The 55,498-nt window shown below is 54.8% G+C and carries 55 protein-coding genes; 26 read left to right on the top strand and 29 right to left on the bottom strand.

What is annotated here, in order from left to right; genetic code table 11:
- From VFO10_RS06175 to VFO10_RS06165, 3 genes are all read right to left on the bottom strand, one after another.
- A partial coding sequence (locus tag VFO10_RS06175) for a hypothetical protein (RefSeq protein WP_325138136.1) occupies positions 1-365 on the bottom strand: 365 nt, incomplete at its 3' end.
- 8 nt (positions 366-373) lie between these two features.
- Positions 374-1,573 (bottom strand): class I SAM-dependent rRNA methyltransferase, encoded by a 1,200-nt coding sequence (locus tag VFO10_RS06170; protein ID WP_325138134.1) that lies wholly within the window; start codon positions 1,571-1,573, stop codon positions 374-376.
- Positions 1,574-1,691: 118 nt separating this feature from the next.
- Positions 1,692-2,621: an RICIN domain-containing protein gene (locus VFO10_RS06165; RefSeq protein WP_325138132.1), complete on the bottom strand. Its 930-nt coding sequence runs from the start codon at positions 2,619-2,621 to the stop codon at positions 1,692-1,694.
- 421 nt (positions 2,622-3,042) lie between these two features.
- Here VFO10_RS06165 and VFO10_RS06160 point away from each other — a divergent pair, with 421 nt between their 5' ends.
- The 3 genes from VFO10_RS06160 to VFO10_RS06150 all read left to right on the top strand — a co-directional run bounded on the left by VFO10_RS06160 (position 3,043) and on the right by VFO10_RS06150 (position 5,734).
- Positions 3,043-4,104 (top strand): hypothetical protein, encoded by a 1,062-nt coding sequence (locus VFO10_RS06160; protein WP_325138130.1) that lies wholly within the window; start codon positions 3,043-3,045, stop codon positions 4,102-4,104.
- A 154-nt stretch (positions 4,105-4,258) separates the two neighbouring features.
- Entirely contained in the window at positions 4,259-4,573 is a 315-nt protein-coding gene (locus VFO10_RS06155; protein ID WP_141733134.1) for an RNA recognition motif domain-containing protein, read from the top strand.
- 105 nt (positions 4,574-4,678) lie between these two features.
- A complete protein-coding gene (locus VFO10_RS06150; protein ID WP_325138127.1) occupies positions 4,679-5,734 on the top strand; it encodes an AI-2E family transporter in 1,056 nt (351 codons plus the stop codon).
- A gap of 35 nt (positions 5,735-5,769) precedes the next feature.
- On the opposite strand, the gene VFO10_RS06145 is transcribed toward VFO10_RS06150, so the two are convergent.
- Positions 5,770-7,479, bottom strand: coding sequence for an acyl-CoA dehydrogenase (locus VFO10_RS06145; RefSeq protein ID WP_325138125.1), 1,710 nt, complete (start codon positions 7,477-7,479; stop codon positions 5,770-5,772).
- Positions 7,480-7,843: 364 nt separating this feature from the next.
- On the opposite strand from VFO10_RS06145, the gene VFO10_RS06140 reads away from it, so the two are divergent.
- A complete protein-coding gene (locus tag VFO10_RS06140; RefSeq protein ID WP_325138123.1) occupies positions 7,844-8,635 on the top strand; it encodes a hypothetical protein in 792 nt (263 codons plus the stop codon).
- A gap of 44 nt (positions 8,636-8,679) precedes the next feature.
- On the opposite strand, the gene VFO10_RS06135 is transcribed toward VFO10_RS06140, so the two are convergent.
- From VFO10_RS06135 to VFO10_RS06115, 5 genes are all read right to left on the bottom strand, one after another.
- Positions 8,680-8,874 carry a hypothetical protein gene (locus tag VFO10_RS06135; RefSeq protein ID WP_325138121.1) on the bottom strand — a complete coding sequence of 65 codons (195 nt, stop codon included), beginning with the start codon at positions 8,872-8,874 and terminating at the stop codon, positions 8,680-8,682.
- A 158-nt stretch (positions 8,875-9,032) separates the two neighbouring features.
- Positions 9,033-10,367, bottom strand: coding sequence for a DUF1552 domain-containing protein (locus VFO10_RS06130; RefSeq protein WP_325138119.1), 1,335 nt, complete (start codon positions 10,365-10,367; stop codon positions 9,033-9,035).
- On the bottom strand, positions 10,368-12,086 hold the full coding sequence (locus tag VFO10_RS06125) for a DUF1592 domain-containing protein (protein WP_325138117.1): 1,719 nt from the start codon (positions 12,084-12,086) through the stop codon (positions 10,368-10,370).
- 136 nt (positions 12,087-12,222) lie between these two features.
- Positions 12,223-13,656: a DUF1552 domain-containing protein gene (locus VFO10_RS06120; protein WP_325138115.1), complete on the bottom strand. Its 1,434-nt coding sequence runs from the start codon at positions 13,654-13,656 to the stop codon at positions 12,223-12,225.
- 14 nt (positions 13,657-13,670) lie between these two features.
- Complete coding sequence (locus VFO10_RS06115) at positions 13,671-15,431, bottom strand: DUF1588 domain-containing protein (RefSeq protein ID WP_325138113.1); 1,761 nt, start codon at positions 15,429-15,431, stop codon at positions 13,671-13,673.
- A gap of 266 nt (positions 15,432-15,697) precedes the next feature.
- Between VFO10_RS06115 and VFO10_RS06110 the strand changes: the two genes are divergently transcribed.
- The 6 genes from VFO10_RS06110 to VFO10_RS06085 all read left to right on the top strand — a co-directional run bounded on the left by VFO10_RS06110 (position 15,698) and on the right by VFO10_RS06085 (position 22,039).
- Positions 15,698-16,852: a hypothetical protein gene (locus VFO10_RS06110; protein ID WP_325138112.1), complete on the top strand. Its 1,155-nt coding sequence runs from the start codon at positions 15,698-15,700 to the stop codon at positions 16,850-16,852.
- A 121-nt stretch (positions 16,853-16,973) separates the two neighbouring features.
- Positions 16,974-17,882 carry a pentapeptide repeat-containing protein gene (locus VFO10_RS06105; protein WP_325138110.1) on the top strand — a complete coding sequence of 303 codons (909 nt, stop codon included), beginning with the start codon at positions 16,974-16,976 and terminating at the stop codon, positions 17,880-17,882.
- 474 nt (positions 17,883-18,356) lie between these two features.
- Entirely contained in the window at positions 18,357-19,166 is an 810-nt protein-coding gene (locus VFO10_RS06100; protein WP_325138108.1) for a transporter substrate-binding domain-containing protein, read from the top strand.
- Positions 19,167-19,172: 6 nt separating this feature from the next.
- The gene (locus VFO10_RS06095; RefSeq protein WP_325138106.1) at positions 19,173-19,952 is read left to right on the top strand and encodes an amino acid ABC transporter permease; all 780 of its coding nucleotides are present in this window, start codon (positions 19,173-19,175) and stop codon (positions 19,950-19,952) included.
- Between the two features lie 14 nt (positions 19,953-19,966).
- A complete protein-coding gene (locus tag VFO10_RS06090; RefSeq protein WP_325138104.1) occupies positions 19,967-20,713 on the top strand; it encodes an amino acid ABC transporter ATP-binding protein in 747 nt (248 codons plus the stop codon).
- A 15-nt stretch (positions 20,714-20,728) separates the two neighbouring features.
- Entirely contained in the window at positions 20,729-22,039 is a 1,311-nt protein-coding gene (locus VFO10_RS06085) for an aminopeptidase P family protein (protein WP_325138102.1), read from the top strand.
- Positions 22,040-22,050: 11 nt separating this feature from the next.
- On the opposite strand, the gene hisIE is transcribed toward VFO10_RS06085, so the two are convergent.
- From hisIE to VFO10_RS06045, 8 genes are read right to left on the bottom strand one after another with little or no spacing between them, the layout of a single operon-like run.
- Positions 22,051-22,656 (bottom strand): bifunctional phosphoribosyl-AMP cyclohydrolase/phosphoribosyl-ATP diphosphatase HisIE, encoded by a 606-nt coding sequence (gene hisIE / locus VFO10_RS06080; protein WP_325138100.1) that lies wholly within the window; start codon positions 22,654-22,656, stop codon positions 22,051-22,053.
- Positions 22,653-23,420, bottom strand: coding sequence for an imidazole glycerol phosphate synthase subunit HisF (gene hisF / locus VFO10_RS06075; RefSeq protein ID WP_325138098.1), 768 nt, complete (start codon positions 23,418-23,420; stop codon positions 22,653-22,655). The genes hisIE and hisF overlap by 4 nt, the downstream gene beginning before the upstream one ends.
- On the bottom strand, positions 23,414-24,142 hold the full coding sequence (gene hisA / locus VFO10_RS06070) for a 1-(5-phosphoribosyl)-5-[(5-phosphoribosylamino)methylideneamino]imidazole-4-carboxamide isomerase (protein ID WP_325138096.1): 729 nt from the start codon (positions 24,140-24,142) through the stop codon (positions 23,414-23,416). Before hisA ends, hisF begins: the two co-directional genes overlap by 7 nt.
- Positions 24,139-24,723 carry an imidazole glycerol phosphate synthase subunit HisH gene (gene hisH / locus VFO10_RS06065; protein WP_325138094.1) on the bottom strand — a complete coding sequence of 195 codons (585 nt, stop codon included), beginning with the start codon at positions 24,721-24,723 and terminating at the stop codon, positions 24,139-24,141. The genes hisA and hisH overlap by 4 nt, the downstream gene beginning before the upstream one ends.
- Positions 24,720-25,790, bottom strand: coding sequence for a bifunctional histidinol-phosphatase/imidazoleglycerol-phosphate dehydratase HisB (gene hisB, locus VFO10_RS06060; RefSeq protein ID WP_325138092.1), 1,071 nt, complete (start codon positions 25,788-25,790; stop codon positions 24,720-24,722). The genes hisH and hisB overlap by 4 nt, the downstream gene beginning before the upstream one ends.
- The gene (gene hisD, locus VFO10_RS06055) at positions 25,791-27,092 is read right to left on the bottom strand and encodes a histidinol dehydrogenase (RefSeq protein WP_325138090.1); all 1,302 of its coding nucleotides are present in this window, start codon (positions 27,090-27,092) and stop codon (positions 25,791-25,793) included.
- 8 nt (positions 27,093-27,100) lie between these two features.
- Positions 27,101-27,991 carry an ATP phosphoribosyltransferase gene (hisG, locus tag VFO10_RS06050; protein WP_325138088.1) on the bottom strand — a complete coding sequence of 297 codons (891 nt, stop codon included), beginning with the start codon at positions 27,989-27,991 and terminating at the stop codon, positions 27,101-27,103.
- Positions 27,981-28,322: a YerC/YecD family TrpR-related protein gene (locus tag VFO10_RS06045; protein WP_325138086.1), complete on the bottom strand. Its 342-nt coding sequence runs from the start codon at positions 28,320-28,322 to the stop codon at positions 27,981-27,983. Before VFO10_RS06045 ends, hisG begins: the two co-directional genes overlap by 11 nt.
- A gap of 295 nt (positions 28,323-28,617) precedes the next feature.
- On the opposite strand from VFO10_RS06045, the gene VFO10_RS06040 reads away from it, so the two are divergent.
- The 4 genes from VFO10_RS06040 (at position 28,618) to rpsD (ending at position 31,695) form a co-directional block, all read left to right on the top strand.
- The gene (locus tag VFO10_RS06040) at positions 28,618-28,860 is read left to right on the top strand and encodes a hypothetical protein (protein WP_325138084.1); all 243 of its coding nucleotides are present in this window, start codon (positions 28,618-28,620) and stop codon (positions 28,858-28,860) included.
- A gap of 290 nt (positions 28,861-29,150) precedes the next feature.
- The gene (locus VFO10_RS06035) at positions 29,151-29,411 is read left to right on the top strand and encodes a hypothetical protein (RefSeq protein WP_325138082.1); all 261 of its coding nucleotides are present in this window, start codon (positions 29,151-29,153) and stop codon (positions 29,409-29,411) included.
- Positions 29,412-29,783: 372 nt separating this feature from the next.
- Positions 29,784-30,929: an ROK family transcriptional regulator gene (locus tag VFO10_RS06030; protein ID WP_325138080.1), complete on the top strand. Its 1,146-nt coding sequence runs from the start codon at positions 29,784-29,786 to the stop codon at positions 30,927-30,929.
- A gap of 154 nt (positions 30,930-31,083) precedes the next feature.
- The gene (rpsD, locus tag VFO10_RS06025; RefSeq protein ID WP_325138078.1) at positions 31,084-31,695 is read left to right on the top strand and encodes a 30S ribosomal protein S4; all 612 of its coding nucleotides are present in this window, start codon (positions 31,084-31,086) and stop codon (positions 31,693-31,695) included.
- Positions 31,696-31,799: 104 nt separating this feature from the next.
- Here rpsD and VFO10_RS06020 read toward each other — a convergent pair whose 3' ends face one another.
- Positions 31,800-32,360 (bottom strand): YdeI/OmpD-associated family protein, encoded by a 561-nt coding sequence (locus VFO10_RS06020; protein WP_325138076.1) that lies wholly within the window; start codon positions 32,358-32,360, stop codon positions 31,800-31,802.
- 121 nt (positions 32,361-32,481) lie between these two features.
- On the opposite strand from VFO10_RS06020, the gene VFO10_RS06015 reads away from it, so the two are divergent.
- Together VFO10_RS06015 and VFO10_RS06010 are read left to right on the top strand one after the other, a co-directional pair.
- A complete protein-coding gene (locus tag VFO10_RS06015; RefSeq protein WP_325138074.1) occupies positions 32,482-33,156 on the top strand; it encodes a hypothetical protein in 675 nt (224 codons plus the stop codon).
- Positions 33,157-33,281: 125 nt separating this feature from the next.
- Positions 33,282-33,638, top strand: coding sequence for a hypothetical protein (locus tag VFO10_RS06010; protein ID WP_325138072.1), 357 nt, complete (start codon positions 33,282-33,284; stop codon positions 33,636-33,638).
- A 21-nt stretch (positions 33,639-33,659) separates the two neighbouring features.
- Here VFO10_RS06010 and VFO10_RS06005 read toward each other — a convergent pair whose 3' ends face one another.
- Positions 33,660-34,589: a hypothetical protein gene (locus VFO10_RS06005; RefSeq protein WP_325138070.1), complete on the bottom strand. Its 930-nt coding sequence runs from the start codon at positions 34,587-34,589 to the stop codon at positions 33,660-33,662.
- A 588-nt stretch (positions 34,590-35,177) separates the two neighbouring features.
- Between VFO10_RS06005 and VFO10_RS06000 the strand changes: the two genes are divergently transcribed.
- Complete coding sequence (locus VFO10_RS06000; protein WP_325138068.1) at positions 35,178-35,588, top strand: GatB/YqeY domain-containing protein; 411 nt, start codon at positions 35,178-35,180, stop codon at positions 35,586-35,588.
- 104 nt (positions 35,589-35,692) lie between these two features.
- The gene (locus tag VFO10_RS05995; RefSeq protein WP_325138066.1) at positions 35,693-35,860 is read left to right on the top strand and encodes a DUF1328 domain-containing protein; all 168 of its coding nucleotides are present in this window, start codon (positions 35,693-35,695) and stop codon (positions 35,858-35,860) included.
- Between the two features lie 71 nt (positions 35,861-35,931).
- Here the strand turns inward: VFO10_RS05995 and VFO10_RS05990 are convergent, their stop codons facing one another.
- The 4 genes from VFO10_RS05990 to VFO10_RS05975 form a co-directional block, all read right to left on the bottom strand.
- On the bottom strand, positions 35,932-37,806 hold the full coding sequence (locus VFO10_RS05990) for a DUF1566 domain-containing protein (RefSeq protein ID WP_325138064.1): 1,875 nt from the start codon (positions 37,804-37,806) through the stop codon (positions 35,932-35,934).
- A gap of 89 nt (positions 37,807-37,895) precedes the next feature.
- A complete protein-coding gene (locus VFO10_RS05985; protein WP_325138063.1) occupies positions 37,896-39,815 on the bottom strand; it encodes a DUF1566 domain-containing protein in 1,920 nt (639 codons plus the stop codon).
- 277 nt (positions 39,816-40,092) lie between these two features.
- Positions 40,093-41,034 carry an SRPBCC family protein gene (locus tag VFO10_RS05980; protein WP_325138060.1) on the bottom strand — a complete coding sequence of 314 codons (942 nt, stop codon included), beginning with the start codon at positions 41,032-41,034 and terminating at the stop codon, positions 40,093-40,095.
- On the bottom strand, positions 41,018-41,383 hold the full coding sequence (locus tag VFO10_RS05975; protein WP_325138058.1) for a metalloregulator ArsR/SmtB family transcription factor: 366 nt from the start codon (positions 41,381-41,383) through the stop codon (positions 41,018-41,020). The genes VFO10_RS05980 and VFO10_RS05975 overlap by 17 nt, the downstream gene beginning before the upstream one ends.
- Positions 41,384-41,706: 323 nt before the next feature.
- On the opposite strand from VFO10_RS05975, the gene VFO10_RS05970 reads away from it, so the two are divergent.
- The 4 genes from VFO10_RS05970 (at position 41,707) to VFO10_RS05955 (ending at position 45,247) form a co-directional block, all read left to right on the top strand.
- Positions 41,707-42,324, top strand: a complete 618-nt coding sequence (locus tag VFO10_RS05970) for a matrixin family metalloprotease (protein WP_325138057.1) — start codon at positions 41,707-41,709, stop codon at positions 42,322-42,324.
- Between the two features lie 86 nt (positions 42,325-42,410).
- Positions 42,411-43,994 (top strand): protein adenylyltransferase SelO, encoded by a 1,584-nt coding sequence (locus VFO10_RS05965; protein ID WP_325138055.1) that lies wholly within the window; start codon positions 42,411-42,413, stop codon positions 43,992-43,994.
- Positions 43,995-44,044: 50 nt separating this feature from the next.
- Complete coding sequence (locus VFO10_RS05960; RefSeq protein ID WP_325138053.1) at positions 44,045-44,641, top strand: DUF2238 domain-containing protein; 597 nt, start codon at positions 44,045-44,047, stop codon at positions 44,639-44,641.
- 171 nt (positions 44,642-44,812) lie between these two features.
- Positions 44,813-45,247, top strand: a complete 435-nt coding sequence (locus VFO10_RS05955) for an HPF/RaiA family ribosome-associated protein (protein WP_325138051.1) — start codon at positions 44,813-44,815, stop codon at positions 45,245-45,247.
- Positions 45,248-45,259: 12 nt separating this feature from the next.
- Here VFO10_RS05955 and VFO10_RS05950 read toward each other — a convergent pair whose 3' ends face one another.
- The 4 genes from VFO10_RS05950 to VFO10_RS05935 form a co-directional block, all read right to left on the bottom strand.
- Positions 45,260-46,024, bottom strand: a complete 765-nt coding sequence (locus VFO10_RS05950) for a hypothetical protein (protein WP_325138049.1) — start codon at positions 46,022-46,024, stop codon at positions 45,260-45,262.
- A 146-nt stretch (positions 46,025-46,170) separates the two neighbouring features.
- A complete protein-coding gene (gene bluB / locus VFO10_RS05945; RefSeq protein ID WP_325138048.1) occupies positions 46,171-46,788 on the bottom strand; it encodes a 5,6-dimethylbenzimidazole synthase in 618 nt (205 codons plus the stop codon).
- 100 nt (positions 46,789-46,888) lie between these two features.
- A complete protein-coding gene (locus VFO10_RS05940) occupies positions 46,889-47,545 on the bottom strand; it encodes a hypothetical protein (RefSeq protein ID WP_325138046.1) in 657 nt (218 codons plus the stop codon).
- Positions 47,546-47,643: 98 nt separating this feature from the next.
- The gene (locus VFO10_RS05935; RefSeq protein WP_325138043.1) at positions 47,644-48,348 is read right to left on the bottom strand and encodes a hypothetical protein; all 705 of its coding nucleotides are present in this window, start codon (positions 48,346-48,348) and stop codon (positions 47,644-47,646) included.
- Positions 48,349-48,531: 183 nt separating this feature from the next.
- Between VFO10_RS05935 and VFO10_RS05930 the strand changes: the two genes are divergently transcribed.
- Positions 48,532-49,059: a response regulator gene (locus VFO10_RS05930; RefSeq protein ID WP_325138041.1), complete on the top strand. Its 528-nt coding sequence runs from the start codon at positions 48,532-48,534 to the stop codon at positions 49,057-49,059.
- Positions 49,060-49,123: 64 nt separating this feature from the next.
- On the opposite strand, the gene VFO10_RS05925 is transcribed toward VFO10_RS05930, so the two are convergent.
- The gene (locus tag VFO10_RS05925; protein ID WP_325138039.1) at positions 49,124-50,080 is read right to left on the bottom strand and encodes a hypothetical protein; all 957 of its coding nucleotides are present in this window, start codon (positions 50,078-50,080) and stop codon (positions 49,124-49,126) included.
- Positions 50,081-50,410: 330 nt separating this feature from the next.
- On the opposite strand from VFO10_RS05925, the gene VFO10_RS05920 reads away from it, so the two are divergent.
- From VFO10_RS05920 to VFO10_RS05910, 3 genes are read left to right on the top strand one after another with little or no spacing between them, the layout of a single operon-like run.
- On the top strand, positions 50,411-50,551 hold the full coding sequence (locus VFO10_RS05920) for a hypothetical protein (RefSeq protein ID WP_325138037.1): 141 nt from the start codon (positions 50,411-50,413) through the stop codon (positions 50,549-50,551).
- Positions 50,548-52,365, top strand: a complete 1,818-nt coding sequence (locus VFO10_RS05915) for a helix-turn-helix domain-containing protein (RefSeq protein ID WP_325138036.1) — start codon at positions 50,548-50,550, stop codon at positions 52,363-52,365. Before VFO10_RS05920 ends, VFO10_RS05915 begins: the two co-directional genes overlap by 4 nt.
- Before the next feature lie 9 nt (positions 52,366-52,374).
- Positions 52,375-53,151 carry a hypothetical protein gene (locus tag VFO10_RS05910; protein WP_325138033.1) on the top strand — a complete coding sequence of 259 codons (777 nt, stop codon included), beginning with the start codon at positions 52,375-52,377 and terminating at the stop codon, positions 53,149-53,151.
- Here the strand turns inward: VFO10_RS05910 and VFO10_RS05905 are convergent.
- Positions 53,148-55,498 (bottom strand): FG-GAP-like repeat-containing protein (locus tag VFO10_RS05905; RefSeq protein ID WP_325138031.1); only part of this gene is annotated, 2,351 nt, incomplete at its 5' end. The two genes, VFO10_RS05910 and VFO10_RS05905, sit on opposite strands and share 4 nt — an antisense overlap.

Genomic DNA, 55,498 nt, shown 5'->3' with positions numbered 1-55,498 from the left:
CTCAGGGATCCGACCAGGGACACCGACGCGCCCAGCATCAGACCCAAAGATAAAAGGCTTGCGCGACTGCTGATGAAAGGCGCCAGGAGTCCAGGCAAAACCGCGAGCCAGCTCGTTATGATGGCCGCTTTGCGATCACCGATACGCGGCAAAAGCCGACCCAGCGTAAAGGTCACCAGCACAGCCGCGACGTTCCCTATCATTAAAAAAAGCCCGGCTGTTTCATAGGGAATATTCAGCTGCGCGCAGAGGACGGGCAGAACCGGACCCCGCGCGTTATCAATGAACGCGGCTGCAAAAAGACTGGCAAATCCAGCGAAAAGATAACCACGGTGACCCGTATCAACTTGGGAAGGCAGGGACACAGACACTCCTAATTCAAACTGACTTTGCGCCCGAGCAGACCCTTGAGATACAGCGATTCCGGAAAGCTGAGAAGCAGGGGATGATCATCGGCCTGCGAAAGCTGATGCAGAATCTGCATCTCCACACCCGCATCCACCGAGGCTCCAAACACCACCTTCTGAAAAAGATCACGACTGATGAGCCCGGAACAGGAGAAGGTGGCAAGGATACCGCCTTCCCTTAAAAGCTGCATGGCAAGGAGGTTTAGATCCTTATAACCGCGACAGGCGCGATCGATATGCGCGCGATCGCTCACGAACTTCGGAGGATCCATGATGATCATATCGAAGCGCGCCCCCTGATCCCTGAGCTGACGCAGATAGGCGAAGACATCAGCGCGAACATTTTCCATCTGGCATTCTTCATGGCCGGGATTCGCCTGCCAGTTGCCGGCGAGGATTTCAAGAGCGGCCTTGCTTTCATCGACGCTGATCACGCGCTTCGCCCCGCCGCGTTTTGCGGCTATGGAAAAGCCGCCGGTATAGCTGAAGCAGTTGAGGACCTCGGCGCCCTTCGCATAGGATTCCACGGCCTGACGCGCGAGTCTTTGATCCAGATAGAATCCGGTCTTGTGCCCTTCCCAACAATCCACGGTCAGAGCCATTCCGTTTTCATGCCCCACCGTTCGCACATCTTCCGCGCGACCCAGAAGGATTTCCTTGCGTTCGGTCAGGCCTTCTTTCACCCGGATGGCTTCATCACTTCGTTCAATCAGCACCTTCGGATTGAAGATGCTTTTGAGAGCCGCAACAATCGCATCCCGGCAGCGCTCCATGCCCGCTGTCAAAATTTGAAAGACAAGGTGCTCGGCATACTGATCCACGATCAGTCCGGGCAGAAAATCCGCCTCCGAGGCCACGACCCGATGCATGGTCTGAAAGCCTGGACGCAGGGCGGGGCGGCGAGCCAGAGCGGCATGGATCTGCTGTTCCAAAAAGGCCTGATCCAGCTCCTGGCCGGCGCGGCGGCTGAAGATGCGGGCCGCCAAGGAACCCTTGGGATTGTAATAGGCTCGCGCTAGGAATTGCCCCTTATGATCACAGACATCGACGTTGACCCCCGCTTCGCTCGCGTTTTGGACGCGTTGAATCGCGCCGCTGAAGATCCAGGGGTGGCCGTTCTTTATGGATTTTTCTTTACCGGGTTTCAGAATGATTTGGCTTTTCATAGGCTTTCTACAGCAGCAGTGGAAAGGGCGGGATCATAACAGACCGCAGGCGGCGCTGCAAAATAAAATAGCCCCCGGAAATACCGGGGGCCGTTTCCACTTTGGGGGGAGGGGATCTTTAGCCGGCTACGAACCAGCTGAAGTAAGTGGAATTCAGATTACAATCACCTTGGATGATCTTGCCATCGGCCTGGATCTTAAGGCATTTGCCGCTGAATTGATTGCGCAGGCGGAATTCCGCAGCGCCGCGGACAAAGAATTCCCAGGACTGATCCGTGGTATTGGTGCAGGACCTTTGAACCACGGCTGCGTTTTCTGCCGCGCTGATCACAGTCAGGCACTTCGCGGAAAGACGTGGCTTGATCGTGAAGAACGTGGGGACCGGATCAGGGATCGCAAACTGCTGGTTCTGAGCGCCGGTCACGCAGGGGGCCGAGGTCATCTGAACGTTATCCAGCGTGCTGTTGCCGGGAATGCCAAGGCAGTCGTTTTTCACCTTGTTGGGATCTGCATACTTGAAACCGTAGAGCTTGCTGCCCGTAATCGTCGTGGTCGTGGCGGCAGGAGCAGCGGCTGTATTGTTGGCAGCGGCGCGAGCAGCATTCAGTTCACGCTGCAGGCGATCGTTTTCCAGTTTTGCATTGTTCAGGTCGGTCGTCAGCTGCTTGTTCTTGGCGTCAAGTTCAGCTATCTGCTTTTCCAGTGAGGTCTTGTCCGACTCCAGTTTGGTGATCTTGGCCTGCATTTCGGTTTTTTGTGTTTCGGTCAGAGTCTTATTCGTGGCGAGCTGCTCATTCAAATTCTTGATCTGCGCGTCAAGGCCATCGGCGCGTTCTTTAAGAGTGGCTTTGTCCGTGCTCAGTTTCGTCAGAGCTTCGGATTGATCACGAATCAATTTTTCAAGTTCAGCCGTACGATCATTGCTATTCGCAGCTTGCTGCGCGGAGACACCGAGTGTGGGGGTGTCGCTTGTTCTTTGTCCGCAGGCAAGGGCCAGCATGTTCAAACTCAAGACCACCAACACATTGCGAGCAAAAGTAGCTTTCATGTTCCATTCCTCTGGTTCTGCTGTGTACTCATTGTGGGATGCTGTTGTGCGGTATTAGTTCATCTTTCGTGCCAGGGCCAGGACGGTCGGCGGCTTAGCTCATTTGGATGAGTAATTTCCCTGGCAATGTCCATGGATTACGGGTCTTGCCGCGCTGACTCCTGCCCATTTTCCCCCGAGCCCCTGACGCCTTCAGGGCCGCTTTGCCCAAATACAGTTCTGCGATTACGCGAGCGAAGCCGCGTCCTTAGCGCGATTCGTGGTGTCCGACAGAATTGTCGAAGTGTTGAACAGGAGGAAGCCGAGGGGATTTTAGGCTTTTCTTTTTTTTGCAGTACCCAGACGCGCCGTCCCCTGCTAGAAGTTTGACAGTTTCACATAAAAGGCATCGTGCCTCGATCGTCTATAAAGGGAGACGTCCATGAAGTCAGTCGGCTTGTCCTTCGCATTGCTCACGGTCCTCAGCCTGAGCGCCTGTCTGGAAGCTCAAAAAGTTGCCCCGCTCAATCCGGTTGCGAACGAACAGCCCGGTGCGAATTCCGCGACCTTGAGCCTGCCCCGCACCGCGCTGGCAGAATTGGGGCGCAGCGCCGACCTTTTGGTTATTCGTGCCTTCAAAGTGGACAAGGCGGGACTGGGAGCCGAAATACGCGACGCCTACAAGTTTCCCGTTACAGAGGCTGGACTTTATGCTCTGGAAGGTCTGCCGCTGGGCGAGATCGAATTTCAGGTTTCGCTTCTGGATGAAAAGGCTCAGCCGTTGGCTGAGGGAAGTCTGCGCGCCATCATCAATCCGGGTGCCCAGACGCTGCCGCAGCTTATCCTGAAACCGCTTTTGCCCACTGCAGTCGACCTCGATCTGAGTCTTGCGCTTCAGCTTGTGAATTTTCCCGAGACCCCCGCGACCACACCCACCGAGCCCGAGGCCGTGCGGGCTCTTTTGAAAAACTACAAATGCCAATCCTGTCATAACAGTGGAGCCCGTCCTTCCGCAGGACTGGACCTGCAAAGTTATCCTTATAAGAATGCGGCTGGCGAATCCCTCGCTCAAATTCTCGGCAAGATGACGAAGTCCTTCACCGGGGGTGATGGCGTTCCGAAGATGCCTCCTAATAATACACAGGTCAAGGACGACGAGGCCGCTGTGGTTCGTGGATTTCTTCAGGCGGTGACGACGGCCAGCGAGGCCGGCAATCAAAAATGGGTCCAGGACGTCCGACTGAGTGTTGCCTTGGAGGGCAGCGGCCGCTTTGAAACGAGCCTGATCCTCAAGGACGGCAGTTATGCCCTCAGCGATCGCCTGAATCTGATCGCTGGTTCGCGTTATGCTTACACGCTGACGGTTTTTGGACCGGGCGGCAGTAAGCTTTATGAGGTGGTCGATGCTGCTTTGGATGTTCCATTGAATGGTCGCGTGCAGTTGAAAGTTGATGTCGTTTACGAGGCACCCAGTGTCACGCTACCCGTTGTGGTGGGGGAGTAAGCGGTCCTGACCTGGTAAAAATTTTTTTTGGAAAGCAGGAGGACATGTGTCCAAATTCCTGCTAGAGTACGAGATAGTGTCACTCTGCTTCTACTGAGTTCGGGTCTTGTGCCTCAGTCCTCTTTAGTGGCGCCCTGGCCTTAAGGAGGTTCTCATGGGCAAAAAATTATACGTCGGCAATCTTCCCTTCTCTGCAACCGATCAGGTCCTCATGGACACATTTTCGGAAGTTGGTCAGGTTGAGTCGGCCAAAGTTATCTTTGACCGTGAAACCGGCCGTAGCAAAGGTTTTGGTTTTGTTGAAATGTCGAGCGATGCCGAAGCAACGGCCGCTATCGACCGTTTCAACGGCCAGGATTTCTCGGGCCGTCCTTTGACCGTCAACGAAGCCAAGCCTATGGCGCCTCGTGAAGGCGGCGGCGGCGGCGGCGGTGGATATAACAACCGCTCGCGCGGTGGCCGCTACTAAGATTGAATCGGTAAGATTCAAAGGCTGGATGCACAGCCCGGAGGATGCTAATAAGTATCTGAGGGTGGGGCTTCCAGCCTTTTTTTATTCTGTTTGGGGGACTGCATGCAGCTTCGGCGGCGGGTTTTCTTTGTTCTGGTCGTCGTGTTTTGCCTGATCGTGCTCAAACCTTTTTGGTTCCCCATGGCTACCGGCATCACGCTTGCCTATCTTTGTGAAGGCCCTGTGGAGCGTTTGATTGAACGCTGGCGTCTGACGCGACCGATCTGGCGTTGGGCGGTGGCTGTCGGCATGGTGGCTGTGGTCCAAGGGCTCTTCATTGTGCCTCTGATGCTGCTTACATGGTCGGCGACCAAAGAGCTCTTAAGCTTTTGGGAAGGCATGAGCGGCAATGAATCCGCCGTTGAAACCGGATACAAGATCCTGAGCTGGATGGATATGAAAATCACCCCGCTCCTGCAGAGCACAGGCTTTAATCTCTCTTTCGCCGATATGCAGGGCCGCCTACGTGAATTTATGCAGCCGATGCTTCGCAACATCGCCGGATTTTTGGGATCGGCTTTGAGTGCGACTCCAGAACTTCTGCTCTTTCTTTTCGTCACCTGGATGGCCTGGGTTTACTTCCTCGTCTATGGCAAACGTCAGCGTCAGGCTCTTCTGCCTAGGCTCATCCCTTGGGGTGAGCAGCGGGGAATGCTGGCCTCGACCCTGGGCGATGTTCTGCGCGCGATGGTGCTTGCGAGCATTGTCCTGTCTTTGGTGCAGTCTTTGATGGTGGTGCTGACCCTGGCGGTCTTTGGCGTTCCGAAGTTTTATCTGTGGGGCGCGCTCGCGTTCTTCCTCTCGTTCATACCCGTTTTTGGAACGGCGCCGGTCATGATCTCGGCAGCGATCTGGTCCTTCTATCACGACCGGGTATTTGCCGGAATTTTCATACTGGGCATGTCGATCGTCATTGGGCTTGCGGATAACGTCCTGCGGCCGCTCCTTATGAAAGGATCGAGTTCCGGGGCCACCGATATGCCGTTCTTCTGGCTCTTCATGTCGATCGTGGGGGGGATCGCGGTCTTCGGCGTGGCGGGTGCGGTGCTCGGGCCTTGGGCTTTTTCCCTTTTCATTGCCGTGCAGTCAGTACCGCTGATTGATATAGGAAGCGAATGAAAAAAAAGCCCCGGAACTTTCCGGGGCTTTGACTTTTAGGCTTTGTAGGTCAGGTCAATGTCGGTGTTGGCCAGGAGCTTGCCGAGGCCGATATTTTCCGTCACGAAGAACTGGCAGAAAATGCGGAAGTCCTGCTGCTTGGTCTGCAGGAAGGCTTTTTCCTCGCCGCTGGCGCTCGCCATTTTGCTTTCTGCCAGGAGCGCGTGCTCCAGAAGACGCCATGCCGTCACGATGTGACCAGCGTACTTCAGGAAGTCCGAGCAGTGCAGGAGCACCGCATCCATTTTACCGGCCATCGCAAGCTTGCCGAAGTTATGAAGGATCTCCTGAGCTTTCTGCAGGGAAAGTCCGAGGGTCTGGAGTTCAGCCGGGAAGAGCTTCTGCGCGTCGGGCTTTTGCATGCTGGCCATGATTTTCTTGCCGAGGTTGCCGAAGGTCTTGCCGTTATCCTTCAAAATTTTCCGCATCACGAAGTCGATCGCCTGGATCGCGTTGGTGCCTTCATAGATGGCGGCGATTTTAATATCGCGCATGAACTGCTCGATGCCGTATTCAGTGCAGAAGCCGTAGCCGCCATGGCTTTGAACCGCATCACTGGAAAGACGCATGGCTTCGTCGGAAGCATAGGCTTTGCAGATCGGGGTCAGAAGGCCCACTTCATCCTCTTCCTTGCGATCAAAGAGGTCGGCGGTGTAAAGGCAAAGCGCGCGCAGACCGCGGGCCATGGCTCTCATCTTCAGCATGGTGCGGCGGACATCAGGATGCTCGATGATGGGTTTGCCGAACTGCACGCGTTCGAACACATACTGATGGGTGAGCTGGTAGGCGAGGTTCGCCTGGGACTCACCCTGCACACCACAATACAGGCGCGCTTCATTCATCATGATGAACATGTTCTTCATGCCATCGAATTCTTCGCCGATGAGCCAGCCTTCGCATTTCTTGTTCTTGCCGAAGACGAGTTCGCAGGTCGCATTCGCATGCAGGCCCATTTTCTCTTCGATCTTGCTGCAGTTCACATCGTTCGATTCGCCCTTGCTGCCGTCAGGCTTGACTTTGTATTTCGGCACGATGAAGAGCGAAAGACCCTTGGTGCCGGGAGCGCCGCCGGGAGTGCGGGCGAGCACGAGGTGCACGATGTTTTCATAAAGATCGTTGTCACCGGACGAGATGAAGATCTTGGTGCCTTCGATCGAGTAGCGACCGTTGCCCAAAGGCTTGGCGGTCGAGCGCAGGTTACCGACGTCACTGCCCGCATCGGCTTCGGTCAGACACATCGTACCGCCGAAGCGGCCTTCGACCATCGGCTGAACATAGACGGCCTGCTGCTCTTTGCTGCCGACATGCAGAATCACGTTCAGAGCGGCTTTGGTCAGGCCGGGATACATGGACCAGGCGCAGTTTGCGCCGGTTGCCAGCGAAAGACAGGCGGTGGTGATGGCTTCGGGTACAGGGCTGCCGCCGACTGTATCGGGCAGACCCAGGGCAAACCAGCCATTTTCATAGAATTTGCGGGTAGGATCGCGGAAAATGGCCGGAGCTTTCACACCCTCAGGGGTCCACTTCGCGCCATTGACATCTGACTTCTGGCGGGTGGGGAAAATTTCCTTGCCGACAAAACTGTCAAATTCACTGACGATGGTTTCAAGATCCGAGCGTTCCAGTCCATAGCTATGCTTTTGCACCTGAAGGACGTCAAAGAGGTTGAAGTTAATGTCGCGCAGATCTGATTGATAGTTGGCCATGGATGCTCCTTTAAAATAGCTGAACGCAGAGGGCTGCGGAAATCCCACCGCCTGCGGTAACAAACGGAGTACATGCTCCCATAGTATCACTGTTTTGCCAGGCAATTCCACGCCATCTCGAGCGTAGGAGTGTTCTCCAATCGGTGAAAGCCTTGCCAAGCCTCAGGAAGGTAGGGTCGGCGAATCGAGCGACGCGTTGTTCTCTTAAACCAACTGTCAAGCGAAAAGAATTGTTTTGCACAAACGCACAGGCTCCGAGGTAGGTTTGGGCTCTTTATCTTGTCGCAATCGTCTACTTTGCATTGACCGTGGCGCCCGAAAAAATGCACAAAGGGGAAAGAACTTCCAAGACAAGGATACCGATATGAAGCGATGGATGGGCCTTCTGTGCCTCTTTAGTCTCCATTATGGAGCACCAGGTCTGGCTGCCGAACCCGCGGAAACGCCTCTGACTTTTTCTGTACTGACCTACCAGGTAGAGACGGCTTCAGCGAATAATCTGCCGCTCATCGGCAGTAAACTCGATGACTTCGATATCGCCGGCATTCAGGGTTGCTTCACCAGCTGCGATATTCTTCTGGCCGCTGCCCGCCATCCGAACAAGTACTACTTCAATGAAAGACCCTACTGGTGGAATCGCAGCAACTCCGGCCTCGCGAGTCTTTCCAATTTTCCTTTGATCGAAGTGAAAAAGATTTACTACAAAGCCCAGGCCAGCTTCGTGGACGAGAAGGAATCGAAGGGCATACTTCTGATGCGTTACGATGTGAACGGTCATATCCTGGATGTTTATAACACCCACTTTCAAGCCGGTCAGGCCCAGCTTAATGTTGCGGCGCGGCAATTTCAGGCTTTGGAATTGGTGCAGTATGTGAATGCCGAATCCCCCGAGGAGCATACCGTCGTCCTCATCGGTGACTTCGCAGTGGGCAAGAGCAAGCAGCCGACCATCAAGTCGAAGCTTAAACTTCAGGATCCTGCGGAAACTTTATTCGGATGGTTTGAAAATCCCTTCGATCGGGTTCTCTTCCGTTCGGGCAGCAATACCGTCTTTAAGCCGATCGCATGGAAGGATCTGAGTCAGGAATTTGTGGACGGGAGCGGAGCGCCCCTCAGTCAGAGCGCTCCGATCGCAGTCCAGTTTTCTTTGGAATGACGCGTCTTGCCAGATGAACGAGCCTTACGGCAGATGAACGAGCCTTACGCCAGATGCCGCCGCGGCATCCAGCTCTGGACCCAGTTCAGCACATAGGGCAAAGCCCATCCGATCACGAGTCCCAGGGGCAGAAACAGAAAAAAGAGCAAGGTGAGCGTCGCGCTGATCGCCAGGCGACTGGCGAATGCAAGAAGAATGGAACTCATAATAAAAAACGAGAAAATTATAAGCTCTAACATGCCTACCTCTAATGTACTTATGCCTTGCTTTTTGTCCTATCGGAAGATTTGGTGAAAACTTAAGGAGGGTTTTTTAGAGAAGGCATGTCCGTGGGTTAAAGGCGTCGAAAGGCGTGGGAAATCCTTGGATATCCCACGCTTTTTTCATGCCCCGGATATCAAGCGCGCAGTCCGGCGAGGGGGCCTGTCCCAAGGCTGGCATCGCCATAGCTGGTATCTGGCAGTCCCATCGCCTGCAGCATCGAGACCAGAACCTGATTATGGCTGGCTCCCAAACCATCCAGACAGCGTCCTGTGTTCCAATTGCCACCGGCCTGTCCCGCCAGGATCAGTCCCACATTTTTAAAGTCATGCAGGTTGGAATCGGCAATCTCGGTCAGGGCCATGGCCGCTGTATTGTAAAGCAGCGACTGATCGCCTTCCTTGATGGCCTTCAGACGACCCAGGAGTTTGGCGATTCGATCCGTATACCAGGCCTGGGCCTTGATGAAATCCTGAGCGCCGCTGCCATTCAAATCCCCGTAATGCGAGATATCATGATGCCCGCGCGCGACATCCACGCCGCCTGGGAAATTAAAGGCTGTGGGGCTGACAGGGTGAGACCACTGGAAATAAAGGACATTGGTCACGCCGCAGGCCAGCACCTGAACGGCAAGATCGGTCATGATATCGCCGATGACGGCAAAGTATTCGTTCTTGTGCGGCCCGGGTGGATAAGTGTGATCCGGCTGCGGAAAGCTCAGGCCCCGCATATCCACCTCTTTGGTGCAGGCGCCTGCAACGGGGCCACCGGCTGCGCTCTGCACGCGTCGTTCAAGTTCGCGCAGAGCTTCCAGGTGCACATCGAGCTTTTGTTTTTCCACGCTGCCGAGCTTATTCTGAAGACCTTTGATGTCATTCATCGAAAGGTCGAGGATGCTCATCTCGGCGGCCAGAAGCTTGTTTTTGGTCACAGGATCGGCGGACCCGCTGGCGCCACCGAAGATATTATAAAAGGCTTTGGCAGGATTATCCTCGATCGGCGAGGCCGAACCCGGGGCAAAATAGGAGATGTGCGAGCCGGTCTGAAAGTTGGCACCCACACCCAGGCGCACGACGGGCAGGATTACATTCGATTTGAACTTTTCGCCCAGATAGGTGTCGAGGCTGATGCCTCCGCTATGGCCTTTCACACCGGAAAGAATATAGGCCGCGCCCCCTTCATGGCTGCCTTCCGTTGCATAGTTCACATTCTTCACGAGGATGACATCATCCCGCACCGCTTTCAAAGGCGCCGTCATCGGCTGGAATTCAAAATCACGGCCGCTGCCCGTGGGATGCCAGCGTTCCTTGATGATACCGTCCGGAAAATAAATCATAAGCGCGCGTTTGGCCGGAGTCGCTCCGAAGAGCCTTTCTTCCAAGAGGACGCGGGTAAAGGGCAGCGCGAGAGCTGCATTCCCCAGATAACGCAAAAGGCGACGACGATCGAGTTCGGCATGCAAGGTTTTCATTCAGCGGCTCCTTTCAAGGTAGGATGGATCGGTAATCATTTTGATCAGCAGCTGAGCGAGGCTCATGTTCTGCTCGACAAAAGTGCTGGAGAGCTGCCTGAGGCTGCAGACATCCTCCGCTGATTCCAATCGACCCTGCGCCATGCGCCAGGTCTGAACGACGAAACATTGTTTGGCTCGGGTTGAAGTCGCAAGAGCCAGGCTCAGCTCCCGACCGCCGTTGATATCCACGTTTTTCCCATCCAGGGCAAAGACCTGACCCGAAGCATCGACGGGTTTTCCGCTATCCATGCTGCGGAAAAGTCCTACAGCATCAAAGTCCTCCATGCTGAAGCCCACACCATCGATCTTCACATGGCAGCCGCGGCAGGCGGCGACCGCTGTATGCGCAGCAAAGCGTTCCCGCGTCGTGGCCCCTTCTTTCGGAGCAGGAACCATAATCATAAGGTCGGGTGGTGGCGGCATGAGCATATCGCAGAGGATATGCTCGCGTACGAACTTGCCTCTTTGAATCGGCCCGGTTTCGGTCGCGTAGGCGAGGGACGCCAGGACACTGCCGTGACCTAAAATTCCAAGGCGGGGCTGACCGGGAAATGTCATCTTTTGAAGGTCACCTTCAGGACTCAGCTGAGCCTGGTAGAAATCGGCGAGACGCGGATCACCGAAACTGTAATTCGCCGTGAAAAGCTCGGTGAAACCGGCCTGCTTTCTGCGCACCACGAAATCAAAGAAGTCCTCGGTTTCGCGGGCCATGCCGGTGCGTACGGAGTAATCAAAGTTCGGATAACGCGAGGCGTCCTTATTCACGCTCAGGACGGCCGAATAATTGAGCCAGGCGTTCGCAAAGGCCTTCATGCCTTCCTTGGCTCTATTATCCTGCAAAAGTCGCCGCGCCTGGGCCACGAGGGTTTCGTCTTGCAAAAGCTCGCCTGTGCCGGCCAGCTTCAGAAGTTCATCATCCGGGGTGCTGCCCCAGAAAAAGTAGGACAGCGCACTCGCCATTTCAAAGGCGGTCAGCTTTCCATTCTCGCCGGTTTCACTGCGGTAAAGAAAATGCGGTGACGTTAAAAGTCCACGAACGAGCAGCTCCATGCCCGCCGTCGCACTGATCTCGCTGCCGACCTGATGCACGCGAAGCAGTCCCTTGACCTCATCTTCTGCCAAAGGCCGACGCCAGATCTTAGGGCCATACGCACGAATAAACTTCTCGGCGCATGCAGCCCCATCCGTGACGGGGCAGCCGATGAGCCGATTCCATTCCCTGCCAACGATCTGCTGGGCCAGTTCCTTGGCCGTTTTATCATAGGCTGACGCATGATCCGAACTCACCAAGGCGAACTGCGAGTTGTTGCTAAATCCCAACACCTTTTGTTCCACAGGGATCGCACCGCGGTAGTCCGCATAGAGGCGAAAGACATCATTTACCGAACGATTGTATTCATCGCGCGTGAGCAAACGCAGCTGACGCTTGCTGCTGACAGTCGGGGTTTCCGCGCAGCTCGATTCCTTGGCAAAAATCTTTTCCAGGTTGGCCCTTATCGCGGAAGGATTCAGGGTGGGTTCAGCCAAAAGACGGGGCTCTTCATCATCTGTGGGTTCCTCGGAACCCGCTTCGGACGTTCTTTTGCTGACTTCCGGCTCCTGCTTTTGCAGGCAACCCGTCAGGAGCGCAAGAGCGACAAGACCGATCGGGGGAATTCGTCGAAGTTGATCTCTCAATGTCCTTTCCTCCATGAATGAACGAGGCCTCAAGCAAAATCCATGCTTGAAGCCGTCTTTGAGAGCTGTGTGAACTGCTGTCTACTTTTAAGTTAACATAGTTATTCAGCTTAACAAACTTTACTTTTTCTTTAGCTCACGCGATGGGCTCAAGCATTTGCCCGCGTGTATCAGCCGGAAGGCCACCCGTAAAGCGGTTGTCGCCGAAGGTGTTGGCGGTCATGCCGAATCTTTGAGCGACATTCACGAGCAGGTGATTGTGTGGTGTGCAGCGGTGCTGATAAGTTTGAACTTTTTCCGCTTTGTGTTCAAACCAACGGCCCATTTTAAAGCCACCACCTGCCAGCATAAAGACGGCCGCGTCACCAAAGTGTTGAGGATGGCCCATTTCCGTGCCAATCATCACGACTGTGCTGTCGAGTATGCCGCGTGCATCGAGCTGGCCTAAAATATAGGCGATCTGTTCCATATACCATCGCTGCGATTGATTAAAAGCCCGCTGTTCCTCGGTATTGAAGTTGCCTTCCGTGTTCAGTTTATGAGCCACATCATTATGGAAGTTGGTGGAATTCAAAAGGGCGGAAGGATCCTTGATCTGCGTCAGGGCATCATTTTTAATCACGGTGCTCATATTGTAACTACCGTGTGAGCGCGACATGATTTCGATGCTGGCGAGAGACACTGTTCCGCAGGCCAGGGCCGCAGCCACAACATCCGCTTGTCTTTGCGTCAGCGTCGCCATGGATGCTTCCGCCGCTGTGAACCCTGCAGTATTGATGCTGGGCTTCGCCTGGCAGGTGAAGGCATTGACGCCTTTGCCCAGACCTTCGATCGTCTGCTGATGCTTCAGAAGGAGGTTCAGTTCATCCCCCTTCAGACGCTTTTCCAGCCGTGCGAGTTGCTTTTTGACGAGGTTATTGATGTTTTCCTCGGCCTGCTTCTTCGAGGTCTCCTCAGCCGTCGGAGCGCTTGAGGTAAAAGCGGCGAAGGCTTTATCAAAGGATTTCTGCGGATGAGCGATGACGCTCAGGCGATTGCTATCACCGGCACCGGAATAGCAGATTTCGCTGGGCGTATCATCAAGGCCCTGGGCTGCATTATAGGAAAGAAAGCAGCCCACGCGGAGGACTTTGTCGGATTTGAAGAGGTGCTGGGACAGAGCATAGTCAAGGGAGGCAGACGAGCCCTTGGAGTCGCCGGACGCAAGGCCCGTAAAGGAAGCCGCAAGGCCCGCATGGGCGCTCGACGAGCTCAGGCTGCCGTTCGGTTTCAAGGTTTCATGGCCAAGGCCCGAGAATATGGCGAGACGATTCTTAAAGGGTTCCAGCGGAGCCAGAACCTTCGACTCCAGAAGCGTGAAACTTCCATCCGGCAAACGCTTCGGTTCCCAGTCGCCGTTGACGGCTCCGTGGGGAAAGGAGATCGCTAAAAACTTAAGCGGCTTGCCGCCAACGGTTTGACCAAACGCTTCATCCATTGGAAAAAGACTCAGGCCGAGATTGCCCAAAAGCGGAGTCGAGGCCAAAAGCCCAAGATCTTTCAAAATTGCGCGACGCGTTCTCTGGATCATGACATGCCCTTCCTTTAGATGCGCGTAATAAAGCGATCGGTGCTGATCAGATTCAAAATATAGTCACGAATACTGGTGCCTGGGGTCAGCGTCTGGGCTTCGCAGCTCAGCGTTCCGTAGGCATACTGCTGGTAGAAGCTGTCAAAACACGCCGCGAGTTCCTTGCTCTGGCTGAGGTTTTGGATCAGCTCGTTGGAATCTTCATAGGACTTATCAAGGCTCAGGCCGAGCGCGATGTCGACTTTGGTGTTCACCGGCTCGCCGTTATCCAGCATGCGGCTCATGCCCAGCTGGTCGAAGTTTTCAAAGACAAGACCGAAAGGATCAATGCGGACGTGACAGGAAGCGCAGGTCGGATTCGCGGTATGCATCGCGAGCTTGGCTCGTGTGGTCTTGATATCCGGCGTTTCCTTCAGGTCGTTATTCACGTTCGCCGGCGGTGGTGGAAGGGCGAGGCACAGCATATTGCGGGCGATGGTCTTGCCGATCTTCACAGGGGCTGTGCTGTTGTTGTTGGAATGCGAGGCGATAAAGGCCCTTTGCTGCAGAATACCGAAGCGTCCGCCTTCCTCTTTGGTCAGGAGGGTTTCCAGGCTTCCGTCTTCGCTCATGAAGGTATTCAGGAATTTCTGAGTCTCACCAAAGACGGCCTTGCCATCATAGGCGCCCACTTTATCGGCGGTTTCAGCACGGCCGATTTCCAGCCATTCGATAAAGAATTTCTGCAGAGTCTCATTCATCCCGTTTGTGCTTTTCAAAAGTCTTTCTGCCTGAGTCCGACGGGTGGCGCCATCATTCAGACCACCCTGGGCAGCGACCTGCATCAGTTCCGCATCGGGCGGCATCGAGGTTAAAAGATAGGAAAGGGCCGCGGCGATTTCATAAGGTGTCATGCTCTCGCCAGACGATTCATTGCCAAGTTCGGTGCGGTAAAGGAAATCCGGCGACTGGAAGAGATAGGTGACGACATTGGCAAAGCTGCCGAGCGTTTTCAGATCCGCGAGTTCCTCAACCGCCAAAGGACGGCGATACACCTGGGCCCCCAAATTTTTGAGGCATGCATCCGTCAAAGGTTCTGCGCTGCAGCCCAGCGCATCTTTTTTCGCAGCCGTGAAGCCTGTCGCAATCGCGCCGGCAGCCTGCTTGATATTGAAGGCGAGGTTCGGATCTATGGTCCGGGATTTCTGATCGTTGCTGAAAGCAAGCCTTGGGTTTCTGTTGCCATCTTCCACCGAATGCGCGGCGGGGATGTTGACGTCCACATCCACGCCTGAAATCACGCGAACGGTATTTTTGTATTCAAGGCGTGAGAGCAGCGTTACGCGGCGTGGCAGTTTTTTGCCATCGCAGAGAGAGGCCTTGGGTCCGCCTGCCAGGGGCGCAGAACATTGGGAAACAGCGGTAAAGAAGGCTTTGATCTTATCCTGGTCACCTTCATCCAGCTGTTTGCCGCCGGCATGGCTGTCGGCGCTGCTGGCCTTTTTATAAATGGCTTCGGCATTGCCCTGCTTCAGCTGATTGAAGACGGCCATATTCCACTTGGCATCGCCGGCTTGAAAGGCTGCGAAAAGAGCGCCACTGCCACCTGCCACATGGCAGCGGATACAGCGTTTTTCAACAAGGGGTTCGATGTTCTTTGTGTAGGCCTCCAGCGCGGGGGCACAGGATTGTTCCGTTGGCTCGTTTTTATCTTTGCTTCTTTTATCGTAGCCTTCGTAGCGAATGCAGCCAGTCCCGAACAGGAGAGAGACGAGGACGAGTCGAGTCAAGTTCATGTGCCACCTCAGATCAATTCCGCAGAAGTCAACAGCTCAAAAGGATAAGGAAAAGGTCTCTGACAGGGTTGTCCAAAAACTTGTCAGGGCTCATAAAAATTCCCTGTGTTTTCAGCTCGCGCCAGAGGTGGAACGCACCACCGTAAAGGCATTTATGCAATATCATGCCCACGAGGGATGGACCCATGCTGCGTAGACTGCTCTTTTAAAGCCCGTCCACTGATTTTAGGGCCTTATGTTACAATGGGCAGGGGAGGGCGCCGCCGATGACCAAAGCCGGTGAATACTGGACCGAAGCCGCGATCAACGCCAGCAAACAGCGCATCAAAGATGAACTCGACCAGCGGCAGAGCGTGGATGGACCCGAGGCGCGGCAGCAGCTTATTCTGGATCGTTTGAAAGAGTATGAGGCCAGCGAAAAACCGGACGAGCTGCTCGATCTTTTCGTCTATCTCGTCTCGGCTCTGGTGCATCACAGCCGCTATCCGTTTTTGACGAGCAGTCGCTACGAAAAACTCCTGGATCATGCGCGCACGATCCTTCAATCCCAGGGCATACGCGAGGGGCGGTCACGCGTTTCGTTTTTACACGGGGAACTCCATTTCATTCAAAGCCAGATCGAAAGACAGGAGGGCCGGCATTGGACGGCGGCCTGGCATCAGTTTATGGGCTATCACGCCACGCGCGGCGAGCCGCCAGGGGGTGAAGGTTTTCAGCAGCTTTCGCTCGGGAACAGAGCCATGCGCCTGGGACACACGCGGCTGGCGCGAGGGTATTTGGAAAAGGCCGAAGGGCTCCTGAGTGGGCCCCTTTTGGAACGCTGCCGTCTTTCGCTAATGATTTGTTTGCGTCTGCTTGGTGATCATGAGAACGCCATGGGCCGCCTGCTTGCATTGAAAAGCGATGCGAACGTGAGCGAGGAAGCCCGTCGGGAACTGGAATGGGAAGAAGGTCTGCATCAGTTCGCAGCGACTCAGGATCTGGTGCCGCTTCTGATCCTCACGAAAAAGGGCCATCCTTGTTACCACACGAGTTATCTCGTCGAACTTTCCCTGCTGGCCATGTCCACCTCATCGCGGCAATGGCTCGATCGGGTTCCGAAACTGGAAAATCTGCGCCGACGCAAGGACCTTGATGTTCCGCGTCACGATTTGTTTCTGAGCCTCGCAAAAACCCTGCAGGAGGCCTATGACGTGGAACGCCCCTTGAACCAAAGGCTCCAGCGTGTCGGCGAAAGTCTGAGCGCCGCGCAGGGACTATTCAATGTGGAAAAGGAACTCCTCTATTGGGCTGCCTCCGCGCGCTGGCTTTTGCGTTGCCGCAGTGACGATCTCGCAGCCCTCGCCCAGGCGGAGTATGAATCCCGCTGCCTTTTGGCCAGCGACGGCAAGACCCGCGATATCTTCCAGGTTTTTGTTTAGAATTCCAGACCTTTCCCGCCTATTCTTAAGAATATCCCAAAATCAGCCGAAATGTTTCCAGAATAACCATATCCATCCCGGATCCGCTTACGATCCGGGACTTTGCACCCAGGGGCAGGTCATGCGACGGACAGGCACCATCTGGCTGATGGCTGGATTCATTTATTCCCTCACGGCTTGCAATAAAGCAGCGCCGCTGACGCGCACTGCAAACGATCTGCAGTCGGTCGTCGATGCTCCCAGCACCGATGCCAAGACCGATCGTCCCACGGAAACAGGCGAAGGTTTGCCCGGATACCTGATTGATCCTGCAAAACTCGCGATAGAAACCCAAGACAATCTCAGAACGATTGTAGGTTCCGCCGCGGCTGTCCGCAGCGTGCAAGGACCTGCTGCCAGTCTTCGGGTGCTCCTGATCAGGGTCGATAAACGCAGCGCGAAATTTCAAAAAAACAATCAGGACTGGACCCTGAACGGATCCCAGATCGTGGCCGTGCAGGCGGATGTCGCGGGTGCTTTTAAAATTCAAGGCAGCATCACCGCCGATGAACTTTTGTTCCTGAAACTTGAAGATTCCGCCGGCGCACAGATTCACTATAGATCCACAGCCATGGCAAGCAGCGTCCTTTGGATCGAAGGCAATGCCGCGCAACCCCTGGATGCCGACCACGCGGCCCAGATCAGCGCCCAGGTCACCGCCGCTCAATCCGATGCACGGGCCACAGAAGTGGCGCGACTCATCGAGCAGCTGAAAACCACAGGCCAGTGCCGGAACTGCAATCTGGCAGGAGCCGATCTTTCGGGACTTGAGATCGTCTCGTGCGATCTTTCTTTCTCCAATTTGATGGCTGCGAAGTTTGTCCTGGCGAACCTTGCCTCGTGCAACTTCACAAACTCCAACCTGTCGCAGGCGGATTTTACGCAAGCGAACCTGGCTGGCGCTAATCTAACGCAGACTGACCTCAGTGGCGCTGTCTTCACGGGAGCCAACACTGATGGCGTGGTCGGAACGCAGATTCCCCGGCCGTGACGGGTGGTTAGGTAAGATTTTGGAATAGTCCATAGGTTGCGCATGCTTACAGAATTTCTGCCGTTTGATTCAAGGTTTTATCGCATGTCGAAACAGGGATTTTAGAAAAAGTCAAAGATTTCAGGACGATGATTCCCAAGTGACTGTCAGAAATTCGACCCCGACACCGTTTTGAGCAGTGCAGATCGGAATTAGCCCAAGTGAATTCAGACAGTTGCCCAAAAAAAGTCCTGGTACGAGAGATGCAATATAGGTGGTGTGACCAAGCCCTGCAAAGTCAGATGTCTCAGGAGGTGTCTGACGCCCTTTCGCAGAGCTTACGATGTTCGACCTCCTATCGTTCGTGTGTGCCCTTTCATGATTCCTCGGAGTAGCCCTCCGGGGAATTGCTTTTTTGGGGCGAAAAATCCTTTTCTTTCAAACACGTGTCCGCTAAGTTCGGAGCTTGTTTAAGGTCCACATGGAGAGGGATTGATGCGCCGCTATCTACTGAAAGCTTTCGTGTGTCTATCGGTGTTGCTGGTCGGTTCTGCGTCACTGCAGGCGGGCCCCGCTGTTGATAGGATTAAGAAGCGTGGAACCCTGCAGATCGGGGTCGAACCTGGATTTTTACCCTTTGAAATGCGCACTCCAAAAGATGAGTGGGTTGGCTTCGATGTTGAGATGGTGCAGGCCTTTGCCAAGACTCTGGGCGTCAAAGCTGAGTTCATCAGCACCAAATGGGATGGAATCATTCCGGGACTGATGGCTTCGAAATACGATCTCATCGCCTCGGGCATGACCATCACCCCTGACCGCTCGCGCATGGTGCTCTTCAGCAAGCCCTATTACAACGCTGGGCTGAAGATCTTGATCAACAAAAAACTCGAAGGCCAGGTGAAAAACCTCGCCGAGCTGGATAACGAAAAATACACGGTCCTGGTGAAGCTTGGCACCACGGGTGATATCTTCGCCACCAAGAATCTGAAAAAGGCCAAGATCCGCCGCATGGATGCGGAAGCCGATGCCGCCCAGTCGGTTGCGCTCGGACGCGGAGATGCCTTTATCTATGACAAGCCCTTCATGGAAATCTACGAAAGCGGACAGAAAGGCAAAGTCGTCCTGCTGCCCGACCTTCTGTCGAGCGAAAACTTCGGGCTCGCGGCACGGAAAAGCGATCAGGATCTCATTGATGCCTTCAATAGCTTCCTGGATGGATGGAAATCGAGCGGCGGCTACGACGCGGCATTCAAGGCCATGTTCCAGGATCTGACCTGGAAAAAACAGTTCCCCAATCAATTCTGAGTTCCCATGCATCCACGCGCATTACCCTGGCTTTACACCCTGCTCAGCATCGCATTAATCGCAGTGCTGGGCGGGCTCCTCGTTTATAGCTTCGTCAGTCTCGACTACGATTGGGATTTTCGTTTTCTTTTGGATTATATCTGGGAACCGGAAACCAATGCTCCCGGCCTTATCCTGCAGGGCCTCTGGGGCACCTTTTATATCAGCGTGCTCTCGATTATCTGCGGCACCCTGCTCGGGCTTCTCGTGGGCCTTCTGATGATCGGTCCTGAACCCGTGTCCCGGCATGCCGCCACCCTTTTCGTTGATATCTTTCGCAATACGCCCGTCCTGGTGCAGCTCTATGTGATGTACTTCATCGTGGGCACGGCCTTCAGCCTCAGTCCGGAAGTCGCGGGCATCTTAACCCTGAGCCTTTTCTGTTCCGCCTATGTCGCCGATATTTTCCGCGCCAACGTCGTGGAATTTGAACGAGGCCAGCTGGATGCCGCCAAAGCCATGGGTCTGAACCGTTGGCAGATCGCTTCTTCCATCATGGCGCCTCAAATTCTGCGGCGTATGCTGCCGCCTCTGGTCGGGCAGTTCGTGAGTCTCGTGAAGGATAGTTCGCTGGTCTCGGTCGTGTCGGTCACGGATCTGACGAAGTCAGCCATGAATGTGGTGTCCGTGAGTTTTCGCAGTTTTGAAACCTGGTTTGTCATAGCTGTCATCTACTGTGTGCTGAACTATAGCCTCAGCAGCTACGGACGCTATCTGGAAAAACGCCTGCGGGTCGGTGCGCGATGAAAGGTGCAGCTCCCATGGAAGCTTTGATTCGAATGCGTGCTGTGTCCAAGTCCTTCGAGGGCGCACATGGCTCGCATCATGTTTTGCGTCAGCTCGATCTGGATGTGTTCCAGGGCGATCGCCTGTGTTTGATCGGTCCCTCGGGCAGCGGAAAGTCCACCTGTCTGCGCGTGATCAACGCCCTGGAAACGATAGAAAGCGGCAGCGTGGAAGTCTGCGGGTTCGACTACGAAACGAGCAAGCTGCCCGTGCATCGGATCCGCCAGCATACGGCCATGGTTTTTCAAAGATTTGAACTCTTCCCGCATCTGAGTATTCTGGATAATGTGGCTCTTGGGCCCCGACTTGTGAAAAAAGTCGGGCGTTCGGAAGCCGAAGCCAAGGCCGTGGATCTTCTGAAAAGAGTCGGCCTTGGCGATCACCTGCGGAAATATCCTTCGCAGCTTTCCGGCGGTCAGCAGCAGCGGGTGAGTATAGCCCGGGCGCTGGCGATCGACCCGCGTGTTTTGCTGTGCGATGAGCCGACCTCGGCCTTGGATCCCGAGCTGGTTCATGAGGTCACCGATATTTTGCAGGAACTTGCCCAGCAGGGCATGACCATGCTGATCGTCACGCATGAAATGGCCTTTGCTCGCCGTGTGTCGACGCAGTGTTTGTTTTTGGATCAGGGACAGATCGTGGAACGATCAAGCCCCGATCAATTTTTTGAAAATCCCAAGCATCCGCGCCTGCAGCAGTTTTTGCAGGTGATCCGCGTTTAAGATCAGGAGAGCGATATGAAGAGCGGCGCCCGGGTTCAGTTTTCACCAGAAAAAGTCGCGGCTTTGCAGGCGCGTCGGCAGCGCATTATCAAGGCCCTGAACGGTGGCCTTCTTTTGGCTGCTTCACGTCCGGCCTTTCATAAGTATGATTCCTCGTACTTCCGCTATCGGCAGGACCCCAACTTTTATTATCTGAGCGGACTTTATACGGAAGACCAGGGCGTGGTCCTGCTCGTCTCCGGGGACAAACCGCAGTCCATCCTCTTCGTCGAAGACCGCGACTCTGCCACCGAAATCTGGAACGGACCCATGATCGGTCTGGATGGGGCCGCTCAGCTGGGCTTCGATCAGGTCTTCTCGATCGCGGATTTGCCGCGCGTGCTGCCGGAGCTGATGCAGAACGCGACCATGCTTTACACGGATCGTCAGCATCACGAAGGCGTCGAGCGCATCCTGAATGATATCGTCTATCGTCAGCGCATCGCGTTCGATGGACTCGAAGTCCGCGATTTCTGGGGCTTCCTCGGTGATTTCCGTCTCATTAAAGACGCCTATGAAGTCGAACTCATGCAAACCGCCAATCGCATTTCCGCAGCGGCCCATAAACGCTGCATGCAGGATGCGCATGCGGGCATGACCGAACTTGAACTGCAGGCTCTGCTGGAACTCGAAATGAAGTGCGGAGGCTCACCCTTCACCGCCTATCACAGCATCGTGGCCAGCGGCAGCAATAACTGCTGCCTTCACTACAATGTCAACAGCTGCAAGCTGGAGGCCGGTGACCTCGTTTTGATCGACGCGGGCTGCGCCTATGAAGGCTACGCTTCCGATATCACCCGGACATGGCCGGTGGATGGGCACTTCACCGATGATCAGCGGGCGATCTATGAAATCGTTCTGAAAACCCAAAAGTCCATCATCGACATGGTGAAGCCCGGGGTTAAAATCCCGGATCTGCAGGAAGCTACGATCAAAATGCTGACCGAAGGTCTGATCGAACTCGGTGTCATCAAACTCAGCTACGAGGATGCGCGGAAGAACGATACCTTCAAAGCCTGGTATCCGCATGGCGTTTCGCATTATCTAGGACTTAACGTGCACGATGCAGGGCGTTACGTGGTCGAGGGCCAACGCCGGCCATTGGAAGCCGGTATGGTGATCACCATCGAACCCGGTATTTATATTCAGCCGGGTTCACCCTACGCGGACGGCCGTTGGCACGGCATCGGTGTAAGAATCGAAGATGACATCCTCGTGACAGCGGACGGTTATCGTAACCTGACCCACTGTCCCAAGGAAGTCGCGGAACTGGAAGCTTTGCGCTAGAAAGAGGGGGCTCAGCCCCCGTGCCTTTGTTCCAGCACCTTCACGGCATCACTCAGCTTCAGCCCGCGGCCTTTCAAAAGCACCATCAGGTGAAAGATCAGGTCGGCCGCTTCACCGAGCAGTTCTGCATCACTCGGGGCCATGGCCGCGAGGGCGACTTCCACACCTTCTTCCCCGACTTTCTGAGCCATTCGCTGCACGCCGTCCTCAAAGAGACGTGTGGTGTAGGATCCTGCGGGGCGCTCTTCATAGCGCTGATCAATGACCCCTTGCAGTTGATTCAGAAAATTCACGGATGGACTCTTAGGACCGAAGCAGGTCGCGCAACCTGTGTGGCAGGTGGGGCCGATCGGGTCGACTTTCACCAGCAGCGTGTCCTGATCGCAGTCGAGCGCTACCGACTTCAGACGTAGAAAGTGCCCTGAGGTTTCCCCCTTGGTCCAAAGCTTTTTTTGCGTCCGGCTGTAGAAGGTCACAAGACCTGTTTCGACCGTTGTATTCAAAGCCTCGGGCGACATGTAACCGAGCATCAGGACGCTGCCTTCGCGATCGTCCTGAATCACAGCTGGAATCATCCCGCCGACTTTTTCCCAGTCGATACTTGCGATATCCATCATAAACGAACCTCCACACCGGCTTTTTGCAGCCAGGCTTTCAAATCAGGAATCTGCACCTCACCACGGTGAAAAATTCCAGCCGCCAGGGCCGCATCCACGCGCGCCTTATGGAAGGCATCCAGGAAATCCTGCGGTTTGCCAGCTCCACCGGACGCCACCAAAGGCACGCGGCAAAGGTCCCGCGCCGCCTGCAGCTGGCGAATGTCGTAACCGGCCCGCGTGCCATCGGCCGCCATGCAGTTCAGAACGATTTCACCCGCGCCGCGATCCTGGACCTCGCGAATCCAATCGAGCGTTTTTTTGCCGGCACTTTGCGCGGTTTTTTCGCTGCCGGTATATTTCCAGATCATATAATCGCCATCCTGTTCGATGGAGTCGATGCCGATCACCACGCACTGGCTGCCGAACTCATCAGCCAGGGCATTGATCAGCCCCGGATTTTCAATCGCAGGGGAATTGATGGAGACCTTGTCCGCACCTGAATGCAGAACGCGGCGCGCGTCGTCCACGCTGCGAATGCCGCCGGCCACGCAGAAAGGAATATCAATCACGCGGGCGGTGTCTTCGATCCATTGGGTCGATACCGTCCGGCCTTCCGCGCTGGCTGTGATATCGTAAAACACCAGCTCATCCGCACCGGCATCACGATAGCGCCGGGCCAGATCCAAAATATCACCAAGGATCACGTGATCCTTGAACTTCACGCCCTTGACCACCTTGCCGTCGCGGACATCCAAACAGGGAATGATTCTGCGGGCTAGCATTGCAGGGCCTCCTCGAGTGAAATGGTGCCTTCATAGAGCGCCTTGCCAATGATGGCGCCACCGACGCCGTCGGCCTTCAATTGCCGGATATCTTCAACCTTATGCATACCGCCTGAGGCGAGCACGCAAAGGCGCGGATATTCGGTCTGCAGTTTTTTATAGAGCGCGAAGTTCGGGCCGCTCATCATGCCATCGCGTTTGATATCGGTACAAAGAACCTGATTCAAACCCATGCCCATATAACTATCGAGCACTTCATGCGCCGAGATTGAGGACACCTGCTGCCAGCCATGCGTGGCCACGCGCGGTTCACCGCTGTCATCCAGCATCACATCCAGACCAAGGGTGATGTGCTCAGCACCATAGGTTTCAAAAATTCTTTTGGTCAGCTTCGGATCCTGGATCGCAAGGCTGCCGATCACCACGCGTTCCACGCCGGCTGAAAGCAGAGCCTCGACATGCTCGACGGTCCGTACGCCGCCGCCGACCTGAAGCTTCAAGGGGACTTCGGCGGCCAATGAACGCAGAAGATCAACCTGCATCGGCCGGCCTTCGCGCGCGCCGTCCAGGTCCACGACATGCAGATAGGTCGAACCGCTCGCAACAAAACCCTGCGCGGCTTCAAACGGCGATTTTTTATAGGTGGTGCGATCTTCAAAACGCCCTTGAGCGAGACGCACAACCTGCCCATTCATAAGGTCAATGGCGGGATAGATCTTCATAGCGTTAAAAAGTTCCTTAAGATTAAGGAGCCCACATCGCCGGATCGTTCCGGGTGAAATTGAGTTCCGAAAAAGTTGTCCTGCGAAACCAGAGCGGGGATGGTTTCTCCGTAATGACTGCTGGCCCGAGTCGTGGCATTGACGGGAGCGCGGAACGAGTGCACGAAGTACACGCGGCAGCCCGGTTTCAAACCTTCAAGCAAAGGCGAGGGTTGATCCCATTCCAGACTGTTCCAGCCCATATGCGGAAGACTGAGGCCGTAATCGCGAATGCGCGAGACGCGGCCCGGCAGAATACCAAGGCAGGGAATATCACCTTCCTCGGTGTATTCATAAAGAATCTGCATGCCGAGGCATATGCCGAGCACGGGCTGCTTCAGCTGCTTGATCACAGGGATCAGGTTCAGCGCCTGCAGGCTTTTCATGGACGCCTGGGCATGGCCGACACCCGGCAGGATCACGCGATCCGCGGCCTCGATCACGGCGATATCGGTGGTCAATTCATAAGGCTGATCCAAACGTTCGACAGCATTGGCAACCGAACGCAGGTTGGCAACTCCGGTATTGATAATGGCGATCATAAGAGCCCCTTGGTCGATGGCAGATCGGTACCCGACTTTTTCACGGCCTCGCGCAGACTGCGTGCAAAGGCTTTGAAAATCCCTTCCGCAATGTGATGATCGTTCTGTCCGCGAGCCCGGATATGCAGGTTCGCGCCCAGGGCTTCCGCCAGCGAGCGGAAAAAGTGCGGGATCATCTCGGTGCTCAGCTCGCCGATTTTTTCGCGCTGAAAGTCGGCTTCAAAGACACTGAATGGTCGTCCACCCAGATCCAAAAGCACCTGCGCTTCCGCTTCATCCATCGGCAGGGCGAAGCCGTAGCGTTGAATGCCGCGCTTGTCCCCAAGGGCCTGCCTCAGAGCCTGGCCGAGCGCCAGTCCCACGTCCTCGATGCTGTGATGATCGTCGATCACGAGATCACCCTGGCATTCCACCTGCAGACTGATTCCAGCATGACGCGCGATTTGATCGAGCATATGGTCGAAGAAACCGACGCCGGTTTTCATGCTGACCGGCTGCGCCTGATCCAGATTCACCGCAACACGAATCTTCGTTTCCTTGGTCTCGCGTTTCACATCCGCTTTGCGATCGGCCAGCAGAAGCTCATCGACGATCTCGTCCCAACTCAAACCTTCACCGAAAGGCGAGCGGATGCGAAGGCCACGGATCCCCATGTTTTTCGCGAGTTCCATATCGGTGTCGCGATCACCGATCACAGCGGCGGCCTGACGATTCCAATCCGTGCGCTGCAGCCAGGGAAGGACCATGCCGACGCGCGGTTTTCTGCATTCGCAGCCGGCTTCGCGGAAATGCGGGCAGACCAGAATGGAGGAAAAGGTGATGCCCTGACTTTCCAGGAGATCCACAATAAAGTTCTGGCAGATTTCAAAGTCCGCTTCGGGAAAGGAGCTGGTGCCCAGGCCGTCCTGATTGGTGATCATGACGAAGCTATAACCCGCCTGCTTCAAACGAAGCAGCGCGGGGATCACACCCGGGACGAGTCGGATCTTATCGAGCCGGTCCACCTGGTAGTTTTCCGGTTCGGTGTTGATCGTGCCGTCGCGATCTATGAAGAGTATCTTCTCCATTCACTTCTCCTCCGGTCGCAGGCGCACGCTTACGGCCAGACGATGCGCTTCAAGCCCTTCAAGGCTTGCGAGCTTTTCAACCGAGGGACCGATGGCCGCAAGACCTTCGCGCGAAAGATGCTGGAAGGTGATCTGTTTCATAAAGGATTCGAGCGACAGCCCGCTCCAGGCGCGCGCGTGACCATAGGTGGGCAGCACGTGGTTGGTGCCGCTCGCATAATCACCGGCGGATTCGGGTGACCAGGCGCCCAGAAACACCGAGCCGGCGTTCTGCAGACGACGGGCCCATACTTCAGGCTCCTGGATCTGAAGAATCAAGTGCTCGGGTGCGTAGGCATCGGAAATCTTCACGGCCGTGGCGATATCCTTCACCACAAAAGAGCGGCTATTCGCCAGAGCCTGCGCGGCTATTTCGCGACGCGGAAGCTTTTGGAGCAGACGATTCAATTCTGCGAGGCAATCCCTGGCGATTTTTTCGCTGGTGCTGAGCAGGATCACCTGCGAATCCGGGCCGTGTTCAGCTTGAGATAAGAGATCCGCCGCCACAAACGTGGGATTGGCGTATTCATCCGCAATCACGAGGACTTCGGAGGGGCCGGCCGGCATATCAATCGCGGCGCCTTCGCTGTGCGATGCAACCTGCTGCTTGGCTTCGGTCACCCAGGAATTTCCAGGTCCGAAAATTTTATCAACTTTCGGCACGGATTCCGTGCCAAAGGCCATCGCGGCAATGGCCTGCGCGCCACCCACTCGATAGACCTGATCGATCCCGCAGAGTGCGGCGGTCGCGAGCACGATCGGATCGATTTCCCCGTTCGCCTGGGGCGGCGAGCACAGCACGCGGATAGGATTTTCCGCAATGTGGGACGGCACGCCGAGCATCAGAACCGTGGAGGGCAGGGGAGCCGAACCACCGGGTATGTAAAAGCCCACGCGTTCGATAGGGCGCGCTTCACGGAAACAGCGAATGCCCGCCAGGGTCGGGATTTCAATGCGCCGCGGAAGCTGCTGCCGGTGGAAGCGTTCGATATTATCCCGCGCCATTTCCAAAGCTTCACGCGTGGATGGTTCCAGGTTCTCCAAAGCCTCTTGAATTTTAGGAGGCGGAACGCGCAGGCTTTCAAGCTTCACCTTATCGAAACGCGCGGTCATTTCCAAAAGGGCTTTGTCCCCGCGTTCGCGCACGTCGCTCAGAATTTCGCGCGTGCGGCTCTGCAATTCTGCGGAAGACGAGGACGCAGGCCTTTTCAGTAAGGTGCTCTGCTCGTCCTGTGTCAGCTGACTCCAATTATAGATACGCATGGCCGCTCTCACTCAATGATTTTTTCGATGGGCAGCACCAGGATGGAGCTGGCGCCGGCTTCCTTCAGCTTTTCAATGGTTTCCCAGAACACATGCTCCTTGCAAACGGCATGGATGGCGACCTTGCTTTCGTCATACATAAGGGGCATGACGGTGGGTTTTTCCATGCCAGGAATCAACTGGGAAATACGGTAAATGGCATCCTTGGGAGCATTCATCATAATGTATTTGGCGTTCTTGGCTTTGCCGAGCCCATCAAAGCGGGCCATCAAGCGTGCGATCAGAGTTTCCTGATCCTGGCTCAGCTGGGCGCGGGGACGGACCAGCACGGCTTCGCTTTCCAAAAGCACGGTGGTTTCACGCAGACCATTCGATTCCAAGGTCGCGCCGGTCGAAACCAGATCGCAGATCGCATCGGCGACGCCGATGGATGGAGCCACTTCCACGGAACCTGAAATTTCCACGATGCTGGCTTTGATGCCGTTATCATCGAGGAAGCGCTGCAGAATATTGGGATAGGATGTGGCGATGCGCTTGCCGCTGAAGCTGCTCAGGCCTTCATAGTTGACAGTTTTAGGCAGGGCGAGCGCGAGGCGGCAGTAGCCGAAACCTAGCGAGCGGATAATCTGAACATCACTTTCACCCTGGGCCACGCGCCCCAGTTTTTCTTCGAGCACGTTCAGGCCGCAGATGCCGAGCTGAGAAACCTGATTGTTGACGAAGCCAGGAATATCATCATCACGCACCAGCATCAGGTCGATGGGCTGCTCTTTGGCGCGTACGATCAGGCGGTCGGTGCGGGCTTCGAAGGTGATGCCGGCCTGGGCGAGGAGGTCCCGGCACTTGTCGCTCAGGCGACCCGATTTCTGAATGGCGATACGAAGTTGTTTATTGCTCACTTGGTTCTCCCTGTTGGCGCTGCAGCACCATGCGGTATCCGCCTGTGCCGTAAGTCAAGGAGCGGGCGACGCGTGTGATGGTCGCGGTGCTCACTCCGGTCTTTTCATTGATGACGCGATAGGACAGACCCTGGTCGAGGAGCTTGGCCACCCGCCAGCGGTCCGCCATGGACCTGAGTTCGGCCGGCGTGCAGAGGTCTTCGAAGAAACGGCTGAACTCGTCGATGCTCTTCACGGACCGTAAGGCCTCGTAAAGCTCGGTTAAATAGCGTTCGTCCCAGTGATCGGGGGCTTTGCCACTTTGGATACGGACCGCTTCGCGTTCAGACATTTCATCTCTCCTGGGCGTGAAAGTGTTTTAGCCTGCTAAAACGCTAATGTGATAACATAATGCGTAAGCGGTCTCAAGGCTTTTTATTCGGCCAAAAAAGCCTGCTTTTTCACCTTGCTATCCCATGGTTCCTTGGTTATGTTACTGCGCTGAGCAGAAGACTCAGTCATTCATGACGTGCCCTAAGCGGCGGCCTTGAATCCCAATTTTGATTCCGGTCCCGCAGAGGAAAGTTGTTTCGTTACCCAAAGCGAGGTTAAACTCGCTGTTCACATTGAAAGAGGTAGTTTCAAGTATGAAAAAGCTTCTCGTTGTTCTTGGCCTTTCTGCGATCGCAATGGCCGGTAAATGCGGTTCTTCCAACTCTGAAGAGAAATCTCAGGAAGCCACGAAGACCCAGGAAGAGTTCCCAGTTAAAGAAGAGAGCCCAGTTCCAGCTGAGGAAGTTCCTTCTTACGAACAACAGGAAGAGGCAACTCCAGCTCCTGCAGAAACCCCTGCTCCAGCTGAAGCCACTCCTGCTCCTACGACTCCCTGATTTTGCTTAGGGCGTGCCCGCATCAGACTCCAGCACAACTGGAGTCAAGTGTGTGCACGCCCTTAGTTTCCCTCCCGCCCCATCTTTCGCGATCTTTCCTCTTCAATCTGAATAAACCTGTGCACCCACTGATAATCGCAGCGGAAAAAAAAGCTTGACCCCATTGTGCGCAGCAGAATTTTTCGCTTGTCATCGGTTGATCTTCTGAATATAGAGGACAGCTGAAAAGCTGAGGTTTTTGAATAAGGTAAGGCCCCTGGCCGCCTGTTGGCTGACTGGAGTGGGGAAGTATGACAACGCAAGTAGTAAACGCCGAGACCGAGAATCAGATCGTGGAATCGCCCGATTCATTCAGTGAGCAGCACTTTCGCAAACTGATCGGTCGTATGCAGAAAACCGTGGCTAAAGTTCGTCGGATCGATCTTCCTGAACTGCTGGAACTCGCCTGGGTTGATGGCATGCTCGATCCCTTCGCTGAGCGTCTTGTGCGGTCGCGTCCTGACCTTAAGGACGATATCGACCAGATCACAAGCGAACTCCGCGCTGACTAAGTTCGTTCTTCCCGATGGTGCCCGGCCTTGACTCAGGGTGCGGGCTCGCCCCTCTTTCTCGTCCTCTCTCTCATCCTGAACCCTTGGTGCTGCTCGATTGCCCTGCGCTGGCGTGGGTTTGCGCTTTGTTCTGGTCCCGTTCCTTGACTCAAGACCTTGATATCAGTCGAAATTTTTACTCGCGGTAAGAATCTTTTTGGCCGAATTCGTCCACGATTCCCGTACGTTCGGACTACGACATTATTGACTTGAAAATACAATATGACGTGGGGTAGAAGGTGTAGTCTTTCGGGGGTAAAGCCCACTACAACCAGCTCAAAGCCTTATGCGACATAGGTTTTGGGGGACAACTCGATCCACAGGAGAGATGGTATGGAAACAGTCGATGCCGCCCACATGCGGGCCATGAACTGCAGCATTCTGCTTAAGCTCATCTGGAAGCATCATCGGATCTCACGAGCGGATATCTCACGCATCACGAGCATGAGTCGGTCCACTGTTTCCGCGATCGTCACGGAGCTTTTGGATCGGGGACTTGTCAAAGAACTCGGCATCGGTCCGTCCAATGGCGGCCGCCGTCCCATGATGCTGGCCTTCCAGGAGGATGCCTATTCCATCCTTGGCATCCAGATCAGTACGCATACCATTGCCGTTGCGACCTTGAATTTGAATGGCGTCGTGCGCCGTTGGGTGACGCAGCCCTGCGAGGTGTTTGAAAATCCCGCCGAGGCTTTGGCCCTTGTTCAAAAAATGATCGAAGAAAACGCGGCGCTCACTTTCAGTGAAGAGATGCCGCTGATCGGCATCGCCGTCGCTCATCCTACCGGGACCGACGTTGATTTTCAAAGTTGGGAAAGCACTCTGCGTGAGCGTCTGACGATTCCTGTGCATATGGATTCCGATGCTCATTTCGGGGCGCTTGCCGAACTTTGGTGGAATCAAAGCGTTCAGCCGCGGCACGTCGGATATTTTCAGCTGAGCGAGACGCTCGGCTTTGGCTTTCTGATTCGTGATGAACAGAAAACCTATGGCGTCAGTGGACAGCTCGGTCAGCTGCTCTGCAAATCCGAAGGCACCATCAAGAGTCTCGTTGAGCATCTTGGTGAGACATCGGCCTTGCCCAGAAAACTCAGTGAGCTATTGGAAGCGGCAGCTTCGGGTGATGCCGCCGCGGAAAGCTGGGTTTCCAAAACTGCCGAGTGTATGGCCTTGACGCTTTACAATGCACAGGCTCTTTTGCAGCTCGACCGCGTTGTGATCGGGGGGCTTTGGCGCAGCCAGACGCAAAGGCTCAAGGCCATGGTCGAAGGTCTGGAAGACAAGTACGGCCGCACCAGTCCGCTGTCGGTGAATGAGTGGCTGGTTCCCAGTTTCCGTGGGGAGCAGCAGGTCGCCCTGGGCGGCGGCACTCAGGTTCTGCAGCATGTGCTGGATGATCTGAGCCTGTTCCCGGCCCGGCCGAATATGTCGATTGTGCGTGAATCGACTCAGGAGGCCCAGGTTCCGCCTTTAGATTGAGTAGGAGCCATCCAAACTCTGCCAGGGCGGCGCGAAAGCCGCCCTTTTCCGCCCGCAAAAGCCTGCCAAGCCTATATTTTCATTGATCCTGGCCGACAATTCGTGTAATTCTCGCCACCGTTGACGAGAAACCGATCGTATTTTTGAGGTTAGAATGGCTCGTTTTAAAGGCCCCCGTTTAAAAATCATGCGCTCGCTGGGCGTACAGTTGCCTGGTCTGTCCCGTAAGAAGTGGGACGAGCGTAAAGCTTATCCCCCTGGAATGCACCAAGGCCGCCACCGTAAAAAAGTGAGCGTTTACGGTACCCAGTTGCGTGAAAAGCAAAAGCTGCGCTTCAACTACGGTCTCGGCGAAAAACAACTCCGCCGCTTCGTAGATATGAGCTTCCAGATGCGCGGCGATCCCGGCGAAAACCTCCTTCAGTTCCTTGAGCGTCGCCTGGATAACTTCGTCTTCCGTGCTGGTTTCGCTGCAACTATCCCAGCTGCTCGTCAGCTGATCGTTCACGGCCATATCAAAGTCGATGGCAAGCGCGTGAACAAGCCTTCTTTCCTTATGAAAAAAGGCCACAAAGTGAGCCTCGCCGACAAAGCGACCAAGTTCACTCACGTCCAAGCCTCCCTGGAGCAACTCTCGTTGGTTCGCCCTGAGTGGATCGGCTTCGACGAAGGCGCGAAAGACGCGACCGTCGTGAGTCTGCCGACTCGTGATTCGGTGCCTTTCCCTATTGAGATTGGTCAGATCATCGAATTTTACTCGAAGTGAGTTTTTGTTTTTATTGGGTTCATCTGGAAAGAGATTTTCGGTGAGCCTGATAGCAAAGCTTATAAAAAAGATCCGAATGGCGGAAGCTGTTCGGGTCTTTTTTTTCAGTGAAAGGTCTCGCCGTTTTCCAGCATCGCGATGATGCGTTCAATCCAGCGTTGGCGCGTTTCCGGTTTCTTCGCATTCGTGATTCGAAAGTAGATGGCAAAGGTATTAGCGCGATTCAGCGTTTTGAAGAAGGCCTTGGCTTTTTTATTTTTATTCAGTGCTTTTAGAAAATCTTCCGGTGGTTCCGCATTTTTCGCACCTTCATAGGCTCGTTCCCAACGTCCATCCGCCTTCGCCGCTTCGATCTGGGCTTGGCCTGCGGGAGTCATGCGGCCTTCCCTGATCAAACGTTCCGCGTGGCCGATGTTGATCTTCGACCAAACACTTTTCGGTTTGCGAGGTGTGAAGCGAATGCGATAGCTGATGTCATCCAAACTGCCCTTGAGGCCATCCACCCAGCCTGCACACAGAGCCTCGTCAATGGCTTCCTTCAGGGACATTCCGGTTTTGCCAGAATCTTTCTTATAAAACCCGACCCAGATTTCGGTTTCCTGCCTACCGTTTTTGTTTAGCCAGGTTCGAAAGGCCTCTGCGGTTTTAAAGAATTTATTTTGCATCAAAGCCTCCTCGCTGCAAGAGATTTGAACCGAATCCCTTGACACCCCGCGTGCTTTCTGAAAAATTCAAAGGGACTTCCATGAAAATGCTGCATATTTACCAGTAATGCAAGGAGTTCCCATGCGATTGATGTCGGGTCTTGTGCTATCTGCAACGGTCATGAGCTGTGGTGTTTCGAATAAGAGTCACCTCCATGATATAGGAACGAATATTGATCCTGCCCAGCGTACCTTGGAAGTGATGGTGGGTTTTGAGAATGACGAAACATTGGAAAGGCAACTTCGTCTGCTGAGTCGTGCAGCGGGTCTTACAGAGACGCTCGGCGTTCAGCTTTATGGTGCTATAGATCTGGAAGGTGAATATGTCGAGTTCCTGGCGACGCCTGGATTGAAGTACGGGGACATAGTGCGGGAAGGCTCCGTGTTCAAGTTCAGTTCCACCGTTTACCTCGGGGATCAGTTTGCTTACAAAATTGGAGAGGCCTACCCCAAGACCTGGCAAGGTCATGATTTTGAACAGTCGGAGAAGGATGGAGCCTTGATTGCATTGAGCGGGCACCTGCACGAGCCCCATGCGGCAGCTGATAAACCTCAGCAAAGTCCCGAAGGCGGGGAGGCCAAGAAGCTGTTCATTCTTTGCAAGAATTTTACAGTGAAACAGCCTTATACCGAAGAATGGCGGAAGTTAGGCTGCGACCTTAACGTTGTGAACGGCAAACTGCAGATTTCGTATCTGAAGACAGCAGCCAATCCCGAAGGCACACGCTTTGATTTCGTAGCTCCCACAGTTCTTTAAAATCGGAAAAACCAGAGGAAAAGGCAGCAACCCTGGCGGTGTGGCTGCCTTCATTTTTTATGGGGCTCTATGCTAGGATGTTCTGACGGCCTCTGGCGGAATATTCAAGAGCGGAGTTTGAATCCATGGACGAACTCACGAAAAATGATCCTGGAACAAAACCGAAGAAAAGACGGCAGCCGAGGGTGGAAAGGGACATTTTCGGCAACGAGTATCTCGGTGCGAAAACGGTATTTACTTTGAACCTGGCTGTCGATCAGCTGCCTGATGGTGCGCAGAGGCTGATTTCGCTGGCTTCCAGTCTGCAGATGACTGGATATGACCTGGCTCTGGTCTTTTCTGAGGCCTTGCTGATGGTCGATACCGCGTTTTGGGAAAGAAAGATGGAAGACCTGACTCCCTTTGAGTGGACGCTCCATGAGGCCTTAAAAGATGAAGCGTTCAGGAAAGTGGTCGCGGCATATTTGGATGAGCGGCGTTAAAAGGTCTGTTTAGGATAACGCTTACAGGAAACTATAGCGCAGAGTTCCTGCCCCATCGACAAAGCCATCGGTCGCGAGATAACCAAAAAATTGCTCACCGTTCGGAACGAAGGCTTCTTCCGGCCGACCAAACTGATTCCGGTCAAAGCCTGTGTTTATACCAAAACGCTGAGTAGCGGGACCTCCCGCAACCACCAAAGATACGAACCTGCCGTTGACGAAGTTGAGTATGCCTTTGGAATCGAACTGCTGAGCCTGAGGGGTCAGATAGTTAAACTGAAGGTTCTGCGCTTCCAGAGTCTCCTGCGCGGCTCCCGTAAGCATGCTGGAGTCATATTGAAATGTACCCGAATACACGAGGCCCGTTCGGGTTCCAGACACGATCTGGACCGTGAAACTGGTGCGGATGATCAAACTTTGGACCTGCGCGAGATCGCGTGACAGTGTTCTTTGTCCTGTTTCCGTGAGAGACACTTTCTGGCCTTCAATCGTACCATCAAAGCTAAGGCTGACCTTGTTCATGGCTGTCACGAGCTGCTCAGGTTTTGTGGTCGTGAGCAGAAACAGGCCTGTCTTCGCATCCCTTGTTTGAAGAGTCTCATCGGCTGTCGGATTGAGGATGGTCCCCTTCCATTGTCCGTCGCTGGCCACGGCTCCACCCGATTTACGGGAAACACCACAGGCAAAGTTGACCTGAGCGGGGCTCGTCTGTGATTTCTGACTGTCGAATATTGTACAATCGATGAGATAACTGCCCGAAATGTTGGCGGGAGGCAGGACGCCTTCCTGCCCCTCGGCATTGGCACTCAATTCGTCTGTGCCTTTGGTTTCTGTCCGGGCATCTGCAGTCTGCTGATCGGACTGTCCAAAGATTTTGGAGGGCTTCACCGCGGTGTCATTGCACGCAAGGGCGAAGACCAGGATTGCTGGTAGAAATTGTAAAGGTCGCACAGTGTACCCCTTACCTGAGTGTCGCATACTCGGGTTCTGAAGGTCTTCTCGGTGTTCGTGAGCCCATACTTGAAAGCTTCTCCAACCAGCGGTTTTTCCTGTGCGTTATCAGAGTCTTGACCACGGGTTTTGGAGAATTATATCTGACGTCATAATCGAGAATTCGAGGACTGTGATAGATGAAAGGGGAGCGCTTTCCATGAGATTATCTTCAACAGTCTTCATGTGGTTTTCGGGGTTCGACGAGCAAAGCTTCAAGGCCGAGGTTCAGTCTTTTACCTGAAACAGTCTGCACTATACCTATTCAGATAATTTTTGGGAGCGGTCAAGCATCAGCACCGAGGAAGTTGGTATGAGTCAGTCTTTTCATCGGCGGACAGAAAATGTTTACAAAATAACAGCCACCGACAGCGATAGGAAGCGTTCACAACGCAGAATGGATGAGCGCCTGCGCATGCCCTCGTTTATTCGGCCCAGCCTTGTCATCGGCTTCTCCTTCTGACCGAGCTTTCCCCCAACATGAAGTGCTTGGGCTCGGGCCTGGGATTGGAGTAGAGTAGGGCTTCTCAAGTCTGAAAGGAGCCCTGTATGCTGGAACGAGTAACCGAAGATATCAAAGCTGCCATGAAGGCCAAGGATAAAGGTCGACTTGACGCGCTGCGCCTTTTGAAAAGTGCCTTTATTGAAAACAATACCTCCGCGAAGCCGAAGGCGGATGCCGAGGTGGCCATTGCCCATGTGAAGAAACTGAAGGATTCGATCGAACAGTTTCCAGCAGGATCGGACGAGGTGGCCAAAATCAAAAAAGAGATCGAATATCTCGCGGCCTATGTTCCTCAGCCTTTGAGCAAAGAAGATTTTGAAGCCATGGTGAAGGAATTTGTCAGCAGCAATCCAGGCGCTGATTTCGGAACCGTGATGAAAGCGATTACGCCACAAATCAAAGGCCGATTCGATGGTCGCGAAGCGAGTCAAATCGTGAAGACCATAGTAGGATAGTTCAAAGCTAAATGCCATAGTGGCTGACATGGCCTGTGCACGATCCTTGCATTGATGAGAATAGGGACAGAGAGTCCTCACACATCAATCAGGAGGTACCTAACATGCTTCAGTGGACTATGATTTTCCTCGTGCTTGCCGTCATCGCCGCATTCTTTGGTTTCGGCAGCCTGGCAGGCACAGCCGCATCCATCGCCCAGATTCTTTTCTTCGTGTTCCTGGCTGCCGTCGTGATCAGTTTCTTCACACGTCGCAGAGGACCTTTGACCTGAACCTAGGTCGTCGCGGACGCAGACAAATCAGGGTTCTTTCCTAATCCTGATTTGTCTGGGCGAATCGCGAATCAAGGCGCAACACAGATAGGGATGTGAGTCGCGGTCTTCAGAACATCGTTGGAATAAGACTGATTCATATGCAAGTTATAGGCATATGTGGTATCTGATGACTTCGTCGTCGCTGACCAGTAGCTTCCCACCGTCGCCATGAAGAAATTGTTATTATCCAGTGTATCCCCACCAGGACGGGCTGTTGTCCCACCTTGCTTATAAGCCAACTGACTGATCCCATGATTATACGCATTCTGCATTTCCATCTGCGTTGGAAGTCGCCAATCGCTGCGAGAACCGAAAGTCAGACTCGCGCAATGCTCGACAGCCAGCGACCAGTCTTTTGTCGTATTGCTCGCGGCCCCGCCGCCGACAGGGCTGCTTTCTGACCAGATCAAACCCGTGACATTATCCTGCATCATACAGTCGTCTGCTGCACTGTCACAGGCACCATCCGGGGTAAGGTCCGACCAAAGTTCCTTGCCACATGCATTTTCGGTGGACCAGCCTGTAGGCTGCAGCGTAGGAAAAGCGTTATTGAAAACGTTGCCAATGGTATCCCACCAATCGATCGCTGAACCACTCGTGATAGCACCGTTTCCCGGCGGAGACAGGTCTGAGTTATACGCTGAACTGTTGACCCTGTTGCGGCAATTGTTCTTGATGGTACCGGTCTTGGCGTAAATCGTAACGGTATTCCGAAGGTTCCAGGGATTGATTTCGCACGCTGAACCCGTCCAGCGACAGGTATTGTCGGCCGTGCAGCTCCCTTGAGTGCTGTACGAACAGGATGGAGCCGGCAGCGTACCCGTGGTGCCGAATATAGTCACCCCACTGCGAATATTTTCAGCCGCGATGCCTGTATCCCCTGCGTTGCTGTGATGAGTCCCATCGGAACTCCAATATTCAAAGGTCGCACTGGCTTTGACTTTGGCGTTAAAGGTTACGCTGTCCAGATCAGCTGTGGCGGACGCTGAGGGCAGCGTGTAGGTCGATGATGGATAGTCACCGGACTCAGCTGCAAGCGTCACGCCCGAACGAATGTTGCCGGCCGTTGCCAGGGCTTTATTCGCAGCTTTAAAGAGATTGGACGTCACGCAGCCTGTCGCGCCATCGCTGCTGCAATCCAGGAGAGTTCCGCTGGCGTTATTGCTGCTATCCAACGACCGGACGTTGGCGGGACTGGGAAAGTCCGGCACGTAAGCTGGCGTTGTGGGTGATGCGGGATCTCCATAGCTTCCTGTTCCTGAGAGCACGGATGCAGCCGCGGGAAGGGCGAGAGTACCCGCCATGGATGTGGAATTGATTCCATAGCTCGTTCCACTCAGAACCTTGCCTGCAAGCGGCAGAACGATGTTGCCGCTGACTCCAGCTATGGATTGACTCGCCAGCACTTTGCTGGCCAGTCCCGTCGTCAGAGCCGGTTTGTATTGGGCGTTGGCCACGCACGACGTGCTGCCTTCACTCGCACAGTCGTCAGGACTTGCCACGAATGCCCCGATCACAGAGCCAATCGTGACAGCCATGCGGAGGTTCTCTGCTTTGAGTTCGATTTCATCCTGAATATCGACCAGAGTGCCGGTGATGTCACCGATCGTGACCCCCGAGCGAATATTTTCCGGTTTCAAGCCGGCGCCGCCCGAGCATGCCCGCGTGCCTTGAACCAGCTCACCTTCACCATTATAGAACATCATATCATCACAGACGCGGGAAGCCTCCAGCATCATCAGCGGGGCCACCTCTCCACCTTGATTTTTATAGACGGCTTTATCTTTCGGTTGAGTAACCGCGACCTGGGCGCCGGGCACATAAACCGTAGCGTCCTTGGCTTCAGCCTTCACAACCGTTTCCCGTTTTACGCCAGAGCCCTTGCCGCAGCTCAGCGTCAGCAAAAGGATCCCCAGGAATGGGACGAGGCGGGACCAATCGTGTGAGCATCTGCACAAACCCATAGTTGCTTCCGTCCTTTTTCAGGCAAAATTCAGGGAGCCGTGCACAGCACGCTTATCGTCGCATTATCCGTTTTAACCAGGCTGGAGCTGCGTCCTTCACCAAGATAAACATACTCGGCTGTGCCTGTGGTGGATGATCGCATGGTTGCGCTCCAAACATAGGTGTCCACATCCGAAATAAACATATCGTTGTTGTCGAGCGAATCTCCGCTGGGGCGTATGGAACCCCCGCCTTTAAATCCAAGCTCCCGGATGCCGTGATGATAAACCGCGGTAAGTTCCATATTGGTCGGTAAACGCCAGTCCGTGCGGCCACCGAAGTCAAGGTCATCGCAATGCGCCACAGCCTGAGACCAATCCAGTTTTGTAACGGCGGGTGCGGTGGATGCCACGGGATAGCTTTCACTCCAAATCTGACCGGAGTTGTTATCCCGCATCACGCAGTTATCGGCAGCACTATCGCAGGCCCCGTCGCTCGTCATATCCGACCACAGTTCCTTGCCGCAGACGTTTTGAGCCGTCCAGCCCGTGGGCAGCTCGGTGGGAAGAGCGTTAAGGTTGGCATTATGATTGTTGATGCTATCCCACCAGTCTACGACCAAACCCGCAGTGGTCCCTGCGGTGCCGGGCATTGAAAAATCGGAATTATAGATCGCGCTATTGGCCCGGTTACGGCAGTTGGTTTTCATGAGTCCGAGTTGACCTGAAAGAGAAATGCCGCTGCGAATATTCCAAGGGTTCAGTTCGCAGGCCGATCCTGTCCAGCGGCACGCGTTATCCGCGATGCAGGATGTCTCTGTGCTGGCAGAGCATGGGACCGCGGCTGCTGTGCCGAGAGTTCCGAAGACATCAATGTTGGCGACAAGGTTCGCGGCAGCGATATCCGCGTCTCCGGCGCCCGTATGATGGCTGCCGTCCGAGCCCCAATATTCAAAAGCGGTTGCGGATTTCATTTGCGTGGCGAAATTTGTATCAGTAAGGTCCGCGACGGTCGATGCGGAAGGTAAGCGGTAGGTCCCGGACGGATAGGCTCCGAGTTGTCCTGCGATGGTCACTCCGCTTCGGATGTTGCCAGCTGTTGCCAGAGACATGTCGGCAGCTGGATAACTGCCGTTGGCTAGACAGGCAATGCTGCCGTCAGTGGTGCAGTCGCCCAGAGTGCCCGTGACGCCATTCACGGTATCATTGTTGCGAACATTGGCTGCACTTGGAAAATCGGGAGCATAAGCGGGAACCAGGGCAGCAGAAGGATCACCGTAAGCGCCCGTGCCGGTGAGCACGGCGGTCGTTGCGGGAAGAGTCAGCGTTCCGCTTAGGCTTCCGTTCGAACCATAGGTCGTACCGCTCAGAACTTTGCCCGACGAAGGGAGCGTGACGTTGCCATTGACGCCGGCAACGGTTTGACCGGCGATGACCTTGCCGGCCACCTGGCTGATCTGAGTTGCTTTGAAACTTCCTGTGATCACGCAGCCGGTTTCACCTTCCGCGAAGCAATCCGCAGGTGGTGACGTCATCGTGCCTGTGATGCCTCCAATCGCGACGCCACTGCGGATGTTGGCAGGAATTAATTCCGGTGTTTCGTCCACACTTTGCAGCGTGCCTTTGATCCCAAGAATCGTAACACCCGTTCGAATATTCGAAGCTGTGAGATTGGGGTCGGCACGCAGCGAATCGCAATCGCGAGTTCCCTGAGACAGGGCGCCCTCGGCATTGTAATAGGTGATGTCGCTGCAAATGGAGGCTGGACTCGACAGGACCAGAGGATGATTTTTCTTATCAGCGAATTGACTTACGATGATTCGGGAGCCTGATTCGTAGGTCACGGCCACATCCTTCGAGGCAGGAACGCGTTCGACAACGTCCACGCTCACTTCATCCCGACAGGCTGTGAGCTGGAAAAAAAGCAGGATAGGCAGGAAGGCTTGTCGAAATCCCATACTTTGCTGCATGACGTCAGGCCTCCTCGGTCCAGTCTTACTTACGGTAAGTATGAGATATGGGCTGCATGGCCTCCATAGTTTCCTCTTCGCCCTTGGCGCCTCGATATGAAGAGTGGCAGGTAATCGTGCATAAGAATCAAGGAATCCGCGATGATTTGCGCGCAAGTTTTGGATAGGCCGAGGGAAGATCCTGAATATGCATGGGATGTACGGGATTGTTTTGCGGTTGCGCGAAGGGGTGGAGCTTGGGAAGGCAGCCTTGGCTGCCGCGTCCCACGATCCTTTTTTAACGGGGCAGGAGCAGGTTTTCCAGCTTATCGAAGGCCTCCGTCCATCCCTGGGACATGCCGGTTTTCATGCCGGCGAAGGCTGCGCGTTCGTCCTGAGATGCATCACCGAAAGGTTCCCAAGTGAGGGTGACCCGCGTTTGGCCCTCGTCCTCTTTCGTGAACTGAACACGCGTGAGCATAACCGCGGGCCAAACCGGAACGTTCGGATGCTTCGAGGGCTGGCCTTTTTCATCGCAGAAGATCTGGGTGTATTCGAGCGCATGGGGACTGCGAATTTTTCGGTAGCTCATCTTCCCGAACATGGCGAGCCCTGAATCATAGGTCATCTTATAAAACGCCGTCTTTCCTTCGGCGATCTCGGCATTGAGGTATTCCATGCGAACCCCGACCGGGCCCAGCCACTGCGCGACGAGCTTGGGATCGGTCCACATGGCAAAGACTTTTTCCGGTTCCGCTGCGAAGCTTCGGTTGATGACGAATACTTCGTCCTTGTCCAAATACTCGGCGAGACGGTCCCAGGTGGAGTTGCCACCGGCGTCCTTGATGAATTTTTTCGACTGCCTGGCGACTTCGGCCGAAGGGAAGGCCATGGTCATTTCCATTTCGGTTTGATTGCCGATCTGTTTGAAAGTGACCGTGACCCGGAAGAGAGGGGGAGTATTCTCGGTGGCGCCGTGGTCGTAGACAAGGCGCTTGAGAGGCTCGACCTCGTGATAGACTGTTCGATTTGGGTAATCCGTTCCGTCCGGCCCATGCATCGTATAATGCCAATGGCCGCCTACTTTCAAATCCTTGCTATGGGTCGTGAGAGTAAATCCGCGCGGCCCCCACCACCTGGCGGCTTGCACGGGATCGGTCCAGGCCTCCCAGACGGTGGTGACTGGAGCATCGTAGATCCTCGTGATTTTCAATTCATTGGGCTTACTTTTTGCGGACATGGTTTTTTCCTTTCGTATCTTTTTTCGGTACAACAGTTTTGAGATATTCATCCAGTCGATCGAAACTCTCTTCCCAAAAGACCCGATACGGTTCCATCCAATCTGCAGCGTCTTTAAGAGCCTCAATTTTGATTTTGCAGGGGCGATATTGGGCCTCGACGGATTTTGTGACCAATCCGGCTTTCTCAAGGACTTTGATGTGCTTGGTGATGGCGGGGAGGCTCATCGAGTCCAAAAAGGGTTCGGCGAGTTCGGAGACGTTGGCCTCACCTTGCGAAAGACGGGCGAGGATTGCGCGTCGTGTCGGATCCGCAAGGGCGGCGAATGTCTGGCTAAGAGGATCATGCATTATTTAACCCTTTAGCTAATTAACTGACTGGTTAAATATGGTGAATTTCGCGGCCGGAGTCAACTGCGCAATAAAGTCCTTCCCTCCTGGGGGGCTTCGCTTCTATAGTTGATTAAACAAAAAAGAGTATGACTCGACAGCGGGATGAGATGTCTCGGGGGTGCGGTTCATTCGCTGCGGTATGCCGCAGGTGGAGTTGACCCTCGGTCTGCTGCGGGATGCAGCGGTTTGCCGGGGGCTGAAGCTGCCCCACGACCCACCGCGGGCCGGCGATACGCCCCCTCTGGTCCATCGCGCCCCTGTCGCCTTGCCTTGAGGTGTTCGTGAAAGCAGCACTTTTCGCGTTGCTCGTGCTCGTCGGTTGCCAGACTCCTGGTCGTGATATGGACGTGGAGACAACACCTTTGGCCTACGAAACGACGGAGGACCTGCCTTTCGCGGAGCCCTCTTTTTATGCAAAGTGGGTCAGCAGGCCCTTCGTTCTTTATGTAGGCTCGGATAATCTTGAGCTTTATAATGCGATCGAAAACGCCGCCGTAGAAATCAACCAGGCGGTCGGTTTTCAGCTGGTGCTGTTTGAAGGCATTCGGCAGATCGAAGACGGCGAAAAGGAATACCGGGGCCGGAATGGAATCAACGCCGTCGTGGAAGTGTCAGATGAGGTCTACACGCGGGTTGCCGAGAAAAATCCGGCTTCGCTGGCCATCACCAAACTCATCACCTCCAAAAAGCAGCTTTACGAAGCGGATATCATGATCCGCAGTTCGACCATCCATAGCCGCGTTCTCAGGGCCACAATCCTGCATGAACTCGGACATGCCGTGGGGCTGGGGCACACCCAGGACCGACGATCGTTCATGTATCCGCAGATGCGCGATCCCAAGCGTTCCCTTCTTGGGCCCGATGATGTGCGCGTTCTCAGCCAGCACTATGCGCACTGAAGGTGGAATGACCGGCCACATTACCAGCTTGTATCCACCCCAGGAATCAGGTCTTTATGAGAAGAACGCTGAGGAATGGGGTGACTATGAGCACGTGGGATACTGTGAAACTGGACGATAGCTTTGTACGGACCCTGCCGGCCGACCCGAAGGATCTGAATCGGTCCAGGCCTGTCCAGAACGCCTGTTTTTCTTTCGTAAAGCCGACTCCTGTGACCAATCCCCAGCTGCTCGCCTGGTCGGATGAAGTGGGCGCGATCCTGGGACTTGCCCGACCTCGCAACCATGATGACGAGACAATCGCCATTCTAGCGGGCAACCAACTTCTGCCGGCGATGCGGCCTTATGCGGCCCGTTATGGTGGACACCAGTTCGGACAATGGGCCGGGCAGCTGGGTGATGGACGGGCACTTACCCTTACGGAAATCGTGAACGAAGCCGGGCAGCGCTGGGATCTTCAGCTGAAAGGCGCGGGGCCCACACCCTATTCCAGGCGGGCGGACGGACGTGCGGTGCTGCGGTCGTCGATCCGGGAATTTCTTTGCAGTGAAGCCATGCATCATCTCGGTGTGCCGACCACCCGGGCGCTGGCTCTGATCGCCGCCGATGACAAGGTCGTGCGCGACATGTTCTATGATGGTCATCCCGAAATGGAACGCTGCGCGATCGTTACGCGCGTGGCTCCGAGTTTTGTGCGTTTCGGCAATTTTCAAATCCTGGCGGCGCATGAGGAAAGGGAAGAACTGAAACAGCTGGCTGATTATGTGCTGGAGCAGCACTATCCCGAATTTGATCGCCAGGACCCTTTGGTTTATGCGCAGTGGTATATGGAAATCTGCCGGCGAACCGCGCGCATGATCGCTCATTGGCAGCGCGTGGGTTTTGTGCACGGAGTGATGAACACCGATAACATGTCCATACTGGGGCTGACGATCGACTACGGTCCCTATGGTTGGCTCGATGTCTTTGATCCGAATTGGACGCCGAATACCACCGATGCCGGGCAACGGCGCTATCGTTACGGCAATCAGCCCTCCGTGGCCCTTTGGAATGTGGCCCAGCTGGGGCAGGCTTTGGTTTCGCTTTTTCCAGGACCGGAAGTGATTGAAGAAGGGATGAATGTCTTTCACCGCTCCTTCAGTTATTTTTATCAGCGAATGATGGCGGACAAACTCGGTCTTGCCGATCTTTCCCAGGAAAGCGACCGCCAGTTGATCGTCGAGCTGGATGATCTTTTTGCTTTGACGCCGACGGATATGACGATTTTCTATCGCCGTCTGGCCGACATTCCTTTGGATCCCGAAAGCGGGCAGGAGCGTTTGGAAACGGTGCGTGCTGCTTTTTATCAGCCGTCTGTTTCATCCCAGCACGAAACGGCCTTCGTCGATTGGCTGAACCGCTATGCGGCGCGCAGCCGGGCGAGTGCACGGGCGGACGCGGAACGACGCCGCATCATGAATGAAAACAATCCGAAGTATGTTCTAAGAAATTATCTGAGTCAGCAGGCCATAGACGCAGCTGAAGAGGGGGATTTCTCCCTGATCAACCGTTTGCTGCGCGTGATGAAGGCGCCTTATGACGAGCAGCCGGACGAGGCGGAGCTGGCGGCCAAACGCCCCGCATGGGCTGAAAATAAAGCGGGCTGCTCGGCGTTGTCCTGTAGCTCCTGAGGAAAAACGTTCATAGGCTTGGCGTTAGCTGCTGAGATGACGGGAATGATATGAGTGAACGGCGAATTCTACTCGCATTGGTGATTATTTTTGAAATCGCGCTGGGCATCGCGCCCAAAGCTGATCGAACGACCTGGTTTTTGGAAAATCTGCCGGTCTTCATCATCCTGCCCTGTCTTCTTATTTTTCGCGTGCGATTCAGTCTTTGGACTCTGCGCCTTATGGCTTTGCACGCGGGGGTCCTGATGCTCGGTGGACATTACACCTATGCAGAGGTTCCCTTGGGTTTTTGGATGCAGGACCTCTTTCATTTCAGCCGCAATCATTACGATCGCATCGGCCACCTGATGCAGGGATTTGTGCCGGCCTTTATTTTTCGCGAGTGGCTCCTGCGCAAGACCCCGCTGCGGGATGGACTGCTTTTGGCGGCCATCGTCGTGAGCTTTTGTCTTTCGGTGAGCGCAGTTTATGAGTTAGCCGAATGGGCGGCGGCCCTGGCCTTGGGGCAGGGGGCGGATGCTTTCCTCGGTACGCAGGGTGATAGCTGGGATACGCAGTCGGATATGTTCTGCGCTCTTTTAGGGAGTTTGATGGCTGTGAGTCTTCGCCGCTGGCACAATCGCTACCTGAAAAAAGAATACCTGTGATTTTTCTGCAGCCCCTCATGCCTGGAAGGACGCTTCGGGCTTTCGGTTATTCGCAAAAGCGAATCTAAATAGTCTTTTTATCTATTTTAGCAATTCACGAAGTCTTCCGTAGAGTTCTTAGTGTTCGGAATCGTTTCGAACAAGGGCCCCAGACAGGAAAGGCGAAGATTTATGATCAAAGTCATTTTCAAAAATATGGAGCGATCGGAACTGGCCCAAAGAGCTGTCACGGAAAGACTGGTATCCGTCATCAGTAAATTTCCGGATCTGCCGCCCAGCGGAATATCGGTGACCCTGGAGATGCTGAACTCACCCGTCCAGGCAGGCCCTGATCTCTTTTCCATTAAGATTCATGTTCACTCGGGTCGCTATCGAGGCATACGTTTGCAGAAATCTTCGCCCAATCTCTATGTGGCCCTGGCCGACGCCGTGGATCACATGCTGGAGGTCTTGAATCGTTTTGGTGATCGCGTGCGGGTCAAGGAAAGAAATCGGGCGCGAGCGCTGAACATGCAGGCCTCCGCGGCCGAGGAGTCGAGCGAGGCTTATGACGATATCCCGGATGACTACGAGTTTGAATACGATTCGGTTCATGAGCGGGTCTAAAACCGCCCGGACTCAGCTCTCGAAATTGATGTCCTGTAAGGGATCCTGATTCTGCGGAACGCCATCATCCACGAAATGAAAGATGTGGCGGCGGGGCAGGGGAAAACCCTGAGCCGTTTCGAAGATGCGATAGAAGTCATCTTTTTTAACTGTTGGCAAAACCTGCCGCTCGCTCTCACTCAGCTGTTTTCGGTAATTCCGCAGCCAATAGAGGCTGTGAAGGGCAAGGGTCTTGCCCTTCTTCAGCACGGCCGACTGATAGCGGCTCGCCCGCTCCTGGTTGGTCTGATTATGATAGCAGCCCACCCACTGATCTTCGCAGCGGCGATAGATTTCGTTGCCAAAACGCTTCAGAAAATAGTCCACCTGTTTTTTGGGCGAGAGCGCGGCCTGGGCATCGCTTTGAAAGCCATCCTTGTGCCATCCCCAATTGAATTGCAAAACGCCGATATCGACATTGGGCCGGGAATCTTCGGGAGCGCTGCGAAGCGTCTTCAGAAAGTTGACGGCTTCCTTGCCCCGGTAAAGCCTGGGCTCTGGCCCATTCGCACGGACGATGGTGAAACGGAAATTGCTTTCCTGCTGGGCGATCAACCACAGCACATCGGGATTGGTGGTTTTGCAGGCAGCCTTGGCGAATTCCTCCAGATAAGGCTGCTCCTCTTTGAAATTCACGGAAGGGTTCGCAGCTCGGGCTGTTTCCTGGAAAACAGTCTCGCAGGGCTGCAGGGAATGATACGCCGCGTAAAGAATGAGACTGAGGCTTTTCAGTGGCATGAACTGTTTTCCTTCGTTGCATTACTCTTCTGATGGATAATGCAAGAAGCATGGCGCGACGCAGGTATTGAAGTCTTCACGACTTGTCGCGACCCTTCATGCCCAGGTTCCTGGAGCTGTCACAGGCAAAGACAACAGCTGGTGAATCACGAAAGATGCGCCACGGAATAAAAGGCATCCAGGTTCAATTCCCTATTTTTCCAGCCCAGATGTTCCAGCATGGGGCGGCCTTCATAATCGGTAGCGGGTTTCCCTATGCAGAGGATGCCCATCGGCTCCCAATTTTCGGGCGTTTTCAATCTGGCTGCGATTGCCTTCAAATCAAGGATCGTGACCCAGCCGGCGCCATAGCCATCAGCGGTCAGGGATAGCCAAAGATTTTGAATCGCGCAGGCGCAGCTCCATTCCACAGCGCGCATATTGCCGATGACGCCGATCGTATACTCTTCCTCGGGATAGGCGCAAAACGTGGCGAGCAGTATGGGCGCTTCGGCTAAAGACTCCAATTTCAGGGAGCGGTGAAGACGAAGACGGTCAGGCTCATCGAGAGCCGTTTCCGCTTTGCTTCTTTGACTGGTAAAATTTTCAATGAGAGCTGCCCTTGGAGAATCACTGACATCGAGGAAGCGACAGGGCTGGGAAAGTCCCACGGATGGACCATGCAGCGCGGCCATGAGGGCCTTGTCGAGGACGGCTTTCGGTACCGCCTCGTCCGTGAAATGTCGTGTGTCGCGTCGGCTTTCAATCGCCTGCATAAGATCCATGGTGTCACCTCAGTTGCATGCAAGGTCAAAAAGAGCCCGCAGTATAGAAGAAAATCCTGCTTCTATCCGCAAGATTTTCCAGCCCTCGACGCCGGCGACTTTACATACGGACGGCGTGGGCGTTCTTGGCTGGATGACGCAGACTCAGACGCCGCACGGCAAGGGCAGGGCCGCTGCCCACGACCGCGCCGAGCACGGTGGCCAGAACGGAGAGGATGAGTCCCGCGAAGGACCACCAGGTTGCAGCCGCTACATTGGCCTGATTGATTGTGGTTCGCATCATCTCCTGGAAGGCGATCATCTGCTCGGGAGTCAGGGCCAGATTCTCGGCGAGTCCACGCATTTCCATGGTCATCAGATGATTGCTGATGAGTGTGTTGATGCCCATCACGGTGCCCAGGCCAAGGCTGATGCCATTGAGCGCAAGAAAGATGAGTGCGATAAAGGTCACGCCCCAAAGAACGATTCCAGAAAAGGCCGCTTCGAGCTTCGTTTCACGAGCCACGCATTGACTGGTGGCCCATCCGCCCACAAAGAGTGAAAACAGAGTGACGAGCACTCCGTAAATGGCTGCGCCCGTCGTAATCTGATCGGTGCCGACGCCGTTGGATCGCGCGGCCGTGAAACCGATGGCAGAACCGAGACTCGTCAGGAGCACGACGCTCACAAGAGCAATGAAAAAGCCTGCGAATACTGCTCCCCAGGAAATGCGGCTTCTGACGCCTGATACGTCCCTGATCGTTGTTTCTCTTTGCATGATGAATCCTTTGATTGGACGTGTTCAATAATGCGCGTGAACGCACAGCCTTGAAGAGAAGCAAAGGCTATGCCGAATTTCCAATGAGTGCGGCAGGCTCAGCTGCCGGGATTGCGATTTTTACTGTGGAGGGAGGAGGCGACAGGACGCAGATAAACGACTGCGCTCAGAAGCATGATGAGAAGTCCGCAGCCCATGATGGGTTTGCCCAACGCAGGCGCCGCATGGAAAACGGCGATGGAGGCCAGCATCAGCAGCGCACCGACTGACCAAATAGCGTCGGCCTTGCGCCACCGAAAAGTCAGGGGCAGAGGTTTCAGAGGCTCCGTGGATTCGGCCCAAATAAATTTTAATTTATGCCAATCCTTGATCAGAAGGAGAATGTTCAGGACCAGGAGAAAGGCGACGATGAAGGGGGTATTTTTAAAATCCATCGAGACCGTAACCACGCCGATGCTCAAAAGCATGGGAACGAGCATGATCGCACCCAAGGTCGCCAGTCGTGACGAGAGGAGACAGAGGCCGATGATGATCTGGGAGCAGGCGATAAAGCGTCCGAAAAGAGCGAGGCCATGCGGGGCGAGCATGGCTTCGAGCGTGACGGGACCGATGAAACTGAACACTTTCTTGCCGGCCATGTAGGCGATTTTTCCAAACCCGCTGCTGACAAAAATGAAGCCGAGAAAAAATCGGAGGTAAAGACAGAGCCGCGTAAAAGGCTTTGCGGAACGATAAACGTGCCATGCAATAAGGGCAAGAATGCCAGCAGCGATCAACGCCAGTAAGACAAGGTTTGGATTCATGGGAACTCCTTCGTCATCCCGAAGAATACGCGCGAGCAGGGAAAATATTGCAGAAACAAGTGTTCACTGGGGTATTTTTTTGTACATAAAGTAAGTCAATCGTTTGCCATCTTCGCTCACAGGGGGTATTCGAATAGGGAGGGGGTCCCATCATCGTTAACTTCGTCCTAGCGAGATGTCAACATGAGGAAGACAGCAAAGTTCAAAGGTTATCCAGAACATTCCAATGTCACCATGATGGAAAAAGATGAAGAAGGGCGTGAGGTTCCGAATATCAAAGGACTTCGCGTGCTGGTGGTCGATGACGATGGAGACACCGCTTTTATCCTGGCGAGAATGCTGATTCATGAAGGTGCCCAGGTGAAGTGGGCGGCGTCGGTGGCGGAGGCTTTCGATCTGATGGAAGCCTTCCGACCTCATCTTATCCTGAGCGATCTGTCCATGCCTGAAGAAGACGGGTTTGATCTGATTCGGAAATTTCGCAAGGCCCAAGCGTCCGGCGCCGAGGGCTTTGTGCCGGCCATTGCGATTTCCGCGTATTCCAGCCCGGAAGCGATGCAAAGAAGCTTCGAGGAAGGCTATCAGGCCTTTTTTCCAAAACCGGTCAAAAGCCAGTATCTGATCGAGGCCGTCGCCAAGCTCGCCATGGTACAGAAGACGTTGGCCGTTCCGAAGATGCAGCCCGCTTTCGCTTTGAAACGGGTCTTCTGACTTCGGCTGTCCACGCAAAAAAAAAAGGGCTGCATCCGTTCTGGATGCAGCCCTTTTCGTTAGCTTAGAGGCGCAGGGGCTCTTGCTGAGGTTCTGCGTAGAGGAAATCGTCGGCGGCGACAGCGTCTTCACCTTGCATTTCGCTGGTGAAATGATTCAGCGTGACGTTACCCATGATGATACGAACCCGGGTGATCAGAGTGCCGTCAGTGAACGACACGCCCACGAAGGATTGACTCTGATTGGCATGCGCCACGGCCGGAACATTGACTGTCAGAATCTTTTGGCCCGAAAGATCGAAGTATTCCATGCGGGTTTGACCCGCGACATCCACATCCGTAAAGACCGAACCAAACGCTGTGACGGTGGCGGCATCATTGCTGCCTGGAACAGTGAAGGTCACATCAATCACGCGACTTCCAGGAGCAGCAAAGAGCTTTTCCGGGCTGAAGGCTTTGAAGAGTTGCGCCAGATCCGGATTCACGTTGGCAAAGAGCACATCAGGAGTTTCCGCGGCCTTGGCGCTGACCTGCAGCTGACCACCAGGGCTTGTGAAAAGTGCGCCGCGAGCTTTGAAGAAATCACCTGGGAAAGCATTGGGTGAGGATTTATCCGCGGGCACACCATCCCAGTTGATTTCACGATGACCCTGCGCCTGTGTTCCAACAGCGCCGGCGTTATTCCCACCGCCCAGGTCGAGGCGGAATTGATCGACGGCTCTTTGAATATCCGCGGGCTGCAAACCTTTCGCATGGCGGATGACGTAGTTGCCTGCAGGGGCTGGCTCGGCTGGCAATGGGGCCGGCGCGGGAGCGGGAGACAGTGTAGGGCGTGGCGCCGGAGCGGGGGCAGGAGCCGGAGCCGGTGCAGGATTCACAGGACTGGTATTGGCAGTATTGCCTGCTGTGGTGCCGCCTTTTTTATCCTCGTCATCATCATTCTGAGAAGTCTGACCGCAGGCCAGAACCAGGAACAGGGGAAGACTCAGAAGGCTTGTCATTACGATTTGATTCTTTTTCATGCTTGTTATCCTTTTCTTTCGTCGTGAGGGTCAGAGCACCTGACAAGGGCGGTTATAGGCCGTCCCGCGCGGCGTTGCACCTCAGGCCATCTGTAGCCTCATGATGGGATTTGACGGGCTAAAGGATGGGCTTTGCCCGTCCACAATGGCGGTTAATAAGGGGAGAGAAAATTCATAACATATTGTATATAGTGGAAAAAATCGATTTAGCGGCCGGACAGGGTAGCCCATCAAATCCCATCATGCGAATCAAGACGGGCTTAGCTGCGGGGGCCTCCTCTCTTCTTTACAAGGGAGAAGTCCACGATGGTCGTGGGAAAGGAATTTAAGATGATTCATCGTCTGATCATGATACTGCTCATCGGAGCCTCCGATATCGCTGTGGCCCAGGCGCCCTTCGATCAGATCTTGCACACTGCGAATGAAAAATGGGATGCTAATCTATTAAAACCAGGATTGGGCCTTGCATGAACAGTTCGTCCGAACATGGAAATTCATCCCGGGCTGCGCTGCCTCAGCTTTTTTTCAGTGGCCGCACGGATGAAGTTTTGAAACTCACCGTGGATCAGGCTTTTGGGGAGCCCATCGCGACGGAGCACTGGCCTTTTGTGATCGGTGCCTTATGTTTCAAAGGCCGCATTGATGAAGCGGATATTCGTTTTCAAAGCGTCGTTGCGCAGCTGCCCGACGAGGAACGCGTCGCCTGCCGATTCTATTTAGGGATTGGCTTTGCGCGACTTTCCCTTTATGGCAAAGCCCGCGCGCTTTTCGCTCAAAACCTATCTTTGCTGCGGCATCTTCCCGCCGATCGGCACCAGGGGCGCATACGTTTCTACGTGTGGCAGGGCATAGGTTTTTTTCGCCAGCTGTGCGGTCGGAAGATTCAGGCGATGATAGCCGCGCAAAAAGCCTGGCAGGCGGCGATCGCTGCCGATTTTTATTTTGGAAGAATGCTGGCCACCGAACTTTTGGGGCATGGCTTGATCGGCTGTGGACGCATGGCCCGCGGACTTCGGGAGCTGGAGACGGCTTATGGTCTGGCGCAAAATTTAGGACACGGCGCCTATGAGAAAGCGATCTATCGTTCCCTGCTCATGTATAAAATTCAATTTGGATATCCGCCTTACGATGCGCTTCAAACCATCCGCGAACTGCTTGATGAAAGTCGCGTAGCCAATAACTACAGTGATAATGCCCTGAGTCTGGAGCTGATTCGGCAGTTCATCCTGAGGGGCGAATTGAATCAGGCCAGTCGCCTGCATGAAGATATCGGCCGCTCGATTTACGCGGAGCGGCATCGGCGTCACGAAATCTTTTGGCACCTGCAGGCGGCTGAAATCGGCTGGCTCAGGCGGGATCTCGCGGCCTTTCGGGAATCCCTGATCCAGGCCGAGGCCGCATTGGATCCTGAGTTCGATGAGGCGCTGCAGCTTCATATTCTTGGGCTCAGAATGCGGGAAGATCCGGCCAGCTATCAGGAGCCTTGCCGCCGTCTGACGCGACGCCTCGGCAGTGATATCGCAGCGCGCATTCTGGCCCGCGCGGAAGGCCGCCGTCTGGAAACTACGCGTGGTGAGGATCCTTTGGGAGACATCCTGGATGGATTGAGCACGCCGCAGAGCAGCATCATCCAAAAACTGGGCATCGTCCTGGATTCCCCTTATCTCGGGCTTTTGAGTAAACTCCTGCCGCTGCAGGCCGTCGAGCAATCGCTGCATATTCTGATGCCGAAGGGCGCTTTGATAGTCGTGGATCATGGGGATATCGCCCGCGTGGATAGCCTTGTGTCACCGCAGACGCTTGACCTTTTGCGGCTTCTGAGTCAGGGCTGGGTTCAAAAACAGCAGCTCGTCGAAGCGATCTGGGGTTATGCTTATCATCCGCTCAAGCATGATTCGCTGGTGTATTCCTTGATTTCAAGGGTGCGCACGCAGCTGGGTACGGCCGGTGGCTGGATTGAGCATGGACCCCAGGGTTACTGCCTGCGTCCCGGGGTGCTGCTGCAGTTTCATAATTTTCAGCCCACCGCGCCCCAGGCTCCGCTTGTGGCTGCCCCGGTGGAAGCGCCGCCGGCATCGACGTCTCTGAATTCACGGCAGCTTTTGATTCTGGAGGCTTTGGCGGATAGGCCTCATATCGATGTCGAAGACTGCGTCAAGCTTTTTGGAACCTCACGCATCACAGCGAGCCGCGATCTTTCCAGTCTTTGCCAGGAAGGACTCGTGGAGCGGATTGGCAAAGGCCGTGGCACAAAATATCGTTTGGTTCGACCCTCATCGCAATAGGATAGCAACATGAAACGCATTGGACTGGTCTTTTTGTTTAACCTCGTCAGTACCCCTTGCCTTTGGGCTCAGGATTATTATGTGCCGATTAAAAAAGAACTGGAGCCCATGGCCCGACTTCCGCTGGAAGCCTTTCAGCTGGATGATGCGAAGCTTCAGTACCGTCTGCCCCAGGATATCACCGGACGCCCGCTTGATATTCAGCTGACGCGTGATACCAGCAACAGCGGACCAGGCCGCGTTTATAAGGGACCTTTGGCCACCGCCAGCTGCCTCGGGACCGATGAGCTTCCTGCCTGCGTGGTCCAGCATAAGGATCTTAAGATCAATAAGGACGAGCTGCTGGCCTTTGCTCACAAGAAATATCAGGATCCGCGGCTTTTGGCTCAGATCACGAATGTGCAGCAGGTCTTCTCGACTCCGAACGAGCCGATTGGCTTTATCGCAAGGCGGGCGATTATCAAAGCACGAAACGATCTTGGGGTATGGGACAGTGCCATGACTCTGCCGGACGGAGGCAAAAGAAGTAAGGTACGCGTGCAGCTGAAGGGGGATTCCGGTCTGTTTCGCTTCACAGGCGCTGGAAAAAAAGAGATGGCAGGTGAATTGACCTCTGTGTTTGCGCATGGGGTATATATCAGTGGTCTTTGGAGTCTGCAAAAAGAAAAAGGCTGGTTTCAATGGAAACTGAATTCCGATAAATCAGCCTTTGAAGGAAGCTGGGGCTTGATCACGCCCCAGGGTGAACGCACGGTGGCCGGGGCGTGGACGGGAACCATGCCTTAAGGCGTCTGATTCAGAAAGACCGTGACCTGGTTGGTGGAACCATTCGTGATCACCACATCAGGTCGGTTGTCCGCATTCACATCCACGAGCAGAACCCGCCCCGGGCCAGTACTGGTGCCGATGCTGTAGGTTTCAGCCGCAGCAAAGGTCCCATCGCCGTTGCCGCGGAAAACATAAAGAGCGTTGGGACTGGTGTTGGCGACCGCGACAAGGTCGGCCTTGCCGTCGGCATTGACATCACCGGAAGTGACGGCGACAAGGGAATCGCCGGCATCGATGCTGCTGACCGTGAAGGATGCGGCGATGGCATTGGGGGCTGTGCTATTGATAAAGATGGCGATTTTATCCGTGCCCGCGGTGGGACAGGATGCGGCGACATCGGGCCTGCCATCACCATTGAAGTCGCTGACGCTGACAGTGCTGTTGTTACTGCAGCTCAGAGCGGTCCCGGTATTGATGCGGTTGGCCGTTTGAAAGGAGGGGGATCCCACAGTCGTCGTGGCGTTCAGCATAACGCTGAAGATTCCACCAAAGCCACCACCGCCGACGACATCAGGCTTGCCATCCGCATTGAAGTCGGCAACGGCCACCATCCAGGGATGGGCATTGCCGGTGTAGACAGTGCTATCCGGATTCCATAACCAGTTCGTGCCGTATTTGACGAAGCTTCCCACCGTTCCACTTTGATTCAGAAAAACGATCAGTTGATTTCCGTTGGCTTCGCCGATCACAATATCTTTCAGACCATCGGCATCCACATCCGTAATGCCAACGCCACGCGGGCCGGAAATGCCGGGATTATAGCCGGTGGGCTGATTGTTTGCAAAGCTCAGCGTCGTGGCATTCGTGGGGGTGGTATTGGTCAGAACGCTCAGGAAGTTATCACCCCAGGCGCCCCACACGGCATCCGCTTTGCCATCGGCATTGATGTCACCGACAGCGATGGAGGCGGTGAGAATGGATGAAAAGGTTCCCGCGCTATTGGGTGAATTGGAAATATCCTGCTTCGCGGCGAAGGTGCCGTTGCCATTTCCGAGCAGAAAGCTGACGCCTTTGCCGTTATAAAGTCCAACCGCGAGATCTGTGATGCCGTCACCGTTCAAGTCGCCGGCGGCAAGACCTTCGGGATTCAGGCCTGTGGCATAGGTGCTGGCAGCGGCAAAAATGGGAATGTTCACCGTATAGGAACCAGTGGCGACGTCAGAATTCGACCAGCCGGTTTTATAGGCGATGGCTTTTAATGTTTTGCTGCTGCCGATGGCAAGTGCGCTGCTGTATAGCGTGCCGTTGGTGCTGGAAGGTGTGGAACCATCCAGGGTATAGCGAATGCTTGCTCCGGTCGTGGTCGTTGTGATAGCGACGGAAAGAGCGCTCGCGTAGGAACCCGCCGGCACGGAAAATGTGGGTGTGGCCACGGCCGCTGCTGTGCCGGCACTCGCCTCAATCTGGGCCTGAACCTCTTCGCTTTCGACGACCGTGGTCGCGCCTGTCTGAGCCTGAGCCACGATCGTGGCGTCGGTGCCGCTTTTTTCAAGGCCGGATGAGACACTGCTGACGATGGATGTGGTGAAGACAGAGACGGCATCACCTGTGACTATGCCCGCTGTTTGAAGACTCTGCAGTCCGGCGACAGCGCCCTGGCTGGCCGCGCGTGCGACGTCAGCGATCTGATCACTGGGGAGGCTTCCGCTTTGGATCAGAGTTCCTGCTCCAGAAAGGGCGCCCTCGATGAGCTTTGAGGCAATATTTGTGGCTGAGCTGGCACTGCTGTTGCCATTTTTTGAGATTTCCGAAACACCTGTTTGCACGATCGTGGAGATGGCGCTTCCTATCTGACTGCTTTCAAAACCGCCTGTGGTCAGAGCAAGAACCGCCTGGCTTGCCACCGCGGACATGGTGTTCGCCAGAGTTTCGCCGCTGTTGCCGGCCAGCGTTTGCGCGCCGCTCATGGAGGATTTGACAACGGCTGCCAGGGCATCCTTTTGCAGTTCGGGGGATGTCAGTCCTACTTTCGACAGGACGCTTACGGCGGATCCTGCGATGGAACCAAGGGCCTGGACGGCATCCGATGCTGATGTTTCCGTCTTTTTTAGTCCCGATGTCGCACCGGAAATGATGGATTCAATCGCGCCGCCTTCGATGATTTTTTCGGCGGAGAGTCCAGCCGTGGTTAAACCTTGGATGGCGGAGCCGGTGACTTCACCTGTCAGGCTGCTGAGAGATCCTGGATCAAAACCAGGGGCATTGAGAGCCGATACTGCGCCTTCAGCGAGTTTTTCCGCGCCAGCCCCCAGGTTCTCGATTTCAATACCGGCTCGCGGCAAGGAACCGACTGCGGTGATGGTTA

Origin of the sequence: Oligoflexus sp. (genome assembly GCF_035712445.1) — a bacterium.
Classification (GTDB): Bacteria; Bdellovibrionota_B; Oligoflexia; order Oligoflexales; family Oligoflexaceae; genus Oligoflexus.
Note: the sequence above shows the minus strand (reverse complement) of the source record. Positions and strands in the feature narration are given on the sequence as shown.

Excerpts from the sequence above, each read along its gene's own strand:
- VFO10_RS06160 (WP_325138130.1), top strand. The coding sequence starts at position 3,043 with ATGAAGTCAGTCGGCTTGTCCTTCGCATTGCTCACGGTCCTCAGCCTG.
- VFO10_RS06120 (WP_325138115.1), bottom strand. The coding sequence starts at position 13,656 with ATGATCCAGAGAACGCGTCGCGCAATTTTGAAAGATCTTGGGCTTTTG.
- VFO10_RS06000 (WP_325138068.1), top strand. The coding sequence starts at position 35,178 with ATGCTGGAACGAGTAACCGAAGATATCAAAGCTGCCATGAAGGCCAAG.
- VFO10_RS05960 (WP_325138053.1), top strand. The coding sequence starts at position 44,045 with ATGAGTGAACGGCGAATTCTACTCGCATTGGTGATTATTTTTGAAATC.
- VFO10_RS05950 (WP_325138049.1), bottom strand. The coding sequence starts at position 46,024 with ATGCCACTGAAAAGCCTCAGTCTCATTCTTTACGCGGCGTATCATTCC.
- VFO10_RS06045 (WP_325138086.1), bottom strand. The coding sequence starts at position 28,322 with ATGTCTGAACGCGAAGCGGTCCGTATCCAAAGTGGCAAAGCCCCCGAT.
- bluB (WP_325138048.1), bottom strand. The coding sequence starts at position 46,788 with ATGGATCTTATGCAGGCGATTGAAAGCCGACGCGACACACGACATTTC.
- VFO10_RS06110 (WP_325138112.1), top strand. The coding sequence starts at position 15,698 with ATGACCAAAGCCGGTGAATACTGGACCGAAGCCGCGATCAACGCCAGC.
- VFO10_RS06090 (WP_325138104.1), top strand. The coding sequence starts at position 19,967 with ATGGAAGCTTTGATTCGAATGCGTGCTGTGTCCAAGTCCTTCGAGGGC.
- VFO10_RS05940 (WP_325138046.1), bottom strand. The coding sequence starts at position 47,545 with ATGCAAAGAGAAACAACGATCAGGGACGTATCAGGCGTCAGAAGCCGC.
- VFO10_RS05920 (WP_325138037.1), top strand. The coding sequence starts at position 50,411 with ATGATTCATCGTCTGATCATGATACTGCTCATCGGAGCCTCCGATATC.
- hisA (WP_325138096.1), bottom strand. The coding sequence starts at position 24,142 with ATGAAGATCTATCCCGCCATTGACCTTATGAATGGGCAGGTTGTGCGT.
- VFO10_RS06155 (WP_141733134.1), top strand. The coding sequence starts at position 4,259 with ATGGGCAAAAAATTATACGTCGGCAATCTTCCCTTCTCTGCAACCGAT.
- VFO10_RS06040 (WP_325138084.1), top strand. The coding sequence starts at position 28,618 with ATGAAAAAGCTTCTCGTTGTTCTTGGCCTTTCTGCGATCGCAATGGCC.
- VFO10_RS06170 (WP_325138134.1), bottom strand. The coding sequence starts at position 1,573 with ATGAAAAGCCAAATCATTCTGAAACCCGGTAAAGAAAAATCCATAAAG.
- VFO10_RS06135 (WP_325138121.1), bottom strand. The coding sequence starts at position 8,874 with ATGTTAGAGCTTATAATTTTCTCGTTTTTTATTATGAGTTCCATTCTT.
- VFO10_RS06020 (WP_325138076.1), bottom strand. The coding sequence starts at position 32,360 with ATGCAAAATAAATTCTTTAAAACCGCAGAGGCCTTTCGAACCTGGCTA.
- VFO10_RS06150 (WP_325138127.1), top strand. The coding sequence starts at position 4,679 with ATGCAGCTTCGGCGGCGGGTTTTCTTTGTTCTGGTCGTCGTGTTTTGC.
- VFO10_RS06035 (WP_325138082.1), top strand. The coding sequence starts at position 29,151 with ATGACAACGCAAGTAGTAAACGCCGAGACCGAGAATCAGATCGTGGAA.
- VFO10_RS06095 (WP_325138106.1), top strand. The coding sequence starts at position 19,173 with ATGCATCCACGCGCATTACCCTGGCTTTACACCCTGCTCAGCATCGCA.
- VFO10_RS05965 (WP_325138055.1), top strand. The coding sequence starts at position 42,411 with ATGAGCACGTGGGATACTGTGAAACTGGACGATAGCTTTGTACGGACC.
- VFO10_RS06165 (WP_325138132.1), bottom strand. The coding sequence starts at position 2,621 with ATGAAAGCTACTTTTGCTCGCAATGTGTTGGTGGTCTTGAGTTTGAAC.
- VFO10_RS06100 (WP_325138108.1), top strand. The coding sequence starts at position 18,357 with ATGCGCCGCTATCTACTGAAAGCTTTCGTGTGTCTATCGGTGTTGCTG.
- VFO10_RS06130 (WP_325138119.1), bottom strand. The coding sequence starts at position 10,367 with ATGAAAACCTTGCATGCCGAACTCGATCGTCGTCGCCTTTTGCGTTAT.
- VFO10_RS06115 (WP_325138113.1), bottom strand. The coding sequence starts at position 15,431 with ATGAACTTGACTCGACTCGTCCTCGTCTCTCTCCTGTTCGGGACTGGC.
- VFO10_RS06105 (WP_325138110.1), top strand. The coding sequence starts at position 16,974 with ATGCGACGGACAGGCACCATCTGGCTGATGGCTGGATTCATTTATTCC.
- VFO10_RS06085 (WP_325138102.1), top strand. The coding sequence starts at position 20,729 with ATGAAGAGCGGCGCCCGGGTTCAGTTTTCACCAGAAAAAGTCGCGGCT.
- VFO10_RS05915 (WP_325138036.1), top strand. The coding sequence starts at position 50,548 with ATGAACAGTTCGTCCGAACATGGAAATTCATCCCGGGCTGCGCTGCCT.
- VFO10_RS06030 (WP_325138080.1), top strand. The coding sequence starts at position 29,784 with ATGGAAACAGTCGATGCCGCCCACATGCGGGCCATGAACTGCAGCATT.
- VFO10_RS05995 (WP_325138066.1), top strand. The coding sequence starts at position 35,693 with ATGCTTCAGTGGACTATGATTTTCCTCGTGCTTGCCGTCATCGCCGCA.
- VFO10_RS05930 (WP_325138041.1), top strand. The coding sequence starts at position 48,532 with ATGAGGAAGACAGCAAAGTTCAAAGGTTATCCAGAACATTCCAATGTC.
- hisF (WP_325138098.1), bottom strand. The coding sequence starts at position 23,420 with ATGCTAGCCCGCAGAATCATTCCCTGTTTGGATGTCCGCGACGGCAAG.
- VFO10_RS06010 (WP_325138072.1), top strand. The coding sequence starts at position 33,282 with ATGGACGAACTCACGAAAAATGATCCTGGAACAAAACCGAAGAAAAGA.
- VFO10_RS05910 (WP_325138033.1), top strand. The coding sequence starts at position 52,375 with ATGAAACGCATTGGACTGGTCTTTTTGTTTAACCTCGTCAGTACCCCT.
- hisIE (WP_325138100.1), bottom strand. The coding sequence starts at position 22,656 with ATGATGGATATCGCAAGTATCGACTGGGAAAAAGTCGGCGGGATGATT.
- VFO10_RS06140 (WP_325138123.1), top strand. The coding sequence starts at position 7,844 with ATGAAGCGATGGATGGGCCTTCTGTGCCTCTTTAGTCTCCATTATGGA.
- VFO10_RS06145 (WP_325138125.1), bottom strand. The coding sequence starts at position 7,479 with ATGGCCAACTATCAATCAGATCTGCGCGACATTAACTTCAACCTCTTT.
- VFO10_RS05975 (WP_325138058.1), bottom strand. The coding sequence starts at position 41,383 with ATGCATGATCCTCTTAGCCAGACATTCGCCGCCCTTGCGGATCCGACA.
- VFO10_RS05980 (WP_325138060.1), bottom strand. The coding sequence starts at position 41,034 with ATGTCCGCAAAAAGTAAGCCCAATGAATTGAAAATCACGAGGATCTAC.
- hisH (WP_325138094.1), bottom strand. The coding sequence starts at position 24,723 with ATGATCGCCATTATCAATACCGGAGTTGCCAACCTGCGTTCGGTTGCC.
- VFO10_RS05935 (WP_325138043.1), bottom strand. The coding sequence starts at position 48,348 with ATGAATCCAAACCTTGTCTTACTGGCGTTGATCGCTGCTGGCATTCTT.
- VFO10_RS05955 (WP_325138051.1), top strand. The coding sequence starts at position 44,813 with ATGATCAAAGTCATTTTCAAAAATATGGAGCGATCGGAACTGGCCCAA.
- VFO10_RS05985 (WP_325138063.1), bottom strand. The coding sequence starts at position 39,815 with ATGCAGCAAAGTATGGGATTTCGACAAGCCTTCCTGCCTATCCTGCTT.
- VFO10_RS05925 (WP_325138039.1), bottom strand. The coding sequence starts at position 50,080 with ATGAAAAAGAATCAAATCGTAATGACAAGCCTTCTGAGTCTTCCCCTG.
- hisB (WP_325138092.1), bottom strand. The coding sequence starts at position 25,790 with ATGGAGAAGATACTCTTCATAGATCGCGACGGCACGATCAACACCGAA.
- VFO10_RS06015 (WP_325138074.1), top strand. The coding sequence starts at position 32,482 with ATGCGATTGATGTCGGGTCTTGTGCTATCTGCAACGGTCATGAGCTGT.
- hisD (WP_325138090.1), bottom strand. The coding sequence starts at position 27,092 with ATGCGTATCTATAATTGGAGTCAGCTGACACAGGACGAGCAGAGCACC.
- rpsD (WP_325138078.1), top strand. The coding sequence starts at position 31,084 with ATGGCTCGTTTTAAAGGCCCCCGTTTAAAAATCATGCGCTCGCTGGGC.